This window comes from Stenotrophomonas sp. Steno-Z2 (assembly GCF_056393235.1).
The window spans coordinates 54840-111387 of the sequence record NZ_JBWJOY010000009.1 but is presented as its reverse complement, the minus strand read 5'-3'; the positions used below and the strand labels follow the sequence as shown (position 1 = coordinate 111387).

At 71.2% G+C, this 56548-nt stretch carries 48 protein-coding genes (2 of these 48 only partly in view); 25 read left to right on the top strand and 23 right to left on the bottom strand.

The features are described 5' to 3' along the window. The 3 genes in view from AC06FP_RS15360 to AC06FP_RS15350 are tightly spaced (at most 4 nt apart) and all read right to left on the bottom strand, a layout consistent with a single transcriptional unit that may run on beyond the window. A protein-coding gene (locus tag AC06FP_RS15360) for an acetaldehyde dehydrogenase (acetylating) (RefSeq protein ID WP_478076115.1) crosses the window boundary here: on the bottom strand, nucleotides 1–97 show its 5' end (the start). Its footprint begins 857 nt before the window's first position; only the first 97 of its 954 coding nucleotides appear in the window; it begins with the start codon at nucleotides 95–97; its stop codon lies off the left edge, out of view. Between the two features lie 4 nt (nucleotides 98–101). Beyond that, nucleotides 102–917 (bottom strand): 2-keto-4-pentenoate hydratase, encoded by an 816-nt coding sequence (locus AC06FP_RS15355; protein ID WP_478076114.1) that lies wholly within the window; start codon nucleotides 915–917, stop codon nucleotides 102–104. Then, a complete protein-coding gene (locus AC06FP_RS15350; protein WP_478076113.1) occupies nucleotides 898–2385 on the bottom strand; it encodes a 2-hydroxymuconic semialdehyde dehydrogenase in 1488 nt (495 codons plus the stop codon). Before AC06FP_RS15350 ends, AC06FP_RS15355 begins: the two co-directional genes overlap by 20 nt. Nucleotides 2386–2622: 237 nt before the next feature. On the opposite strand from AC06FP_RS15350, the gene AC06FP_RS15345 reads away from it, so the two are divergent. Genes AC06FP_RS15345 through AC06FP_RS15325 form a run of 5 tightly spaced genes read left to right on the top strand, consistent with a single transcriptional unit; the run spans nucleotide 2623 to nucleotide 6956 of the window. Next, the gene (locus AC06FP_RS15345; protein ID WP_478076112.1) at nucleotides 2623–3777 is read left to right on the top strand and encodes an amidohydrolase; all 1155 of its coding nucleotides are present in this window, start codon (nucleotides 2623–2625) and stop codon (nucleotides 3775–3777) included. A gap of 59 nt (nucleotides 3778–3836) precedes the next feature. After that, nucleotides 3837–4739: a VOC family protein gene (locus tag AC06FP_RS15340; protein WP_478076111.1), complete on the top strand. Its 903-nt coding sequence runs from the start codon at nucleotides 3837–3839 to the stop codon at nucleotides 4737–4739. Continuing rightward, nucleotides 4736–5593, top strand: a complete 858-nt coding sequence (locus AC06FP_RS15335) for a VOC family protein (protein WP_456117706.1) — start codon at nucleotides 4736–4738, stop codon at nucleotides 5591–5593. The genes AC06FP_RS15340 and AC06FP_RS15335 overlap by 4 nt, the downstream gene beginning before the upstream one ends. Next, nucleotides 5590–6273, top strand: a complete 684-nt coding sequence (locus AC06FP_RS15330) for a class II aldolase/adducin family protein (RefSeq protein WP_456117707.1) — start codon at nucleotides 5590–5592, stop codon at nucleotides 6271–6273. Before AC06FP_RS15335 ends, AC06FP_RS15330 begins: the two co-directional genes overlap by 4 nt. A 44-nt stretch (nucleotides 6274–6317) precedes the next feature. Further along, entirely contained in the window at nucleotides 6318–6956 is a 639-nt protein-coding gene (locus AC06FP_RS15325) for a ChuX/HutX family heme-like substrate-binding protein (protein WP_478076110.1), read from the top strand. Here AC06FP_RS15325 and AC06FP_RS15320 read toward each other — a convergent pair. After that, nucleotides 6953–8356, bottom strand: a complete 1404-nt coding sequence (locus AC06FP_RS15320; protein ID WP_478076109.1) for a sensor histidine kinase — start codon at nucleotides 8354–8356, stop codon at nucleotides 6953–6955. The two genes, AC06FP_RS15325 and AC06FP_RS15320, sit on opposite strands and share 4 nt — an antisense overlap. A 5-nt stretch (nucleotides 8357–8361) precedes the next feature. Then, the gene (locus AC06FP_RS15315) at nucleotides 8362–9051 is read right to left on the bottom strand and encodes a winged helix-turn-helix domain-containing protein (RefSeq protein WP_456117710.1); all 690 of its coding nucleotides are present in this window, start codon (nucleotides 9049–9051) and stop codon (nucleotides 8362–8364) included. A gap of 110 nt (nucleotides 9052–9161) precedes the next feature. Here AC06FP_RS15315 and AC06FP_RS15310 point away from each other — a divergent pair, with 110 nt between their 5' ends. Then, complete coding sequence (locus tag AC06FP_RS15310) at nucleotides 9162–9938, top strand: transporter (protein WP_478076108.1); 777 nt, start codon at nucleotides 9162–9164, stop codon at nucleotides 9936–9938. Here AC06FP_RS15310 and AC06FP_RS15305 read toward each other — a convergent pair. Further along, nucleotides 9933–10658 (bottom strand): GntR family transcriptional regulator, encoded by a 726-nt coding sequence (locus AC06FP_RS15305; protein ID WP_456117712.1) that lies wholly within the window; start codon nucleotides 10656–10658, stop codon nucleotides 9933–9935. The two genes, AC06FP_RS15310 and AC06FP_RS15305, sit on opposite strands and share 6 nt — an antisense overlap. 422 nt (nucleotides 10659–11080) lie before the next feature. Here AC06FP_RS15305 and AC06FP_RS15300 point away from each other — a divergent pair, with 422 nt between their 5' ends. From AC06FP_RS15300 to AC06FP_RS15290, 3 genes are all read left to right on the top strand, one after another. After that, nucleotides 11081–13963, top strand: coding sequence for a TonB-dependent receptor plug domain-containing protein (locus AC06FP_RS15300; RefSeq protein WP_478076124.1), 2883 nt, complete (start codon nucleotides 11081–11083; stop codon nucleotides 13961–13963). 54 nt (nucleotides 13964–14017) lie between these two features. Further along, on the top strand, nucleotides 14018–15184 hold the full coding sequence (locus AC06FP_RS15295; protein WP_478076107.1) for an alpha/beta hydrolase: 1167 nt from the start codon (nucleotides 14018–14020) through the stop codon (nucleotides 15182–15184). Between the two features lie 123 nt (nucleotides 15185–15307). After that, nucleotides 15308–15952: a PIN domain-containing protein gene (locus tag AC06FP_RS15290; RefSeq protein ID WP_456117714.1), complete on the top strand. Its 645-nt coding sequence runs from the start codon at nucleotides 15308–15310 to the stop codon at nucleotides 15950–15952. Here the strand turns inward: AC06FP_RS15290 and AC06FP_RS15285 are convergent. The 9 genes from AC06FP_RS15285 to AC06FP_RS15245 form a co-directional block, all read right to left on the bottom strand. After that, nucleotides 15931–17694, bottom strand: a complete 1764-nt coding sequence (locus AC06FP_RS15285; protein ID WP_478076106.1) for a carboxypeptidase regulatory-like domain-containing protein — start codon at nucleotides 17692–17694, stop codon at nucleotides 15931–15933. The two genes, AC06FP_RS15290 and AC06FP_RS15285, sit on opposite strands and share 22 nt — an antisense overlap. After that, nucleotides 17691–19832 carry a hypothetical protein gene (locus AC06FP_RS15280; RefSeq protein ID WP_478076105.1) on the bottom strand — a complete coding sequence of 714 codons (2142 nt, stop codon included), beginning with the start codon at nucleotides 19830–19832 and terminating at the stop codon, nucleotides 17691–17693. Before AC06FP_RS15280 ends, AC06FP_RS15285 begins: the two co-directional genes overlap by 4 nt. Continuing rightward, nucleotides 19829–20980 (bottom strand): BatA domain-containing protein, encoded by a 1152-nt coding sequence (locus AC06FP_RS15275; RefSeq protein WP_478076104.1) that lies wholly within the window; start codon nucleotides 20978–20980, stop codon nucleotides 19829–19831. Before AC06FP_RS15275 ends, AC06FP_RS15280 begins: the two co-directional genes overlap by 4 nt. After that, on the bottom strand, nucleotides 20977–21879 hold the full coding sequence (locus AC06FP_RS15270) for a DUF58 domain-containing protein (RefSeq protein ID WP_478076103.1): 903 nt from the start codon (nucleotides 21877–21879) through the stop codon (nucleotides 20977–20979). The genes AC06FP_RS15275 and AC06FP_RS15270 overlap by 4 nt, the downstream gene beginning before the upstream one ends. 19 nt (nucleotides 21880–21898) lie before the next feature. Continuing rightward, nucleotides 21899–22888: an AAA family ATPase gene (locus AC06FP_RS15265; RefSeq protein WP_478076102.1), complete on the bottom strand. Its 990-nt coding sequence runs from the start codon at nucleotides 22886–22888 to the stop codon at nucleotides 21899–21901. Nucleotides 22889–22904: 16 nt separating this feature from the next. Beyond that, complete coding sequence (locus AC06FP_RS15260; RefSeq protein WP_478076123.1) at nucleotides 22905–23564, bottom strand: DUF4159 domain-containing protein; 660 nt, start codon at nucleotides 23562–23564, stop codon at nucleotides 22905–22907. Nucleotides 23565–23930: 366 nt separating this feature from the next. After that, complete coding sequence (locus tag AC06FP_RS15255; RefSeq protein ID WP_478076101.1) at nucleotides 23931–25265, bottom strand: TldD/PmbA family protein; 1335 nt, start codon at nucleotides 25263–25265, stop codon at nucleotides 23931–23933. A 22-nt stretch (nucleotides 25266–25287) separates the two neighbouring features. After that, nucleotides 25288–26922: a TldD/PmbA family protein gene (locus tag AC06FP_RS15250; RefSeq protein WP_478076100.1), complete on the bottom strand. Its 1635-nt coding sequence runs from the start codon at nucleotides 26920–26922 to the stop codon at nucleotides 25288–25290. Between the two features lie 144 nt (nucleotides 26923–27066). Further along, a complete protein-coding gene (locus AC06FP_RS15245; RefSeq protein ID WP_478076099.1) occupies nucleotides 27067–27966 on the bottom strand; it encodes a LysR family transcriptional regulator in 900 nt (299 codons plus the stop codon). A 102-nt stretch (nucleotides 27967–28068) separates the two neighbouring features. Between AC06FP_RS15245 and AC06FP_RS15240 the strand changes: the two genes are divergently transcribed. Further along, a complete protein-coding gene (locus AC06FP_RS15240) occupies nucleotides 28069–28842 on the top strand; it encodes an SDR family oxidoreductase (protein ID WP_478076098.1) in 774 nt (257 codons plus the stop codon). 231 nt (nucleotides 28843–29073) lie between these two features. On the opposite strand, the gene AC06FP_RS15235 is transcribed toward AC06FP_RS15240, so the two are convergent. Further along, complete coding sequence (locus AC06FP_RS15235) at nucleotides 29074–30702, bottom strand: TldD/PmbA family protein (protein ID WP_478076097.1); 1629 nt, start codon at nucleotides 30700–30702, stop codon at nucleotides 29074–29076. Nucleotides 30703–30849: 147 nt separating this feature from the next. Here AC06FP_RS15235 and AC06FP_RS15230 point away from each other — a divergent pair, with 147 nt between their 5' ends. Both AC06FP_RS15230 and AC06FP_RS15225 read left to right on the top strand, forming a co-directional pair. Continuing rightward, nucleotides 30850–31494: a DUF938 domain-containing protein gene (locus AC06FP_RS15230; protein WP_478076122.1), complete on the top strand. Its 645-nt coding sequence runs from the start codon at nucleotides 30850–30852 to the stop codon at nucleotides 31492–31494. 41 nt (nucleotides 31495–31535) lie between these two features. Continuing rightward, nucleotides 31536–33440, top strand: coding sequence for a M61 family metallopeptidase (locus tag AC06FP_RS15225; RefSeq protein WP_478076096.1), 1905 nt, complete (start codon nucleotides 31536–31538; stop codon nucleotides 33438–33440). A 48-nt stretch (nucleotides 33441–33488) separates the two neighbouring features. Here the strand turns inward: AC06FP_RS15225 and AC06FP_RS15220 are convergent, their stop codons facing one another. From AC06FP_RS15220 to AC06FP_RS15210, 3 genes are all read right to left on the bottom strand, one after another. Next, nucleotides 33489–34769 carry a type II toxin-antitoxin system HipA family toxin gene (locus tag AC06FP_RS15220; RefSeq protein ID WP_478076095.1) on the bottom strand — a complete coding sequence of 427 codons (1281 nt, stop codon included), beginning with the start codon at nucleotides 34767–34769 and terminating at the stop codon, nucleotides 33489–33491. Next, the gene (locus AC06FP_RS15215; RefSeq protein WP_478076094.1) at nucleotides 34760–35122 is read right to left on the bottom strand and encodes a helix-turn-helix transcriptional regulator; all 363 of its coding nucleotides are present in this window, start codon (nucleotides 35120–35122) and stop codon (nucleotides 34760–34762) included. Before AC06FP_RS15215 ends, AC06FP_RS15220 begins: the two co-directional genes overlap by 10 nt. Nucleotides 35123–35245: 123 nt before the next feature. Next, entirely contained in the window at nucleotides 35246–38956 is a 3711-nt protein-coding gene (locus AC06FP_RS15210; RefSeq protein ID WP_478076093.1) for an indolepyruvate ferredoxin oxidoreductase family protein, read from the bottom strand. A gap of 181 nt (nucleotides 38957–39137) precedes the next feature. Here AC06FP_RS15210 and AC06FP_RS15205 point away from each other — a divergent pair, with 181 nt between their 5' ends. Continuing rightward, on the top strand, nucleotides 39138–39776 hold the full coding sequence (locus AC06FP_RS15205) for a tetratricopeptide repeat protein (RefSeq protein ID WP_456117729.1): 639 nt from the start codon (nucleotides 39138–39140) through the stop codon (nucleotides 39774–39776). 56 nt (nucleotides 39777–39832) lie between these two features. Here the strand turns inward: AC06FP_RS15205 and AC06FP_RS15200 are convergent, their stop codons facing one another. Next, nucleotides 39833–41314, bottom strand: a complete 1482-nt coding sequence (locus AC06FP_RS15200; RefSeq protein WP_456117730.1) for an AAA family ATPase — start codon at nucleotides 41312–41314, stop codon at nucleotides 39833–39835. Between the two features lie 127 nt (nucleotides 41315–41441). Here AC06FP_RS15200 and AC06FP_RS15195 point away from each other — a divergent pair, with 127 nt between their 5' ends. From AC06FP_RS15195 to AC06FP_RS15160, 8 genes are all read left to right on the top strand, one after another. Continuing rightward, nucleotides 41442–42074 (top strand): nucleotide-binding protein, encoded by a 633-nt coding sequence (locus AC06FP_RS15195; protein ID WP_456117731.1) that lies wholly within the window; start codon nucleotides 41442–41444, stop codon nucleotides 42072–42074. A 20-nt stretch (nucleotides 42075–42094) separates the two neighbouring features. Next, a complete protein-coding gene (locus tag AC06FP_RS15190) occupies nucleotides 42095–42571 on the top strand; it encodes a SixA phosphatase family protein (protein ID WP_054662172.1) in 477 nt (158 codons plus the stop codon). 161 nt (nucleotides 42572–42732) lie between these two features. Then, entirely contained in the window at nucleotides 42733–43302 is a 570-nt protein-coding gene (locus AC06FP_RS15185) for a YceI family protein (protein WP_478076092.1), read from the top strand. After that, on the top strand, nucleotides 43299–45254 hold the full coding sequence (locus AC06FP_RS15180) for a phospholipase D family protein (RefSeq protein ID WP_478076091.1): 1956 nt from the start codon (nucleotides 43299–43301) through the stop codon (nucleotides 45252–45254). Before AC06FP_RS15185 ends, AC06FP_RS15180 begins: the two co-directional genes overlap by 4 nt. A gap of 226 nt (nucleotides 45255–45480) precedes the next feature. Then, on the top strand, nucleotides 45481–46536 hold the full coding sequence (locus AC06FP_RS15175; protein ID WP_478076090.1) for a DNA alkylation repair protein: 1056 nt from the start codon (nucleotides 45481–45483) through the stop codon (nucleotides 46534–46536). A gap of 182 nt (nucleotides 46537–46718) precedes the next feature. Further along, a complete protein-coding gene (locus tag AC06FP_RS15170; protein ID WP_478076089.1) occupies nucleotides 46719–46931 on the top strand; it encodes a hypervirulence associated TUDOR domain-containing protein in 213 nt (70 codons plus the stop codon). After that, nucleotides 46931–47476, top strand: a complete 546-nt coding sequence (locus tag AC06FP_RS15165) for a DUF488 domain-containing protein (protein ID WP_478076088.1) — start codon at nucleotides 46931–46933, stop codon at nucleotides 47474–47476. The genes AC06FP_RS15170 and AC06FP_RS15165 overlap by 1 nt, the downstream gene beginning before the upstream one ends. A 55-nt stretch (nucleotides 47477–47531) precedes the next feature. Next, nucleotides 47532–47951 carry a hotdog fold thioesterase gene (locus AC06FP_RS15160; RefSeq protein WP_478076087.1) on the top strand — a complete coding sequence of 140 codons (420 nt, stop codon included), beginning with the start codon at nucleotides 47532–47534 and terminating at the stop codon, nucleotides 47949–47951. A 46-nt stretch (nucleotides 47952–47997) separates the two neighbouring features. Here the strand turns inward: AC06FP_RS15160 and AC06FP_RS15155 are convergent, their stop codons facing one another. Beyond that, a complete protein-coding gene (locus tag AC06FP_RS15155; protein WP_478076086.1) occupies nucleotides 47998–50583 on the bottom strand; it encodes an EAL domain-containing protein in 2586 nt (861 codons plus the stop codon). Between the two features lie 119 nt (nucleotides 50584–50702). Between AC06FP_RS15155 and AC06FP_RS15150 the strand changes: the two genes are divergently transcribed. From AC06FP_RS15150 to AC06FP_RS15135, 4 genes are all read left to right on the top strand, one after another. Continuing rightward, complete coding sequence (locus AC06FP_RS15150; protein WP_456117740.1) at nucleotides 50703–51494, top strand: lysophospholipid acyltransferase family protein; 792 nt, start codon at nucleotides 50703–50705, stop codon at nucleotides 51492–51494. A 146-nt stretch (nucleotides 51495–51640) separates the two neighbouring features. Next, a complete protein-coding gene (locus AC06FP_RS15145) occupies nucleotides 51641–52672 on the top strand; it encodes a YheT family hydrolase (RefSeq protein WP_478076121.1) in 1032 nt (343 codons plus the stop codon). Nucleotides 52673–52745: 73 nt separating this feature from the next. Next, nucleotides 52746–54815: a tetratricopeptide repeat protein gene (locus AC06FP_RS15140; RefSeq protein WP_478076085.1), complete on the top strand. Its 2070-nt coding sequence runs from the start codon at nucleotides 52746–52748 to the stop codon at nucleotides 54813–54815. A 64-nt stretch (nucleotides 54816–54879) separates the two neighbouring features. Beyond that, nucleotides 54880–55491, top strand: coding sequence for a YbhB/YbcL family Raf kinase inhibitor-like protein (locus tag AC06FP_RS15135; RefSeq protein ID WP_478076084.1), 612 nt, complete (start codon nucleotides 54880–54882; stop codon nucleotides 55489–55491). Nucleotides 55492–55559: 68 nt separating this feature from the next. On the opposite strand, the gene AC06FP_RS15130 is transcribed toward AC06FP_RS15135, so the two are convergent. Both AC06FP_RS15130 and AC06FP_RS15125 read right to left on the bottom strand, forming a co-directional pair. Further along, nucleotides 55560–56387, bottom strand: coding sequence for a DUF4377 domain-containing protein (locus AC06FP_RS15130; protein ID WP_478076083.1), 828 nt, complete (start codon nucleotides 56385–56387; stop codon nucleotides 55560–55562). Nucleotides 56388–56539: 152 nt separating this feature from the next. Beyond that, nucleotides 56540–56548 carry the final stretch of an undecaprenyl-diphosphate phosphatase gene (locus AC06FP_RS15125; protein ID WP_456117744.1) on the bottom strand. 786 nt of this gene lie beyond the right edge of the window, so 9 of the gene's 795 nt are visible here — the last part of the coding sequence; its start codon lies beyond the right edge, outside the window; its stop codon occupies nucleotides 56540–56542.

Here is a 56548-nt window from a genome sequence, read left to right as displayed (position 1 = left end):
CCGCCATCTGCAGGTGGCGGCCGTGGCGCAGGATCTTGATCATCAGGTCGGTGCCGATGTTGCCGGAACCGATCACCGCGACGTTGCGCTTGCTCATGGGTTCACTCTCCGCGGAAGGCGGCCGCGACCCGGCCCAGGCCGGAGATGCGGGCTTCGAAGACGTCGCCCGGGTGCGCCACGGCCATCGGCCCCAGCGCCCCGGACAACACGGTGTCGCCGGCGCGCAGCGGACGGCCGATGCGCGCGGCGGTCCGCGCCAGCCACACCACCGCGTTGAGCGGGTTGCCCAGGCAGGCCGCGCCGCAGCCGAGCGATACCGGCTCGCCGCGCTGCTCCAGGCTCATGCCGCACAGGCGCAGGTCCAGCGCGTCGATCTTCTTCGGCGCGCCGCCGAGCACGTAGACGCCGGAGGAGGCGTTGTCGGCGATGGTGTCGAGGATGCCGATCTTCCAGTCGCGCACGCGGCTGTCGACCACCTCGATGGCCGGCAGCGCGTAGCCGATGGCGCCCAGCACGTGCCCCAGCGTCGGCCGTTCCGCGTCCAGGTCGCGGTCGAACACGAAGGCGATCTCGGCCTCGACCTTGGGCTGGATCAGGCGGCCGAGCGCGATCTCCTCGCCGTCGCCATGGGCCATGTCGTCGAACAGCATGCCGTAGTCGGGCTGGTCCACGCCCAGCTGCCGCTGCACCGCCACCGAGGTCAGGCCGATCTTGCGCCCGGACAGGCGCCGGCCGCCGGCCAGCGCCTGCTCGGTGAGCAGGTGCTGGGCCGCGTAGGCGGCGTCGATGCCGCCGGATTCGAGCAGCGGCGCGACCGGTTCGCAGGCCGTGACGCTGCGTGCGGCCTCGCCCAGCAGGCGCGCGGCCTCGCGCACCGGCGCGGTGCCGGCCAGCGCTTCAAAGCTTGATGCAGACATTGCGCAGCTCCGTATAGAACTCCAGCCCGTGGACGCCGCCTTCGCGGCCGATGCCCGACTGCTTGGCGCCGCCGAAGGCGGTACGCAGGTCGCGCAGGAACCAGCAGTTGACCCAGGCCACCCCGACCTCGATGGCCGCCGCCACGCGGTGCGCGCGCGACAGGTCGCCGGTCCAGATCGAAGTGGCCAGCCCGTAGGGACTGTCATTGGCCGCGGCCACCGCTTCGTCCTCGCGGTCGAACGGGGCGATGTGGCAGCACGGCCCGAAGATCTCCTCGGTCAGCACCGCCGAGTCGGCCGCCAGGCCGGTCCAGATGGTCGGCTCCACCCACCAGCCGCCGGCCAGCGGCGCCGGCAGCGCCGGCACGCCGCCGCCGGTGACGATGGTGGCGCCCTCGTTGCGCGCGCGGGCGTAGTAGGACAGCACCTTGTCGCGGTGCGCCTTGCTGATCAGCGGGCCGAACGTGGTGCCCTCCGCGTTCGGGTCGCCCGGGCGCAGCGCCTCGGCCGCCTGCTTCAGGCGCGCGACGAAGGCATCGAAGATTGGCCGTTCGACATACAGGCGCTCGGTGCCCAGGCAGACCTGGCCGCTGTTGAGGAAGGCCGAGCGGGTGATGCCGGCGACGGCTGCGTCCAGGTCGCAGTCGGCGAACACCAGCGCCGCGTTCTTGCCGCCCAGTTCGAAGGAAACCGGGCGCACGCCTACCGCCGCGGCCTTCATGATCGCCGTGCCGGTGCGGGTCTCGCCGGTGAAGGTGATGCCGTTCACGTCCGGGTGCTCGGTCAGGTACTGGCCGGCGCTGTCCGGGCCGAAGCCGTGCACCACGTTGAACACGCCCGGCGGCACGCCGGCGTCGTTCATCACCTCGGCCAGCAGGGTGGTGGTGCTCGGGGTTTCCTCCGAGGGCTTGACCACCACGGTGTTGCCGAACGCCAGCGCCGGGGCCACCTTCCAGGTCATCAGCAGCAGCGGCAGGTTCCATGGGCAGATCACCGCGATCACCCCGCGCGGCGTGCGCAGGCCATAGTTGAGCGCGGTGCCGCCATCGGGCGTGGGCGAGCGGAACGCCTCGGTGGCGCCGTGCGCCAGCTGGTCGGCGAACACGTCAAAGTTGGCCGCCCCGCGCGGGATGTCCAGGTGGCTGGCCAGGCTGCAGGGCTTGCCGGTGTCGCGCACCTCGGCGGCGACGAACTCGTCGAAGCGGGCGCGGATGCCGTCGGCCAGCCGGCGCAGGATCGTCGCGCGCTCGCCGTCGGTCAGCCGGCCCCAGGGGCCGTGCAGCGCCTCGCGCGCCGCGCGCACCGCCTGGTCGACGATGCCGGCGTCGGCCTCGTGGACATGCCCCACGACCTGGCCGGTGGCCGGGTCGATATTGGCGAACGGAGGCCGGCTGGAGGTGACCGGGCGGCCTGCGATGTAGTGCGTGATGACGGTGGGAGCGGGCGCTTGCGCTGCAATGGTGTTCATGCGGTTTCCGTGGTCGAATCCATAAATTACGAAATTTATTCCGTTTCCTCGTGGTGCTTCGGGGGCCGGATGTCTCTCGTTTATCAGCCAAACGCCAATGTTTGTTGGGCTGATGCTCGAGCGGCGATCATGCCAGACAAATTTCGCAATGTCTGCAAAATATCGAAATTAAATTTGACAGTGCGATGGGACTCTGCTCTGATCCGTCCCACGCCCACGTTCCGGAGATGCACCCTGATGGCCGCCGTTCCCGATTCCGTCCTTGCCTTGGCGCCGCGCATGGCCGACTGGCGCCAGCGCATCCATGCCTGGCCCGAACTGGGCTTCGAGGAGGAGCGGACGTCGGCGCTGGTGGCCGAGGTGCTGCGCGGGCTGGGGCTGGAGGTGCATACCGGCCTGGGCGGCACCGGCGTGGTGGCGGTGATCGATTCCGGCCGGCCGGGCCCGTCGATCGGCCTGCGCGCGGACATGGACGCGCTGCCGATGGACGAGCACAACGAGCTGCCGTACCGCTCGCAGCGCCCGGGCGTGGCCCATACCTGCGGCCACGACGGCCACACCGCCGCGCTGCTGGGCACCGCCGAGCACCTGGTGAAACACCCGCCGGCCAGCGGCCGCGTGGTGCTGGTGTTCCAGCCGGCCGAGGAAGGCGGCCGCGGCGCCATCCGGATGATCGAGGACGGCCTGTTCGAGCGCTGGCCCTGCGACGAGGTCTACGCCTTCCACAACATGCCGGCGCTGCCCGGCGGCCAGGCCAGCGTGCGCGCCGGCGCCACGCTGCAGTCGCTGGCGGTGTTCGAGATCGCCATCGAGGGCGTCGGCGGCCACGCCGCCGCGCCGCACCGCGCCAACGACCCGCTGCAGGTCGCCGCGCGCCTGGCGGTGGAAATCAGCGCCATCGTCGGCCGCCACATCGACCCGATGGAGGCGGCGCTGATCAACGTCGGCAGCCTGCAGGCCGGCACGACCCACAACATCATCCCGTCCACCGCCTCGCTCAGCGGCACCCTCCGCTCGCTGTCGCGCGAGGTCCACGACGAACTGCTCAAGCGCCTGCGCGCGCTGTGCGAGGGTTACGCGCAGATCTCCGGCTGCAGCATCGAGCTGCGCATCCCGCATTCCTGCCCGCCCTGCGTCAACGCGCCGGAACAGGCCGCGCTGGCGGCACAGGCGCTGGGCGACGTGCTGGGCGCGGACAACGTCAGGACCGACATGCGCGCCTATCCGTTCTCCGACGATTTTTCCTACATGCTGGAGCGGTGGCCGGGCGCCTACCTGTTCCTGGGCATGGACAGCGCCATGTGCCACCACCCGACCTTCCGTTTCGACGACCAGCTGCTGCCGGTGGCGGCGGCGGTGTTCGAGCGGATCGTGCGCCGGCGACTGGGCTGAACCCGCGCCGCCGCTCGTTCCGTCACCACGGCCCACCGCGACAACTGAGGTACCGCGTCATGTCGATCGTCATCGAGCAACTGCGTTACGTCGTCCTTGGGACCCGCGACCTGGAGGCGGCCGCGCGCTTCGCCGGCGCCGAACTGGGGCTGCAGGCATTGCCGCCGGGCACCGGCGAACAGGCGTTCCGCTCCGACGAACGCCAGTACAGCCTGGTCTATTCCAGTGCGGCACCGCGACGCCATGCGGTGGGGCTGGAACTGCGCGACGAGGCGGCGCTGCTGGCGGCACTGCAGGCCCTGCAGGCGCGCGGCATCGCCGCCGCGCGCGACGCCACGCTGGCGGCACGGCGCAACGTGCGCGCGCTGGCCGCGTTCACCACGCCGGGCGGCCTGTGCCTGGAACTGGTGGTGCGGCCGCAGAACCAGGGCTGGCGGTTCTTCCCCGCGCGCGACAGCGGCGTGGCCGGGCTGGCGGCGCTGGCCCTGCGCAGCACTGACGTGGCCGCCGACGAAGCGCTGCTGGTGGACCTGTTCGGCCTGCAGGTACGCGACTGGATCGGCGATGCGGCCTACCTGGGCATGGACGCGGCGCACCACCGGCTGGCGTTGTTCCCGGCCGCGGCGGCCGGCGTGCTGGCGGTGGAGTTCGAGGTGCAGGGGCTGGACCAGGTGATGCAGCAGTACCACCGCCTGCGCGCGCTGCCGCAGGCCGTCGCCCACGGTCCCGGCCGCCGGCCCGTATCGGGCCAGGCGTTCGTGACCTTCGCCGGCCCCGACGCGGTGTACTACAGCTTCGTTGCCGAGGGCGAGCGCATCGACGCGGCCTCGGCGCGGCGCCCGCGCCAGTTCGCGATGGGCGCCGATGCGCACTGCGCCTGGGGCAGCGACTGCGCCATCGCCGAGCTGGTGGCCGGGGCCGCGGTGCAGCGGCCATCGCTGCGCGGGGTGCCCAGCGCATGATCCACCTGCGCGACGTCAGCTACGTGCGCCTGGGAACCCGCGACCTGGAAGGCGCCACGCGCTACGCCACCGCCATCCTTGGCCTGGAAGTGGCCGAACGCGGCCACGGCGCGGCCTACTTCAAGTCCGACCAGCGCGAGCACACGCTGTGCTATTTCGAGGGCGATCCGGCCGACCAGGTCGTCGCCTTCGAAGTGGACACGCGCGCCGAGCTGGACGCGGCCGGCGCCGAGCTCGAGCGCCTGGGGCATCCGGTGCACCGCGGCACCGCCGGCGAGGCGCAGCAGCGCAAGGTGCGCGACTTCATCGGCTTCCGCGATCCCACCGGCAACCGCATCGAACTGGTGTGGCGGCCGCAGATGTCCGCGCGCCGCTACCACGGCACGCGCGACGCCGGCATCACCGGTTTCAGCCACGTCGGCCTGTGCACCACCGACGCCGCGCGCGACGAGGCGTTCTGGACCTCGGTGTGCAACGCGCGGGTCAGCGACCGCATTGGCGACGCGCCGTTGCTGCGCATCGACGAGGTCCACCACAAGATCGCGCTGTTCCCGACCACCCGCGCCGGCATCCAGCACATCAACCACCAGGTGGCCAGCGCCGACGACGTGCAGCGTTCGCTGCACCACCTGCGCGGCCACGGCATCCCGGTGGTGTTCGGGCCCGGCCGCCATCCGACCTCGGGCGCGCGCTTCCTGTATTTCGAAGGGCCCGACGGCATGGTCTACGAGTATTCCTCGGGCGTGAGCAGCATCGCCGACGAGCTGCTGTACCGCGAGCGCCAGTTCGAGTTCGCGCCGCCGGGCTTCTGCATGTGGGGCGCCGAGCCGCAGATCCGGGAGTTCCGCAAGTGAGCGCGCAGCTGGAAGCGCTGGCGCGCAGCGTGCGCGTGGCGGCGCGCGCGCTGGGCCGCGCCGGGCTGGTGCATGCCTACGGGCACTGCAGCGCGCGCATCGATGCGACCTCGTTCCTGGTCGCGCCGTCGCGGCCGCTGGGCCTGGTACGCCCGGGCGAACGCTGCACGGTAGTGCCGCTGGACGGCGACCTGCCCGAGGGCGTGCTGCCGGAAGTGCGCATCCACCGCGAGATCTACCGCCGGCGCCCGGATGTCGGCGGCGTGGCGCGGATCCAGCCGCCGAAGCTGATGAGCCTGAGCGTGCTTGGCCGCACGCCGCTGGCACGGCACGGCTTCGGCGCCTATTTCCACCCACAGCCGCCGTTGTGGGACGACCCGCTGCTGCTGCGCTCGGACGTGCAGGCGCGGCGCCTGGCCGAGCAGCTCGGCGACGCGCGCGCCATCGTCATGCGCGGCAATGGCGCGGTCACCGCCGGACATTCGCTGCAGGCGGCGGTGGTGCTGGCCTGGTACCTGGAAGACGCCGCGCGCGTGGAACTGGACTGCCTGTCCGCTGCCGCGCACACCCTGCCGACCTGCCTGAGCGAGGAGCAGTCCGCGGTCCGCGCGACCTGGGACGGCCGCCTGCTCGAGCGCATGTGGGACTACCTCACCGCGGGCGACGCCGAGCTGGATTGAGCCGCCGCCCGCCTCTCCACCACCCGAAGACGGAAGAAAGACCGATGAAGACCCTGCTGAACGCGTCGCTGCTGGCGGCGCTCGGCCTGGCCGGCCATGCCGCGGCCGCCGACAACTGCGCCTCGGCCGACGACACCAAGGTGATCCGCCACTACTACGCGCAGACCCGCCCGGGCGCCCCGCCGCCGGCGGTGGCGCGGCTGTTCCGCATGGACGAGACGCGCGTGGTCAGCGCGCTGGAGCCCGCGCAGGCCTACGGCGTGCGCTCCAACCGCCTGCTGTTCGACGAGGTCTGGAAGTCGGTCGACGCCTGGGGCGCGGACACCCGCATCGGCATCGTGTTCACCTCCGGCGGCATGCACGTGTGGAACTTCCCGAGCAAGGTGCCGCAGACCCAGTCGACCAGCACGCCCATCTGGTACGACATGTACGCCGATGGCGGCGCCGGCGTGCATGGCCACATCACCCCGCAGGAAGTGGACCAGATCTGGGCGCTGCAGATCCCCACCAAGGAAGCGGACAAATTCACCCGCATCCTCGGCTTCTACGACAGGCAGGGCGCGCTGATCGTCGGCCTGTACGTGTCCGAGGGCGTGAAGGACTTCGATCCCCGGGCGGTGGCCGGCTTCGAGCGGACCCGCGAACTGCTGCGCACCCAGCCGCGGATCTGCGCGGCCGGCTAAGTCCCCTGTTCCCGCGCCGCCGGCGGCGCGGGAGCCAGGCGCGGCAGGCGCGTCCGCACTTCCAGTCCGGGGCGGTTGTCGAGCAGTTCGACCTGCGCGCCATGGGCGCGCGCCACCGCTTCGACCAGCGACAGGCCCAGGCCGCTGCCGGCCGTGGTGCGGCTGCGCTCAAGCCGGTACAGGCGGCGGAACACGTGCGCATGCTCCTGCGCCGGAATGCCCGGGCCGTCGTCGGACACGCTTACCGTCACCGCATCCGCGCGGGTTCCGGCGCGCAGCGTCACGTGGGCGCCGGCGGGGCAGTGCCGGCAGGCGTTCTCCAGCAGGTTGGAGAACAACTGGCCGAGCAGGTCGCGGTTGCCGGCCACCCGCAGGTCCGGCGCGATGTCCGCGTGGAAATGCTGGCCGGCGGCCTCGAACGCGGGCTGGTGCACTTCGGCCAGCGTTTCCAGCAGTTCCGACAGCGGCACCGGCGCCTGCTGCAGCAGGCGCGGGTCGCCGCCGATCTGGGCGATGTGCAGCAGCGAGGCGAAGGTACGCAGCGCCGTGTCGACCTCGCTGGTGGCGCGCTCGAGCACGCCATGCAGGGCATCGACATCCCGCAGCCTGCGGCCGCGTTCGAGCTGCTGGCGCAGCCGGCCCAGCGGCGTGCGCAGGTCGTGGGCGATGTCGTTGGAAACCTGGTGCAGGGAATCGGCCTGCGCGTCGATGCGGTCGAGCATGTGGTTGACGCTGGCCGCGAGCCGGTCGAATTCGTCGCCGCCGTCGCCCACCGGCAGCCGCCGCGCCGGCTCGCCGAGCGCGATGGCGCGGGTATCGCGCACGATGCGCTCGACCCTGCGCAGCATCAGGTGGCTCATCAGCGCGCCGCCGGCCAGCGCCAGCGCCAGTACCGCCAGCAGCGCGTAGCCGATGTCGCGCAGCAGCGCGCCCTGCAGGTCGGTGAACTCCTCGATCGCCTTGCCGGCCTCGCCCACGGCCAGGTAGCGGCCGTCGCGCAGCTGCAGGCCGTACGCGCGCACCGTGCGCATCTCGTCGGGCCTGTCGCCCTTGGGCATGCGGAACCAGAACCGGCCTTCGACGCGCCCGGCCTGCGCCGGCGCGTTGCCGGCGATCAGGCGACCGTCGCGCTCCTGCAGTACGTAGCGCATCGACTTGAGCAGGGGCTGGCGCAGGCGCTGTTCGAGCAGCGCCCGCACCGCCGGCGTGCCGCCGTCCTGTTCGGCGCGGCGCAGGTACTGCACCTCGCGCTTGACGATCTCGTCCTGCAGGTGGGTGGCGTAGCCGCGGATCTCCAGGTAGCCGATGCCCAGCAGGATCGCCACCGAGGCGGTGAACAGCGCCGCGTACAGCAGGGTCAGGCGGAAGCTGCTGGTACGCAGCAGGCGTGGCAGCGGCATCGGCGTCACTCCGGATCGGCGCCGGCGTCCAGGCGGTAGCCGGCGCCGCGCACGGTGTGGATCAGCGCCTGCCCGTGCGGCCGGTCGATCTTGGCGCGCAGGCGGCTGATGTGGCTGTCCACCACGTTGGTCTGCGGGTCGAAGTGCAGGTCCCAGACGTGTTCGAGCAGCATGGTGCGGGTGACCACCTGGCCGGCGTGGCGGGCCAGGTATTCGAGCAGGCGGAACTCGCGCGGCTGCAGGTCCACCGGCTGGCCGCCGCGGCTGGCGGTGCGCGCCAGCAGGTCGATCTCCAGGTCGTGCACCTGCAGCCGGGTCTGCGCCGACAGCGCGCGCGGCCGCCGCGCCAGCGCTTCGATCCGCGCCGCCAGTTCGGCGAAGGAGAAGGGCTTGACCAGGTAATCGTCGCCGCCGGCCTTGAGCCCGAGCACGCGGTCGTCCACGCCGCCCAGCGCGGTCAGGAACAGCACCGGCACCTGCGAGCCGGCGCTGCGCAGCGCCTTGACCAGCGACAGCCCGTCCAGCCCCGGCAGCATGCGGTCCACCACCACGACATCCGGCGCCGCCTCGTCCATCGCCAGGTACAGGCCGTCGCGGCCATCGACCGCGTGCACCACCTGGTGCCCTTCGGCGCGCAGGCCGTCGCCGATGTACTCGGCCGTTTCCTGGTCGTCTTCCACCAGCAGGATCTGCATCCGCCGCTCCCACGTCATCGCGGCCTGCAGGATAGCCGCGCGCCGCCGCCATCGCAGGTTACCGCTGCGCAATGTGGCGGGCAGGCGCGGGTAATGGCGGCGCGCCGAGCATGGCGGTCCGTTCCACCGCCGAGATCGACGCCATGCCCGCCATCCCGCTCCTCCGTCCCGCCGTCGCGCTGTGCCTCCTGCTCGGTGCGGGCGCCCCCGCGCTGGCCGGTCCCTACGAGACCGGCAGCACCAGCACCGCCAGGGGCATCAAGTTCAAGAGCAACGTGCAGCTCAAGCACGGCGCCGACAAGGACACCTGGGTGCTGCCCAAGTTCGGCGTCGGCGGGCCGCTGGCCGACAACCTCGAACTGACGATGGGCACCGGCTACGGCCGCATCGAGCGTGCCGACGGCCGCGACAGCCACGGCATGCGCGACCTGTCGGTGGGCATGAAGTGGCGCCTGCTCGACGAACAGGGCCGGCGTCCGGCGCTGGCCATCGAACCGTCGCTGAGCCTGCCGACCGGGGACCGCGCCAGCGGCATCGGCAAGGGCGCCTACGCGCTGGAGCTGCCGGTGCGCGCCAGCCGCCGTTTCGGCGACATGCGCCTGACCGGCGAAGCCAGCATGCAGCGCACCTTCGGCCGCGATGCCGACAAGCTCGGCGCCGGGCTGCTGCTGGAGTACGTCGCCGCGCCGCACTGGTCGTGCGGGATCGAACTGGTCGCCGATGCGCCGCGGCAGGACCTGGGGGCGCGCGAGCTGCGCCTGAACATCGGCGCGAAGCGGCGCATCGGCCGCCACCTGCAATGGCAGGCGCTGGCTGGCCGCAGCGTCGACGATCCGCGCGGCGGCCGCACCAGCACCGTCAAGCTGGCGCTGGAATACCTGCTATGAGGCGTCCTTCTGCCCGGCGCCCAGCGCCGCCACGGTCCTGCGCACCTCGTCGTAGGTGCGCATGAGGTGGTCGTGGGTGAGGCGGCAGGCGCGCAGCGCGTTGCGCTCCAGCGTCGCCTCGAAGATCGCCTGGTGCTCGTCCTGCACGAAACGCTTGCCGCGCGAGGCGCTCAGCGACACCCGGCGGTAGCGTTCGGCCTGGTGGTAGAGCAGTTCCTGCAGCTTGATCAGCCACGGCGAATCGCAGGCCGACACCAGCGCGTAGTGGAACTGGCGGTTGCGCTCTTCCCAGGTGTCGAGCAGTTCCTGGGGCGCGCCTTCGCCGCGCCCCAGCACCTCGCCCTCGACTTCGTTGAGCGCGTCGTAGGTGTCGCGCACGCGCGCTTCCCAGGCCTCGTCGCCACGCTCGATGGACAGACGCAGCGCTTCGGTTTCGATCAGGTTGCGCACCCGCGAGATGTCGTCCAGTTCCTCCAGCGACAGCGGCGCCACCCAGAACCCGCGCTGGTCCTCGGTCTTCACCAGCTGGTCGCCCACCAGCCGCGCCAGCGCCTCGCGCAGCGGCGACATGCCGATCTCGTAATGCTGGACCAGCGCCTCCAGCTTGAGCTTGCCGCCGGGGGGCCACTGGCCGTGGACGATGTCGCGGCGCAGGCGCTGGTAGGCGCGTTTGGCCAGGGTGCGGGCGGTGGTGGCCGGGGCGGAGGCTGGGGTCGTCATGCGTACAGTGTGGGGCGGGAATTTCGAAAATCAAATTCCGTGCTGTGCTGCAGCATTCCCCGCATTAATTTCGACAACGTGGAATTCGCTATCGTTTTGTGAATTCTTCAAGTCATTGTTTTTGAAGGATCGTATGGATTGCCTACCTGTGAGACTGGCTATCATCCGCATGGATATGGCAAAAATATCGTAATTTTCGTTGACACCTTGACGCGCTCTTGCTGTGATCCGGGTGCACTCCGGCGCCAGGCGCCGGCCTTCGGAACGTGGATGGGGCATCGGCCCGGGCCCGGGAACGGCCACTGCCGGCGACATGCGGGCAGCGCGGGCGTCCATCCGTCAGCCACAGTGAATGCGGGGGAATGATGAGCAGTCGAGCAGGGAAACAGCGGGTTCTGGCCAGCGGATTTTCGATATTGGCGGTGTGCATCGCCGGTGCGCTGCAGGCGCAGGAAGCGCCGGTGCAACTGGATACGGTGGTCGTCACCGGCACCAACATCCGCGGCGCGACGCCGGCGGGCAACGAAGTGATGGTGATCGGCGCCGAGCAGATCCAGGCCAGCGGCAAGGCCACGGTGGCCGACTTCCTGCGCGAACTGCCGGCCAACTTCGCCGGCGGCGTGGGCATGAGCGACAACATCCAGGGCTCGGACAGCAGCGTGGCCGGCTCCAACATGACCGGCGGCCAGGGCGTGAACCTGCGCGGCCTGGGCGCGCTGTCCACCCTGGTGCTGGTCAACGGCCGCCGCGTCGCCGCCGCCGGCCAGTACGGCGATTTCGTCGACATCTCGACCATCCCCAGCAACGCGGTCGACCACATCGAGATCCTGCTCGATGGTGCCTCGGCGGTGTACGGCTCGGACGCGGTCGGCGGCGTAGTCAACATCATCCTCAAGCGCAGCGACGACGGCGCCCGTACCACGGTCCGCCTCGGCAACGCCACCGAGGGCGGCAACAGCCAGCTGCAGATCGGCCAGACCTGGGGCCGGCAGTGGAACGGCGGCGGCATGATCGTCGGCTACGAGTACGACCGGCAGGACGCGCTGGCCGCCACCGACCTGGGCATCTACCGTTCCGGCAGCGATTTCAGCGACCGCGGCGGCGTGAACTGGCGCCGTGCCGGCGCCCGCGCGGGCGCGGCGGCCAACCAGTTCAACACACCCACCGCCAACGGCTGGGGCACGCCGGCGCGGCGCATCTCCGGCTCCGGCCTGGTCGCGGTCACCGACGGCGTCGGCAACACCCACGACGCCTGGGACAAGGTGGACATCCTGCCGGAGATGGAACGCCACAGCGCCTTCGTCGGCTTCGAGCAGGAAGTGGGCTCGGCCGACCTGTACGGCGACCTGCGTTATACCCGCCGCCGCGGCACCTACAACCAGGGCTACCAGGCGCTGTACGGCACCCTCGGCCCGGACAATCCGTACCTGATCCCGGGCGTGGCCAACAACTACGGCGTACTGATCGACGACCGCCCGCTGCAGCGCGAGGTCGGCGTGGACAGCATCGCCGCGACCCTGGGCGCCGGTTTCGACCTGGGCGGCAGCTGGCGCGGCGAGGCCACGCTGAGCTACAGCCGCGACGAACAGTTCCGCAACTCCGACGTGCAGCGCAACGCCAACATCTACGACTACCTGCCCACGCCCGCCGGCGGCAGGGTGCAGGCGCCGACCGCGATCCAGTGCAGCCAGGGCCTGCCGGGCAACGCCACGCCGGCGCAGCTGGCCTACTGCGCCGGACTGAACTACACCGCGTTCAACCCGTGGACCACCGACCCGCTGTCCGAGCAGGTGCTGTCGCAGCTGATCGGTTACGAGAACCTGGACTTCACCTCGTGGCTGGCGCAGGCCAGCTTCAAGGTCGACGGCGACCTGTTCGCGATGCCCGGCGGCACCGCCAAGCTGGCCGCGGGCATCGATTACCGTCGCGAGAACATCGGCGGCGAACTGGACTTCAACTGGCGCTCGACCTCCAGCAAGCACGAAGTGTTCGGCACCACCGAGCGCGACGTCGGCGCGGTGTTCGCCGAGCTGGCCTTCCCGCTGATCGGCAAGGACAACGCCTCGCGCTTCGCGCAGAAGCTGGACCTGTCGCTGGCCGGCCGTTACGAGCGCAGCCGCGGCATGGGCGACTTCTCCACCTTCAACCCGAAGGTCGGCCTGGACTTCAAGCCGATCGACGACCTGACCCTGCGCGCCAGCTGGGGCACCTCGTTCCACGCCCCGCCGATGCGCTACGCCTACGACGGCGTGCAGCCGATCACCGGCGGCAACGGCGCGTTCCTGCGTGCGGACCTGTACCGCGCACCCTGCGACACCACCGTGGTCCCGCTCAACGGCGTGTCCAACACCGCGGCCGGCTGCACCTTCAACGCGATCGTGGTCTCCGGCGGCGCCGGCCCCACGCTGAAGCCGGAAGAGGCCAGGACCTGGACCGTGGGCTTCGACTGGAAGCCGGAATGGGCACCGGGCCTGCACGCCGGGGCGAGCTACTTCAACCTGAAGGTCGACGACCGCATCGTGCGCATCCAGGCCGGACAGCTGGGCGGCATCCTCAACGACCTGTTCACCAAGGGCACCACGCCGTACATCGACAGCTTGGAGATCAACCCGGGCGTGGACCGCGTGCGCCAGATCATGGAGAACGACCCGCGCTATCTCGGCCAGCTCGGCGCCGGCCCGGTGATGGGGCCGGCGGACGTGGCGATGATCGTCAATGCCACCCAGCTCAACCTGGCCTCGCTGCGGATGGACGGCTTCGACTTCAACCTCGATTACGGTTTCGACACCCGTTACGGCGGCTCGCTGGAGTTCTTCAACCGCGGCACCCTGCTGAAGTCCTACGAGATCGAGGCCACGCCCGGCGCCGGCTACGTCGACCGCCTCGGCCGGTACAGCGCCGCCGACGGCTCCAGCCCGGTCAAGCTGCGTTCGATGCACGGCGTGAAGTGGTACTACGGCAACCTCAACGCATCGCTGACCATGAACTACGTGGACGACTACCAGTGCGTGGCCGGCTGCTTCCTGCCCAACGCCCAGGGCCTGCCGGTGGCGGCGACCGCGCCGGTGAAGATCAAGGCGTGGAAGACCTTCGACTTCCACCTCGGCTACGACCTGTCCGGCATCGGCGGCCTGTTCCACGATTCGCGGCTGAGCTTCACCGCCATCAACCTCACCAACAGCGCGCCGCCGTTCTTCGACACCGGCACCACCGCGGCCGTCGATACCCTGCCGGACCCCTATGATCCGGCCAACGCGACGGTGCTGGGCCGCAGCCTGGTGCTGTCCTTCGACAAGCGCTGGTAAGCAACGCAGGCCTGTCCCGGCATCGCGCCGGGCAGGCCGGGAGACAGAGCAATGATGAAAGCAGCAACCGTGATGCTGGCGCTGGGCCTCGGCCTGGCGCCGGCGATGGCGACGGCCGCACCGGGCCACCCTGCCGCGCCGGCCGCCGCGCCGCTGCAGGTCAAGGGCGCGCAGCAGTTCGATCTGGAGGCCGCCGACGGGCGCGCCTACCGCATCTTCGTCTCGGTGCCGGACAAGCCGGCGCCACGCTCCGGCTACGGCGCGCTCTACGTGCTGGACGGCAATGCCATGTTCCTCACCGCCATGGAAACCGTGCGCGCCATGGAGCGCCGCCCCGACGTGCCGCGCGACCTGGCGACGGTGGTGGTGGGCATCGGCTACCCCGACGGCGTGGACATCGGCACGGCGCGCACCCTGGACCTGACCCCGCCTGGCAGCGGCAACCCGCGCATCACCGCCGCGTCCGGCGGCGCCGACGCTTTCCTCGAGTTCATCGAGGACACGCTCAAGCCGCGCATCGCCGCGCTGGCGCCGGTCGATCCGGCGCGCCAGGCGCTGTTCGGGCATTCGTTCGGCGGCCTGTTCGTGCTGCATTCGATGTTGCGCAGGCCCGATGCCTTCGCCGTGCGTGTCGCCGCCAGCCCATCGATCTGGTTCGACCGCGCCGACATCGCGCGGCAGCTGGCCGACACCCTGGCCGCGCGCCCGCCGCAGGCGCCGCCGCTGCGGCTGCTGCTGACCGCGGGCGAGTACGAGCAGGCGCTGTCGCCGCTGGCGCACTCGCGGCCCAATGTCGCCAAGCTGGCGCTGCTGCAGAAGGAACGCGCGCAGGTGGACAGCAGCCGCGCGCTGGCGGCCGCGCTGGCCGAGCGCACCGCGGTGGACGCGCGCTTCGATGAGATCGCCGGCGAGGACCACGGCACCGTCATCCCCGCGGCGATCAGCCGCGCGGTGTCGTTCATGCTGATGCCGCAGCTGGAGGTGCCGCCCGTACCCACGGCCGCCGCGTACTGGCAGATGACGCCGGAACAGCGCTACGACCTGCGCATGTGGGTGCGGCAGCTGCCCGACCGCCAGCGCATCCCCTGGCTGACCGGCCTGCGCGACACCCTGCACGACGGCCTGAGCAAGGAGCAGGTGCAGACCCTGCACGAGGAGCGCAACCGCATGGATGCCGAGCAGGGCAGCAAGCCGCACGAAGTGAACGCACCGGCGCGCTGAGCCGCGTGATCGTGGCGACGCCCGCGTCCGCTCCGGGCGCGGGCGCCATTGTTTCCAGGCACCCGCCTGGCGGCAGGGTCCATCGAGGCGTATAAGCTGTGCCTGTCGGCGGTCGGAACAGGGATGGCGATGGATCTGCAGGCAAGTGCGGGCGAAGCATCGGCTTCGACCGCACGCATCAACTATGTGCTGATCGATTACGAGAACGTGCAGCCGGAATCGCTGGAGCAGTTGGAGCGGCCGGACTTCCGCGTGATCGTGTTCGTCGGCGCCAGCCAGGCGAAGATATCGTTCCAGGTGGCTGCGGCATTGCAGCGGATGGGGCGACATGCCGAGTACGTGAAGATTGCCGGCAACGGCCCGAATGCGGCCGATTTCCATATCGCCTGGTACATGGGGCGCCTGGCGGAGGCCGATCCCCGGGGGTTCTTCCATGTCATCTCTGGCGACACCGGCTTCGACCCGCTGATCCGGCACCTCAAGGACAACCGGATATTTGCGTGCCGCTCCCCCGCCATTACGCGGATGCCGTGCTTCGCGCCGGCCGCGCCACCGCTGGAGCAGGAAGCGCGGCTGCAGCTTGTCCTGCAACGGCTTGCGGGCATGACCCGGCCGGCGCGGGTGAAAACCCTGGAAAGCGCGCTGGATTCCATGTTCGGCAAGAAGCTGCCGCGGGCCGAGGTCCAGCGGCTCATCGCCGTGCTGCGCGAGCGGGGCTACGTGAAGGTATCGGGAGCCGCCGTTTCCTATGCACTGCCCGGGGCATGAGCGCCGCCTGACGGCCGTGGCCGCCGTTCCAGCCACCAAAGCAACGCCGCCACCAGCACGAAGCCCAGCAGCCACGGCCAGCGCGGGCCCGGCACCGGCAGCGCCGTGGTCGCGGCAGCGCCGCTGCCGCCGCGCAGGGCCGAGGTGGCCTCGCGCGTGGCCTGCGCATGCAGGGCGCGGGCGTCGGCCGGGTCGATGACCTGCACGCCGGCGCTGGCGTCGCCGGCGACGACGCGGTGCCAGCCGGCCTGTCGCGGCCACCAGCCGCTGCAGTTGCCGGCGCGCGGGTCGGCCAGCAGCGGCGTGGTGCTGCCGTCGGGCGCTTCGATCCGCGCGCCGTCGGGCAGCCCGCACAGCGCGGCGCGTTCGCCGGCCCAGGCCCAGGCGGGCAGCGCGGCCGGCGGCGATGCCGGCAGCGGCCGCGCCAGCGTCGCCAGCACGCGGTTCCACAGTTCGGCGTGGGCCCCGGCGTGGCCGGCGAGCACCAGGGTGTAGCTGTCGACGACCGGCAGCACGCCGATGCGCCCGCGGCCGACCGCGCGCCAGCCGCCGATCGCGCTGCCGTCGGCGGCGCGCAGCAGCGGCACCACGCCGGTGTCGGCGAACGCCAGGTCGAAGCGCTCGATGTCCAGCGTCGCCGGCGCGCTGCCCTCGTCGCCGGCGGCATCCGCATCGGCATCGCGCAGTTTCACCGTGGCCGTCTGTTCGCCGCCGCGCGCCTCCAGCCCCCAGTCGCGCAGGGCACGGCGGGCATTGCCGTCGAGCGCGCCGCCCAGGCGTACCAGCACGCCCAGGCCCTCGCGCATGGCCGCGGCGATGGCTGCGCGCTGCGCCGAGGACAGCGCCGCCAGGCGGCGTTCGTCGAGCACCAGCAGGTCGAGCCGGGCGAGGCTGGCGGCGTCGATGGCCTGCGGCGCATCGCCCAGCTGCACGCCGCCGCCGACGCTGATGCCGGTCTGCAGGCTGGCGCCCGTGTCCGCGGCCCAGCGCTGCAGGTATTTCAGTTCCGGCCCGGGCGCGCCGGCGAGCAGGCGCAGCGCCGGCGCCGGCACGGACCGCACCCGCACCGGCACCGGCAGCTGGTCGAGCACCTTGCCGTCGCCGTCGAGCGCGCGCAGTACGAACGCGACATCGCCGGCGTCGCGCGCGCTGGCGGCCAGGCGCGCGCGGCCGTCGGCGCCGGGCGCGGCGATGGCGACGCGATGCCCGGCCGGATCGAGCAGTTCCACCCGCGCCTGCGGCAGGCCCTGCACGCGCGTGCCGACCTCGAACCGCGCGCCGGCGGCCAGCGGTGGCGGCGCCTGCAGTTCGACCAGCCCACGCGGCGCGGCGCCGGAATGGAAGCGCAGCGGCGGCAGCGCGGTGTCGCGGTCGCGCGCCGGCAGGCCCTGGCCGACGACGACGAGGTCGCGCGTGCCCGGGTGCCGGCGCAGCGCGGTGGCCAGGTCGGGCACGCGCGCCACGCCCGCCAGGGTCGGTGCTTCCGGCAGGCGCAGCCGCACGGCGGCCGGTACGGCCGCCAGGTCCGCGGCGGTGGTGCCGGCGCTGGCGAGCAGCAGGGTATCGGCGGGCACGGCGTGCCGCGGCGGGAACAGGGCCAGCGCGAGCAGCAGCGCCGCCGCCAGTTGCAGTACCAGCAGCAGGCCCAGGCGCGGCAGCGGCGGCCGTGGCGGCAGGCACAGGCGCAGGCTGGCGAGCAGCACGGCCGCGGCGATGAGCGCGACGGGCAGCCAGAAGATCATCGGGCGTTCTCCTGCGGCGCCGCCAGCGCATCCAGATAACGGCGGCCCATGGCGTCGGCGGCGTCGCGCCGCGCCGGCGGGCCGGGCGCGCGCGGCAACGCCGGCCACAGCTGGTCGCGCAGGCGCTGCCGGCACGCGCGGCACTCCGGCTGCTGGCGCAGTTCGTCGATGGCGGCGGCGATGTCGAGCGGGTCGGGCACGGCCTGCGGGTGCGCATCGAGCCAGCGCGACAGCGCGTCCAGGTCGACCGCCGCATCCGCCGTCGCCAGCGCCCGCCAGGCATCGGCCGGCGTGGCATCGCCGCGGTCGCGCGGCGGCAGCCGCAGGCCGCGGCTGCCCAGGCCCTCGCGCTTGCCGCCCATGCGCCGCGTCATGTCGATCGGCGGCAGCTCGGGACCGACCCGCGCCAGGTAGACGCGCTCGGCCTGCTGCACCTGCTTGATGAAGCCCAGCGCCTTGTAGGCATAGGGCAGCGCCCTGTCGGGATGGCCCTGGCGCAGCTCGCCTTCGGACTGCCACATCTGGTCGAGCGCGGCCTTGAGGATGGCGCGGGTCTGCGGATCGAGCAGGGTGGCGGCCTCGGCGTGGTCGTGGGTGTGGCCGTATTCGGCGAGCACGTCGGTGGCGCTGCCGAACGCGGGCGCGCTGCCGTCGCTGGTTTCGGCGTGGTCGTGATCGTGGCCGTCGTCGTGCGCGTGCTCGCTGGCCGCTGCGTCGCCGGTAGGCGCATGGTCGCCGGTCGGCGGCGGTTTGGCGCCGCCCTCGGCCTCCTCGCCGAGGAACTGGCCGTAGCGCAGGCGCAGGATGCGCTGGTCCACGCCGATGGCGTCCGAGCGGCGGGTGAAGGTGTCGGCGTCGAGCGCGCCGCGCTGTTTCAGCAGCGCCTCGGCGTCGAGGATGATCTGCCGCTGGCTGCGGAAATAGGCCGGCATCACCTTCTTGATCGCGCCTTCCAGGTCGCTGGTCTGTACTTCCTGCTCGCTGGGCAGGCGCAGGATCAGGCTGGGGCTGCGCGCTTCCTGCGGCTGCGGCGCGCGGTTGTCGCGCACGCCCAGGCGCGCGACCACCTCGTCGCCGGGGCCGACGCCCAGCGCCGCCAGGTCGACGTCGTAGGCGAAGCGGCGCGCGGTGGCGGTACCGCTGCCGGACAGTGCGACGCGGCGCTGCTGGAAATCGATGTTCTCGCCGCTGCCCTTGGCGGTGGTGAGTTCCAGCACCGCGCCGGCGGCGACGCCGAAATCGTCGCTGGCCTCGAAGCGCAGCGGCCAGCGGCGCTGGTGCGGCGCGGCCCGGGTGAGCGTCTGCGCCGGTTCGATCACCTTCACCTGCGGCGGACGGTCCGGCACCACTTCCAGCCGCCAGGCGCGTCCGGGCTCGGCCAGCGCCGGTTCGGCGACGATGCGGTACAGGCCGGAACGCTGCAGGGTTTCGCTGGCCTGCCAGCGCTCGCCGTCGCGCTGCAGCGGCAGGCGGCGGCCGTCGTGGAACTGCAGCCACGCGCGCTGCGGCTGCGGCGCGAAGCGCAGCTGCCAGTGCAGGCGGCTGCCCTGCAGGGCGCGCGCGTCGAGCTTCTCGCCGGCGCTGGCCGCTTGGCCGGTGTAGGCCGGCGGCGTCACTTCCAGCCGCGTGCCGCGCAGCGCCGGCGGGGCAGTGGAAGCGACGGCTGCCGGGTTGCCGCCGTGGCTGCCGGCCGGCGCGACGGGCGCACCGCGCGGCCACAGGACGGCGGCCGCGGCGACCAGCAGCGCGACGACGAGGCAGGCCAGCAGGCGCGGCCACGGCCAGCGCGGGCGCAGCTCGGGCGGCATCGCGCGCAGGCGCTGTTCGATGCGCGCGCGCTGGCGCCGCTGCAACGGGTTCAGCGTTTGCGGCGCGGCGAACAGCAGGTCGGCGCTGTCCTCGAAACGCGGCTGCGCGTCCAGGCGCGCGACCAGCCAGCGCGCATCCAGCCGCCGCGCGCGCCAGGTGGCGAACGCGGCGACCGCGAGCAGGGCGAGCGTGAGCACCACGCTGCCGGTGTCGAAACCGGCCACGCGCATCGCCAGCAGGCCGAACGCCAGCGCCAGCGGCACGCCGCCGGCCAGCGCGATCAGCAGCACCCGGCGGCGCGCGCCGCGCAGCAGGGCCAGCGGGCTCATGCCTGCCCCCGGCGCCGGCGCGCGCTGGCCATCCCGCGTTCCAGCAGGAACAGCAGGGCGATGGCGGCCACCAGCCACGGCACCGGTTCGTAGGCCGGCTGCGGCCATGCGTCGGTACCGCTGTCTGGCTGCATTGCGGCCGCCGGTGCCCGCGTGGGGACCGGCGGCGCCTGCAGCAGGTCGCGCAGGCGCTGCGGGAAGCCGGCGTCCAGCAGCGCCGGCATCGTTGCCGGTTGCAGCGGCGCGGCCCAGCGCAGCCACTGCGCGTGGGCGCCATCCACCTGCTCGATCACCGGCGCGCCGCCGTCGTCGCGCCACAGCGGCAGGCGCTGCGTGTTGTCCGGCACCGGCGTGCGCGCATCGACCAGCAAGCGGCCGCCCGCGCGCGCCCATGCCTGCAGGGCGTCGGGAACCGGTGTGGCCGACAGCCAGACGCGCACGCCCTCGCCGTCGGCGAAGGGCTGGTCGTCGCGGGCGATGTCCGCCGGCATGTCAGGGTTCCATGCCCGGGCGACGGCGCGCAGCCACGGCAGGGCGGCGGCACCGGCGTCGTCATGGCGGATGTGCAGGCGCGGTGCCGCCACGACGACGGCAGACGTGGCCGATGGCACGCTCTCCACCACCTGCCAGCGCACCGCGCGCGACAACCGCGGCCGCTGCGCGTCCAGCCCGTCCAGCACCGCGGGCACGACCACGGTGAGCGGCGCGGCGGGCGGCAGCGTCGCATCCAGTTCGCGCAGCAGGCTGGCGAGCGGCTGCGGGGGCGAGGGAACGGTGGGCGCATCGAGCGCGGGAAAGCCTGGCGCCAGCCACAGCCACCGCGCATCGGCGGCCCCGACCGCGCCTCGCGCAGCGGCGATGTCCACGCCGGGTGCCACGGCGACGCGCGGCGCATCGTCCGCGACGCCTTCCAGTGCCGGCCGCGCCAGCAGCACCGCCAGCAGCGCCAGCAGCAGCAGCCGCACCAGCAGCAGCGGCCAGTCGTCGAAGCGGATGCGCCGGCGCGGGCGCGGCCGGGCCGACAGCCAGCGCAGCGCGGCGAAGTCGATCAGCCGCTGCTCGTCGCGCCGCGCCAGGTGGATCAGCAGCGGCAGCAGCAGCGCCGCCAGTGCGGCCAGGCCCGCCGGGAACAGCCACACCAGGCTCATGCGCCGTGGCCTCCGCGGCGACCGGCCAGGCGCTGCAGCGGCGCGTCGATGGCTTCGTCGAGGAAGCCGGTGTCATGGCGGATGCCGGCGGCCTGCAGGCGCGCGTCCAGCGTGCGCCGCGCCTCGGCGAAGCGCGTCAGGTAATCAGCGCGTACCGTCGCGCCGTCGCTGAGCAGCTCCTCGCCGGTTTCCGGGTCGCGGAAGCGGTGGCCGTCGCGGAACGGGAAGTCGCGTTCCTCGGCGGTCAGCAGCTGCAGGTGCATGACATCGCGGCCGGCCCTGGCCAGGCGCTCGGCCAGGGCGATGGCGGCGTCGTCGAAGCCGTCGCCGATCATCACCACCAGGTCGTTGGCGGCGATGCGTTCCCACACCGGCGCCAGCCGTTCCTGCGCCGGCCACCGGCCCTGCGCGCGCAGGGCATGCAGCTGCAGGTGCAGGCGGTCGCGCTGGCGCAGGCCGTGCCCGGCCGGCACCAGGCGCAGGCCCTCGCCGCCGATGGCGACCAGGCCGAAGGCATCGCCCTGCTGCAGCGCCAGTTCGGCGACGCAGGCGGCCAGCGCGCAGGCCGCGTCCAGGCGGGTCCAGTCGCGCCGCGCCTGGTCGGCCTGCGCCATCGACGCGGTGGTATCGAGCAGCAGCCACACCGTGAGCGGGCTTTCGCGTTCGGATTCGCGCACGAAAAAGCGGTCCGAGCGCGCGTAGAGTTTCCAGTCGATCTGGCGCAGTTCGTCGCCGGGCTCGTAGGCGCGGTACTGCGCGAATTCCAGCCCGGCGCCGCGGCTGCGGCTGGCGTGCATGCCGATGCCGCGGCTGCCGCTGGCCCGTTGCGGCAGCAGCCGCAGGCCGCGCAGGCGGCTGCGCACGTCGGCGGGAATCAGCGGTGGCGCGGTGGCGGCCAAGGCGGATGCGGGCGCAGGCTCAGGCCGGGTACGGCACCGCGCGCAGCAGCGCGGCGATCACGTCGTCGGCGCCCTTCTGCTCGGCCTCGGCGGCGAAGGACAGCAGCAGGCGGTGGCGCATCACCGGCGCGGCCAGCGCCTGCACGTCCTCGCGGGTGGCGGCGAAGCGGCCGTGCAGCAGGGCGCGCGCCTTCGACGCCAGCACCAGCGACTGCCCGGCGCGCGGGCCGGCGCCCCACTTGATCCAGTTGTTCACTTCGGCCGGCGCGCCGTCGCCGGGGCGACTGGCGCGCACCAGCCGGGTGATCCAGGTCAGCAGGTCGGCGCCGACGTGCACCTCGCGCACCGCGGCCTGCAGCGCCTTCACCGCGTCGGCGTCCATCACCTTCGGCACCGCGCCGCCGCTGCTGCCGGTGGTCTGGGCGAGGATGTCGCGCTCCTCGGCCTCGCTGGGGTAGTCCACGCGCACGTGCAGCAGGAAGCGGTCCAGCTGTGCCTCCGGCAGCGGATAGGTGCCGGCCTGCTCGATCGGGTTCTGCGTGGCCAGCACGAAGAACGGCGCGGGCAGCACATGGGTGGTGCCGGCGTAGCTGACGGTGCGCTCCTGCATCGCCTCCAGCAGCGCGGCCTGGGTCTTGGGCGGGGTGCGGTTGAGCTCGTCGGCCAGCAGCAGGTTGGTGAACACCGGGCCCTGCTGGAAGCGGAACGCACGCTTGCCGGTGCCGTGGTCCTCTTCCAGCAGCTCGGTGCCGAGGATGTCGCTGGGCATCAGGTCGGGGGTGAACTGCACGCGCCGGAACTGCAGTTCCAGCGCCTGCCCGAGCGAGCGCACCAGCAGGGTCTTGCCCAGGCCGGGCGCGCCTTCGAGCAGGCAGTGGCCGCCGGCGAGCAGGCCGATCAGCAGTTGTTCGACCACGTCCTGCTGGCCGACCACCGCCTGCGCCAGCGCGCCGCGCAGTTCGCCCAGGCGGGGCAGCAGGGAATCGAGATCGTGGGCGGGGCTGTTCATGCGGTCACCAGTGGAGTCAATGCGTCAGTGCGTACATCACGATGTTCACGCCGAACTTCGTGTTGTCCTCGGCCAGGAAGCGTTTGTTGCGCCAGTCGTAGTCCCATTCGCAGCCGTAGTCCTTGTTGCTGTAGAGCACGCCCAGGCGGCCGTCGACCTCGATGCCCTTGAGGTAGTCGTGCACCAGGTCGTCGCCCCAGCCGTTCAGTTCGAACGTGGTCGCCGGCGGGCCTTCGGGAAACCTGAAGAAGCTGTTGTAGAGCGCATGGGTGTTGGGCAGCTTCTTCAGCGCGCCGGCGCCGAAGATGGCGCGCATCTGCGCCTCGAACGAGGTGGCGAACAGGCCGTCGATGTCGTGGTTGCAGTCGTCCACCAGCACGAAGCCGCCGTTGCGCACGTAGCGCTCGAAGTTGCGGCGTTCGTCGGGGTTGAACTCCACCAGCTTGTGCCCGGCCAGGTAGCAGAACGGCGCGCGCAGCATCTTCGGGTCGGACAGCGCGACGACGTGTTCGGTCGGGTCCACGCGCAGCGTGGTGTAGTCGATCAGCGAGGTGATCAGGTTGGACGGCATGCGCGCGTCAACGTCCCAGTCGCCGGAGTCGTACTTGAGGCGGGTGAACCAGAAGTCGTAACGGCCGGCCTGGGCGCGCGCGCGCCCGGGCAGCGCGGCCGCCATCGCGCCGCCGAGCAGCAGGTGGAGGAATTGCGCGCGCGTTAGCCGGGGCTGGGACAAAGCAGGGACGTCTCTGTGGTGCTGAAGCCCCTCTCCCTTCGGGGCGAGAGGGCACGGTTTGCGCACCATCGGTGCGCGTGACCAGGAGCGCCCACGCCACTGGCGTGGGCCGGGGCGCGGAGCGGGGGTTGGGGTGAGGGGCGATGGCGTCCTGATGCTTCAGACGCCATGGACCATGGTTCGCCCCTCATCCGCCCTTCGGGCACCTGCATTCGGCGCATCCCTGCGCCTCACCCCGCGGGCGGCTTCGCCGTGCAGCTTGGCAATCCCTGCCAAGCTGTCTCCCGACGGGAGAAGGGGAAGGCAAAGTCACACCGCGTCGGAGAGCGAGGTGAAGGTGAAATCGCGCAGCCGCATCGGCGGGATCATCATCACGAAGCTGGACTCGTCGCCGGCCACGCGCACCGGCTTGCCCAGTTCGTCGATGTTGTTGAGCATGATCACCGGCGACTCGTTGAAGCGGAAGTTCTTCACCGGGTGCTTGATCTGGCCGTTCTCGATGTAGAAGGTGCCGTCGCGGGTCAGGCCGGTCAGCAGCACGGTCTGCGGATCTACCATGCGGATGTACCAGGTGCGGGTGAGCAGGATGCCCTTCTGCGTACCCTTGACCAGCTCGGCGATGGACTTGCTGCCACCGCTCATCAGCAGGTTGCCGGGCCGCGCGGTGGCGGTCTTGCCCTGCTTCTGCGCCCAGTAGCGCGAGTAGTTCAGGTTCATCACCTTGCCGTTCTCGATGATGGCCATGCGCTCGCGCGGCATGCCCTCGCCGTCCCACGGCAGCACCGGCGCCTCCGGGTGCCACGGATCGGCGTACATGTTCACCTGCGGGTCGTAGACCTGCTCGCCGAGCTTGTTGCCGCCGCCCTTCTTGGACAGGAAGCTGCGGCCTTCGTCGGCCGAACGCGCGTCGAAGAAATTCATCATGAAGCTGATCAGGCCGGCGGCGGCGGCCGGTTCCAGGATCACCGTGTACTTGCCCGGTTCCAGCGCCTTGGCCTCGGCCGATTCGATGGCCTTGCGCTTGGCGATCTCGATCTCCTGCTCGGCATGGAAGTCGGACGCGTCCTTCAGGTTGCGCCCGACCCAGCCCGACCCGCGGCCATCCTCGGTACGCACCGTGCAGGTGTAGTTGAAGCTGGTGCTCTTCTGGTAGCCGAAGTTGCCCTTGCTGTTGGCGATGGCGACGAAGCCGTTGCTGTCTTCCAGGAAGCCGGCGGCGATCAGCCCGTGGCCGCGGCACGGCGCGATGGAGTCGGCGGCGACCCTGGCGCGGAAATCCGGGTCGATGGCGGCGGTGGATTCGCTGAAGGTCGGGCTGGGCTTGTATTCCTGCTTGCCGATGATGGGCATGAACTCCGGGTTCTCCGGCGCCAGGCGCGCCAGGTCCTCGGCACGGCGCACCACGCGCTCCAGCGAGGCGTCGTCGAACTCGTTGATCGAGGCGGTGCCCACGCGCTTGCCGAAGGCGACCTGCACGGCCAGTTCGGCGTTGTTGACCATGCCGCTGGTGGAGACGTTGTTCAGCGCGAAGCGGATGTTGCCGTCGATGGAGCCGGCCAGCGTGGCGGTGCACTCGTCGGCCTTGGACAGCGCGATGACCTTGTCCAGGATGGCCTTGGCTTCCTGTTCGGTGAAGATGCTCATTGCTCAAGAACTCCTTGGACGGTCAGCCGAGGCTGCGCGCGGTATTGATGACGTTGATGCCGTCGAAACGGGCGGTGGACGAGCCGTGCGACACCGCCGAGACCTGGCCCGGCTGACCCTTGCCGTCGAAGAACGAGCCGCCCAGGCGGTAGTCGCGTTCGTCGGCCACGGCGCTGCAGGCGTTCCAGAATTCCGGCGTGCGGATCTGGTAGGCCACGTCCTCGAGCATGCGGGTGATCTGGCCGTTCTTGATTTCGTAGAACAGCTGGCCGCCGAACTGCGCGTTGTAGCGCTGCTGGTCGATCGAGAACGAGCCGTCGCCGATGATGTAGATGCCGTTCTCCACGTCCTTGATCAGGTCGGCCACGCTCAGCGGCGTCTTGCCCGGCGCCATCGACACGTTGGCCATGCGCTGGAACTGCACGCTCGACCACGAATCGGCATAGCAGCAGCCGTCGGACTCGGTCTTGCCGAGGATGTGCGCCTGGTCGCGGATGGCCTGGTAGTCGACCAGCTTGCCCTCGCGGATCAGGTCCCACTTCTTGCACTTCACGCCTTCGTCGTCGTAGCCGACCGCGCCGAGGCTGCCGGCCTGGGTCTTGTCGGCGAAGATGTTGACCTTGTCGCTGCCGTACTGGAAATGCTGCTCGCGCTTGTCCAGGGTGGCGAAGCTGGTGCCGGCGTAGTTGGCTTCGTAGCCGAGCACGCGGTCCAGTTCCAGCGGGTGGCCGACCGATTCGTGGATGGTCAGCCAGGTGTGCGAGGGGTCCAGCACCAGGTCGTACTTGCCCGGCTTGACCGAGGGCGCCTTCAGCTTTTCCTGCGCCTGCCTGGCCGCGGCGATGGCGTCCTCGCGCATGTCGTAGGACAGGCCGTAGTTGACCACGCCGTTGGGCGAGACGAACTTCTGGCCGGCGTCGCCGTCCAGGTATTCGAAGCCCATGCCCATCGGCGAGGACAGCCCGTCGCGGGTGCGGAACTTGCCGCTGGCCTTGTCGATGGCGGTCACCGTCATCGGTGCCCAGATGCGGTGCACGTCCTGGTCGATGTAGGAGCCGTCGGTGGAGGCGAAGTACTTCTGCTCGTTGACCAGGAACAGCATCGAGTTGACGAAGCTGGCGCCGGCGCCGAGCGCGGCGGCGTTCACGCCCAGCAGCAGGTCGGCCTTGTCCTTGATCGGCACTTCCATCGCGTTCTTGCGGATCGGCGTGCGCCAGCTGACCTCGCCGTAGCCCGGGGCACTGGCGAACTGCACCGGCGCGGTCTGTACCCTGGCGTTGGCCTTGGCGATGGCCGCGGCCTGCTGCGCGGCCTTGACCACGCCGGCCGGGCTCAGGTCGTTGGTCGCGGCGAAGCCCCAGGCGCCGTTGGCGATCACGCGGATGCCGGCGCCGGTGGATTCGGTGTTGACCACGTTCTGCACCTTGTCCTCGCGGGTGATCACGAACTGGCGCAGGTAGCGGCCGATGCGCACGTCGCAGTAGCTGGCGCCGGCGGCACGCGCGGCGTTCAGCGCATCGTCGGCCAGGCGCTTCTTCAGCGCCGGGTCGAGCGTGCTGAGCAGTTGTTCGGCGGCGATGGCCTTGCCGAAGAACGACGGCACCATCAGGCCGCCGGCGGTGAGCCCGGTCAGGGCGAGGAAGTCACGTCTATGCAAGGCTGTTCTCCGTGAACGGGATGCGCCGGGCGGCGCGGATGCAAAAAACGACGATGGCTTCGCGGTGCTCTGCGAACCGTTCGATTCTTGCGGGGGAGGCGTGTGCGGCGGTAGTGACTTTAGACATAGAAGCGGGCGCCGCCGCTACCGGAGCGCCTCGCCCAGCACCGCCTGCAGCCATGCCACGAACACCTGCAGCCGCTGCGACGGATGCCGCCGGTGCGGAAACAGCAGGTGCATCGGCAGCGGGTCGGCGCGGTGGCCGGGCATCACCTCGACCAGGGTGCCGTCGGCCAGTTCGCCGCGCACGTCGTAGGCAGGGATCTGGATCAGGCCCAGGCCGGCGATGCAGCAGGCGATGTAGGCCTCGGCGCTGTTGACGGTGACGCGCCCGCGCAGCGGCTGCTCGCGCAGCGCGCCTTCTTCGCGCCATTCCCAGGGTTCGACCCGGCCGTTGCCGGGCGAGGCGTAGCGCACGCCCCAGTGGTCGACCAGGTCGCGGGGGTGGGTGGGCGTGCCGTGCGCGGCCAGGTAGCCGGCGCTGGCCACGTTGAGCAGCGGCAGCTGGCCGAGGCTGCGCGCCACCAGCCGCGAATCCTGCAGCGGGCCCACCCGCAGCGCGCAGTCCACGCCGTCCTCGACCAGGTCCACGGCGCGGTCGGTCATGCCCAGCTCGATGTCGATCCCGGGATGCGCGTCGAGGAAGCGCGGCAGCGCCGGCGCCACGATCAGCCGGCCGATGCGGCCCGGCAGGTCCACCCGCAGGCGCCCGCTCAGCGCGTGCGGCGACTGCCGGAACAGCTGCTCGGCCTCGTCCATGTCGGCGATCAGCTGCTGGCAGCGGGCATGGAACAGCAGCCCGTCCTGGGTCGGGGTGACCTGGCGGGTGGTACGGTGGAGCAGGCGCGTGCCCAGCCGCTGTTCCAGCGTGCGCACCGCCTCGGAGACGGTGGAGCGCGGCAGGTTCAGCTGGTCGGCAGCGCGGGTGAAGCCGGCGCAGTCCACCACGCGCACGAAGATGCGGCACAGCTCGATGCGGTCCATGGCGATTGTCCGGGGAATCCGACAGGTGAAGTCAGAATGGCTGGCTTTATCCGGAAATCCAAGCCGATAGCCTCTGTGGACATTCCCCCACAGGAGTTCGCCATGACCGACCACCGCATCCACGGCAAGACCGTGCTCATCGCCGGCGGCGCCAAGAACCTGGGCGGCCTGCTCGCCCACGACCTCGCCGCCCACGGCGCCAGCGGCATCGCCATCCACTACAACAGCATCGCCACCCGCGGCCAGGCCGAGGCGACCGCCGCCGCGGTGCGCGCCGCCGGCAGCAACGCGCACCTGTTCCAGGCCGACCTGACCCGCGCCGGGGCGGTGGAGAAGCTGTTCGCCGACGCCCGCCAGGCGCTGGGCCGCATCGACATCGCGGTCAACACCGTCGGCAAGGTGCTGAAGAAGCCGATGGCCGAGATCAGCGACGCCGAGTTCGACGAGATGGACGCGGTGAACAACAAGGCCGCGTTCTTCTTCCTGCGCGAGGCCGGCCGCCACCTCGCCGACAACGGCCGGGTCTGCACCCTGGTGACCTCGCTGCTGGGCGCGTTCACCCCGTTCTATTCCAGCTATGCCGGCACCAAGGCGCCGGTGGAGCACTACACGCGCGCGGCCGCCAAGGAGTTCGGCGAACGCGGCATCTCGGTGACCGCGATCGGCCCGGGGCCGATGGACACGCCGTTCTTCTACCCGGCCGAAGGCGCCGACGCGGTGGCCTACCACAAGACCGCGGCGGCGCTGTCGCCGTTCTCGCGCACCGGCCTGACCGACATCGAGGACATCGTGCCGTGGATCCGCTTCCTGGTGTCCGAGGGCTGGTGGATGACCGGGCAGACCATCCTGGTCAACGGCGGCTACACGACGCGCTGAGGCAGCCGCCCGCGGGGTGAGGCGCAGGGATGCACCGGATGCAGGTGCCCCGCAGGGGCGGATGAGGGCAGGGACGATGTCCGGGCGCGGGTATCAACCGCGACAACCAGGCTGCGACATGGTTGAGCATCCGCCGATGCCTTCATCGCCATTGCCTGCAGTCCCCGGCGGCACGGCTTCGCCCGCGTCCTCACCCCAACCCCTCTCCCGGCGGGAGAGGGGCTTCGTGCATTACCCCAGGCTGCGCGCGGTATTGATGATGTTCACCCCGTCGAAGCGCGTCGTCGCCGAGCCGTGCGATACCGCCGAGACCTGCCCCGGCTGGCCCTTGCCGTCGAAGAACGAGCCGCCGAGGCGGAAATCGCGCTCGTCGCAGATGGCCGAGCAGGCGTTCCAGAACTCCGGCGTGCGGATCTGGTACGCGGCGTCCTCGACCATGCCGGTGATCTCGCCATTCCTGATCTGGTAGCAGAGCTGGCCGCCGAACTGCGCGTTGTAGCGCTGCTGGTCGATGGAGTACGAGCCGCGGCCGTGGACGTAGATGCCGTTCTCCACGTCCTTGACCATCTGCGCCGGCGTCAGCGGCGCCTTGCCCGGCGCCAGCGACACGTTGGCCATGCGCTGGAACTGCACGCTCTTCCACGAATCGGCGTAGCTGCAGCCGTGCGAGGCATTCTCGCCAAGGATATGCACCTCGTCGCGGGTGGCCTGGTAATTGACCAGGATGCCGTCCTTCACCAGGTCCCAGCGTTTCGTCTTGACGCCTTCGTCGTCGTAGCCCACCGCGCCCAGGCTGTAGGGCTCGGTCTTGTCGGCGGTGAAGTTGACGATGTCGCTGCCCCAGCGGAAGCCGGTGTCGCGCTTGTCCAGCGTGGCGAAGCTGGTGCCGGCGTAATTGGCCTCGTAGCCGAGCACGCGGTCCAGCTCCAGCGGGTGGCCCACGTTCTCGTGGATGGTCAGGAACAGGTTGGACGGGTCCAGCACCAGGTCGTACTTGCCCGGCTTCACCGAAGGCGCCTTCAGCTTTTCCTGGGCCTGCTTCGCCGCGGCGATCGCATCTTCCACCGGGTCGTAGGAATGGCCGTAGCCGATCACCCCGCCGGGCAGGTGGTACTTGCCCGCGGCGTCGCCATCGAGGAACTCCCAGCCCATGCCGGCCGGCGCCGACAGCCCGTTGCGGGTGCGGAACCTGCCGCTGGCCTTGTCGATGGCGGTGGCGGTGAACGGCAGCCAGATGCGGTGCACGTCCTGGTCGATCCACGAACCGTCGCTGGACGCGAAGTATTTCTGCTCGTTGACCAGGAACAGCTGCGAGTTGATGAAGCTGGCGCCGGCGTTGAGCGCGGCCGCGTTGATCGACAGCAGCAGGTCCACCTTGTCCTTGACCGGCACCGCCATCGCGTTGCGGCGGATCGGCGTCTGCCAGCGCACCTCGCCCACGCCGGGCGTGGGCGCCAGCTGCACCGGCCGGGTCTGGATCTTCGCGTTCGCGCGGGCGATGGCCAGCGCCTGCGCCACCGCCGCGGCCACACCCTGTTCGCTGGACTGGTTGCTGGCGGCGAAGCCCCAGGCGCCGTCGACGATCACGCGGATGCCGACGCCGGCCGACTCGCTGTTGGTGACGTTCTGGACCTTGTCCTCGCGGGTGATGATGGCCTGGTTGAGGTAACGGCCGATGCGCACGTCGCAGTAGCTGGCGCCGCCGCCACGGGCCAGCGCCAGCACCGTGTCGGCCAGCGCCTTCCTGCGCGCCACGTCGGCCGGCGCCAGCAGTTCCTCGGCGGCGATCAGGCGGGCATTGGGCAGCATCATGCCGGCGAGGCCGAGGCCGGAAAGCGCGAGGAACTGGCGGCGTTGCATGCGGAACTCCATGGGCATGGCGATGCGCGGCATCACCGGATCCCCGAATCTCGGCCGCGGCGCGGTGCCGGCACAAGTGACCATGGTCATGCGTGGGCGCGCATGCGCTCCGGCACAATCGCCAGGACCACCGAGACGCCCGCCGCGATGACCGCCAGGCCCTACGCCGAATCCTGCGACCGCAACCGCGAACCGATCCTGGCGGTGCTGCGGCGCCACCTGGGCGATGCCCGCACCGTGCTGGAGATCGGCAGCGGCACCGGCCAGCACGCGGTGCACTTCGCCGCGGCGATGCCGTGGCTGCGCTGGCAGGCCAGCGACCACCGCGACCACCTGCCCGGCATCGGCCAATGGCTGGACGAGGCCGCGCTGCCCAACACGCCGGCGCCGCTGGCGCTGCAGGCGGTGGTGGGCGCCGGACTGCGGCCCGCGCCGCCGCTGCCCGTGGTCGATGGCGTGGCCGGCTTCGATGCGGTGTTCACCGCCAACACCCTGCACATCATGGGCTGGGACGCGGTGCAGGCGCTGTTCGCCGGACTGCCGCCGCTGATGGCGCCGGGCGCGCTGTTCATCACCTATGGGCCGTTCAACTACGGCGGGGACTTCAGCAGCGAGAGCAACCGCGTCTTCGACGGCTGGCTGAAGGCGCGCGACCCGCGCTCGGGCATCCGCGATTTCGAGGCGGTGGACGCCCTGGCCCGCGCGCAGGGGCTGGAACTGCGCGAGGATGCGGCGATGCCGGCCAACAACCGCACCCTGGTCTGGCGGCGGACGCCGGTGCGGACCGGATAGCGGCTAGGATGCGGGAACTTCAACACGGGGCAGGTGGACGGATGCAGGGGCGCAACTGGTTGTTGGCGATGGCGATGGCGCTGGGCCTGGCGCCGCTGGCCTGCGCGCAGGCGCAGGACGGCGACGCGCGGCAGGCGGCGATGCAGGTGCAGGCGCGCTATCCGGGCGTGATCGAGCTGGAGGTGGACGCCAGCGACATCGACCGCCGCATCCAGCGCGTGCGCGAACGCATCCCGGTGTCGCCCGGCCCGCTGACCCTGTGGTACCCGCAGTGGATACCCGGCAACCATGCGCCGACCGGGCCCATCAACCAGATCGCCGGGCTGGTGATCCGCGGCAATGGCCAGCCGCTGCCGTGGACCCGCGATCCGGGCGACATGTACGCCTTCCGGCTGCAGGTGCCCGCGGGCGTGGACGCGCTGGACATCGAGTTCCAGTACCTCTCGCCCACCGCCGCCGACCAGGGCCGGGTGGCGATGACGCCCAACCTGCTCGACCTGCAATGGCACCGCGTGGTGCTGTACCCGGCCGGCTTCGACGCGCGCGGCATCCAGGTGAAACCGGCGCTGCGCCTGCCGGAGGGATGGCAGAGCGGCACGGCGCTGGACCTCGCCCGGCGCAGCGGCGCCACCGAGCACTACGCGCCGGTGTCGCTGATGACGCTGATCGACTCGCCGGTCTACGCCGGGCGCTGGTTCCGGCGCTTCGCCCTGGACGACAAGGCCACGCAGCCGGTGTGGCTGGACGTGGTGGCCGAGAACCCGCAGGCGCTGCAGGCCGACCCGAAGGTGCTGGACGCGCACCGCGCCCTGGTGCATGAGGCCGACAAGGTGTTCGGGCCGCGCCCCTATACGCGCTATGACTTCCTGCTGGCGGTGTCGGACGTGTTCAGCGGCATCGGCCTGGAGCACGCGCAGTCCAGCGAGAACGGCATGCACGAAGGTTACCTGCGCGGCGAGCGCCCCTACGCCGACAACGACCTGCTGCCGCACGAATACACCCATGCGTGGATCGGCAAGGCGTGGCGCCCGCGCCCGACCTGGGTGCCGCACTACAACGCGCCCATGCACAACGACGAGCTGTGGATGTACGAGGGCCAGACCCAGTACTGGGCGGTGGTGCTGGCCGCGCGCTCGGGCCTGTGGAGCCACGACTACGCCATGGCGATGCTGGCGCAGCTGCAGGCCAATTACGCCACCCAGCCGGGGCGGCGCTGGCGCGACCTGCACGACACCGTGCACCAGGGCATCCTCGACTTCAATTCCAGGCCGCAGGCCTGGGCCGACTGGCAGCGCGCCTTCGAGTTCTACAACGAGAGCACCCTGCTGTGGCTGGGCGTGGACGCGCGGCTGCGCACGCTGTCCCGGGGCAAGGTGGCGCTGGACGACTTCGCGCGCCGCTTCCACCAGGGCGGCAAGCAGGGCGAGATCCGCCTGTACGACCGCGCCGACGTGATGCGCGCGCTGGAAGCGGTGCAGCCCGGCGGCTGGGACGCCTTCATCGGCCAGCGCCTGGAGGCGCGCGACGGCAGCGCGCCGGACGGCCTGGAAGCCGCGGGCTGGGAGCTGTACTACAGCGAAGCGCCGAACCTGGTCGTCGCTGACGGCGAGGCCGATGGCGTGACCGACCTGCAGTACTCGCTGGGCCTGAAGGCCGGCAGCGACGGCGTGCTGCAGTGGGTGGGCTGGGACGGTCCGGCGTTCAAGGCCGGGCTGGCGAAGGACGTCACCGTGGTGGCGGTCAACGGCCTGGCCTACAGCGGCGCGCGGCTGAAGCAGGCGGTGAGCGAGGCCAGGGGCGGCACGCCGGTCGAGCTGATCGTGCGCCAGGCCGACAGCTTCCGCACCGTGCGCATCGACTACCGCGACGGCCTGCGCTACCCGCACCTGCGCCGCATCGCCGGCCGCGCCGACCTGCTGACGGAGATTCTTGCGCCGCGGCGTTGAGTCCGTCCTGGCGTGGAACGCACCGCAGCGCGGGGCGTTTGCATGCCGTCAGCTGGCCTGGAGCCTCGCCAGGCAGCGTTCGCAGGCCAGCTGGATTTCGTGCAGCAACCGGCCGATTACCGGGTGGACGATTCCTTCGTCGCGCAGTTGCTCCTGTACCCGCTGCGACGCTTCGGGAAGCAGCCGGCACATGGCTGCAAGCGCGCCCAACGCCCATTCCGGTTCCAGTCGCAGGCTGGCGGCGGTGGCCTGCCAGTCTTCCTGCCGGATGTCCCACCAGCGGTAGTGGTTGCCGATCTTCATCGCCATCTTGATCTTGCGCTTCTGCAACTGTGGGTAGGGCAGGGCGCTGGAAATGTCGTACAGCGGAGCAAGGCGGACATTGCCGCCGGCACCAAACAGCAGCGAGTAGTTCTTGGCATGCGCATCCGTGCCGCCGATCAGGTAGTTGAAGGCCAATGCCTGGAACAGGGTCACCACGTCATTGAGCGGCCGTGAGGAGTGATTCCACAGCACCTTTGCAAGATCGGCCGGCCCAGGCCCCCCCTGGTTCTGGTACTTGATCTGGGGCATCACACCCAAGGCCTGGCAGAAGTCCTCCTGGTGCACGCGCACCAGATCGCCGTGCATGCGGGCGCGGTCGTAGCGGCTGACGCAGATGGCGGTTTCACCGTCGATCTCGATCTTTTCTGCCGTGGCGGCCGGTAGATCGAGCACCTGTGCCAGGCGCAGGCAGAACATCTCGTTTTCGACGAAGCCGTCGTAGTCGCCACCCGGCGGTTTCAGGATATGGGTAGTGGGGATACGCCCGGCGGGAATGGCCCAACTGCCGTCGTCCTGTCTCAGCAGGGCGATCTTGGATTGCGCGCCCGCCAAGCTGAACTGCCCGACATCGTCCACAGTGCGCGCCAAGCCGCCGTCCTGGCGCAGGCGTCGCAGCCGGCCTGCCAGTTCGGCGTCGCTCAGTGGCTCGACCCGGTCGTCGGTGCCGGCCAGGACACTCTCAAGCCGTTCGTCGCTGACGAACTGCACCGCGCCGGCGCAGTCTTCGCCGACATGGGAGAGCAATGCCACGGGGTTGCGCGGGGAGACGTGGAAATGCGAACCCCAGCGTTGCAGCAGGCTCTCGTTGTCGGGAAGCAGCCCCCACAGGACGGCAGAGACCGTCTGTGGCGGGAAATCCCGTTGTGTCAGCGGCAGGCTCAGGGAAACCGGATAGGCGCCAGCAGTGTCGAGCCAGGAATCGGCGTAGCGGAACCGCGCATTCCCGCTGCCATCGGCTTCCAGCCGCCCGGCGATGCGTCCGGACAGCAGGATTGTCAGCGCCACGGTTTCGTCCCCTTCCGGAGGGGCCTGGACAACGTGTCGAACCCAGGGTCGAACCCCCCTGGCGGGGCCCGGCTGTTCTCGATGATGCGATCGACGTCCGGCAGGTCCAACGTCCGGTCGCCGGCCGCCAGCGGGGCGGTGTCGCGGGTGGAGGCATCCAGTTCGATGCCGAGGACATTGAGTGCCCGCAGCACCAGTTGCAGTTCGGCCCTGGGCTTGCCCTTCTCGATCTCGATGATCCATTGCCGGCTGACCCCCGCCTCGTGGGCCAGGCGCGCCTGGTCCCAGCCCAGTGCCTTGCGGCGCTGCTGGATCACATTGCCCAGGTCGGCAGGAGTTCTGAGGATGCCCATGGGCTACAATGTAAGCGAGTGCTTACATTGCAGCAAATGTAAGCAAGCGCTTACATTGGATGCCCGCGACTTGCTTGAAGCAGGCGCTCGCTGACATTTACCAAATGTCAGCGAGCGCATACATTACGCCGCCTGCACGATATGCAGCGCCTTGGGGTTGCGCCAGGTCGCCAGCAGCGCCGCTTCGCGGGCCTTGGCTTCGTGCAGGTGCGCTTCCTTGACGTGGCCGTAGCCGCGGATGTGCTCGGGAATGCTGGCGATCTCCACCGCCAGCGCCAGCCGGCCGGCGTCGAGCGTGCCCAGCAGCTCCTGCAGGGTCTTCTCGTAATCGGCGATCAGCTGGCGTTCGCCGCGGCGCTCGGCGGTGTAGCCGAAAACGTCGAAGCGGCTGCCGCGCAGGCCCTTGAGCCGGGCCAGCAGGCCGAAGGCCTTGAACATCCACGGGCCATATTCCTTCTTCTGCAGGCGGCCCTGCTCGTCGCGCCTGGCGAACAACGGCGGGGCGAGGTGGAAACGCACCTGGTAATCGCCCTCGAACTGCTGCTGCACGCGCTTGAGGAAGTCGCCGCTGGTGTACAGGCGGGCCACCTCGTATTCGTCCTTGTAGGCCATCAGCTTGAAGAAGTAGCGCGCCACCGCCTCGGTCAACGCGGTGCTGCCCGGCGCCACGCGCTGCTCGGCCTTGCGCACCGCATCGACCAGCTGGCGGTAGCGGGTGGCGTAGGCGGCGTCCTGGTAGTCGATGAGGAAGCCGCTGCGGCGGGCGATCAGCTCGTCCAGCGAGCGCGACAGGCGCGCGTCGTCCAGGGTCGGGAAGGTCACGTCGCCCGGCTGCGGGTCGTTGGATGGCAGGCCACGCACTTCCGGCTCGTTGCCGGGGTTGCGCGGCGCCGACGGCGCGCCGGCCTCGCTGCCTTCCCATTCGCCCGGCGGCAGTTCGCGCAGCAGGCCCGGGGTGCGCTCGGCCTCGGTGGGCACGTTGCGCACCAGGCCGGCGGCCTGCTGCACCGCCTGCGGGTCGATCGCGGCCAGGCGGCCCCAGGCGAACGCGCGCTGGTTCATCTCGATGGCGGCGCCGTTGAGCTCGATGGCGCGCATCAGCGCTTCCAGCGACAGCGGCACCAGGCCCTGCTGCCAGGCGAAGCCGAGGATGAACAGGTTGGAGGCGATGGCATCGCCGAGCAGCGCGGTGGCCAGCTGGGTGGCGTCGAGCAGGATCGGGTCGCGCCCGCCCAGCGCCACCTTCACCCCGGCGATGATGTCGGCAGCCGGGAACTGCATGTCCGGGTGCGTGGTGAAGGTGCCGGGCATCGCCTCGTAGGTGTTGAGCACCACCTGCGAGCGCTCGCCGCGCACCTTGGACAGCGCCCAGTAGTCGTTGACCACCACCATGTCGCAGCCCAGCACCAGGTCGGCCTCGCCGGCGGCGATGCGCACGGCGTGGATGTCCGCCGGCGCGCGCGCGATGCGGATGTGGGTGGTGACCGCGCCGCCCTTCTGCGCCAGGCCGGTCTGGTCGAGCACCGTGGCGCCCTTGCCTTCCAGGTGGCCGGCCATGCCCAGCAGCGCGCCGATGGTGACCACGCCGGTACCGCCGACGCCGGTGATCAGGATGTTCCAGGGCTGCGACAGGTCGCTGCGGAACACCGGGTCGGGCAGGTTGTCGAGCAGGCTGGCCGCATCGCTCTTCCTGCCCTTGCGCAGCTGGCCGCCATGGATGGTGACGAAGCTCGGGCAGAAGCCGGTGGTGCAGGAGAAGTCCTTGTTGCAGTTGGACTGGTCGATGTCGCGCTTGCGCCCGAACTCGGTTTCCTTGGGCAGCACCGACACGCAGAAGCTCTTCTCGCCGCAGTCGCCGCAGCCTTCGCAGACCAGCGAATTGATCATGGTGCGCTTGAGCGGGTCGACCAGCCTGCCGCGCTTGCGGCGGCGGCGCTTCTCGGTGGCGCAGGTCTGCTCGTAGATCAGGATGCTGGTGCCCTTCACCGTGCGCAGGTGCTTCTGCACGGCATCCAGTTCGGCGCGGTCGTGGAACTCCACCTCGGCCGGGAACTCGTGCCGGCGCAGCTTCCACTTCTCGATGTCGTCGGACAGCAGCACGATGGTGTGCACGCCCTCGGCGCGCATCTGCTGGGCGATCTGCGGCACGGTGAGCGTGCCGTCCACCGGTTGGCCGCCGGTCATCGCCACCGCGTCGTTGTAGAGGATCTTGTAGGTGATGTTGACGCCGGCGGCGATGGCCTGGCGGATCGCCAGCGAACCGCTGTGGAAATAGGTGCCGTCGCCCAGGTTCTGGAACACGTGTGGGGTGTCGGTGAACGCCGCCTGCCCGGCCCAGGTGACGCCTTCGCCGCCCATGTGGGTGAAGGTGTCGGTGTCGCGGTCCATCCACGTCACCATGTAGTGGCAGCCGATGCCAGCCATGGCCCGCGAGCCTTCCGGCACGTTGGTCGAGGTGTTGTGCGGGCAGCCGGAGCAGTAGTGCGGCACGCGCGGGAACTGCGCGCGCGGCAGCGCCATTTCCGCTTCCTTCTCGTCCATCCAGCGCAGGCGCTGCTCGATGGATTCGGTGTTGAAGAAACGCTGGATGCGGCGGCCGATGACGCCGGCGATGGTGGCCGGGGTCAGTTCGCCGGTGGACGGCAGGATCCACTCGCCCTGCTCGTCGTACTTGCCGACGATGGACGGTCGCGCGCCCCACGCGGCCGGCCAGTTGTAGAAGTACTCCTTCATCTGCCGCTCGATGAAGGCCTTCTTCTCCTCCACCACGACGATGTCTTCCAGCCCGCGCGCGAACGCGGCGATGCCCTGCGGTTCCAGCGGCCAGGTCATGCCGACCTTGTAGACGCGGATGCCGATCCCGGCGCAGGCCTTCTCGTCCAGGCCCAGGTATTCCAGCGCCTGCAGCACGTCCAGGTAGCTCTTGCCGGTGGTGACGATGCCCAGCCGCGCGCGCGGCGAATCCATCACCACCCTGTCGATGCCGTTGGCGCGGGCGAAGGCCTGCGCGGCCTTCACCGCGTAGCGGTGCAGGCGCATCTCCTGCTCCAGCGGCGGGTCCGGCCAGCGGATGTTGAGGCCGGCCGGCGGCATCTCGAAATCCTCCGGCAGGACGATGCGGCGCGCGAACGGGTTCACGTCCACCGAGGCCGACGACTCCACCGTTTCGGCGATGGTCTTGAAGCCGATCCAGCGGCCGGTGTAACGGCTCATCGCCCAGCCGACCAGGCCCAGGTCGAGGATGTCCTGCACGCCGGCCGGGTTCAGCACCGGCATCATCGCGCTGACGAACTCGTCCTCGCTGCCGTGCGGCAGGGTGGAGCTGCGGCAGGCATGGTCGTCGGCGGCCAGCGCCAGCACGCCGCCGTGCTTCGAGGTGCCGGCCGCGTTGGCGTGCTTGAACACGTCGCCGCAGCGGTCCACGCCCGGGCCCTTGCCGTACCACATGCCGAACACGCCATCGACGTTGGCGCCGGGGAACAGGTTGGTCTGCTGCGTGCCCCACACCATGGTCGCGCCCAGGTCCTCGTTGAGGCCCGGCACGAACTTCACCTTCGCCGCTTCCAGGTGCCGGCGCGCGCGCCACAGCTCCAGGTCGAAGCCGCCCAGCGGCGAGCCGCGGTAGCCGCTGACGAAGCCGCCGGTGTTCAGGCCCGCGGCCGTGTCGCGCTGCTGCTGCATCAGCGGCAGCCGCACCAGCGCCTGCACGCCGCTCAGGTAGATGCGGCCGTCGGTGCGGGTGTACTTGTGCTCCAGCGTGTAATCGCGGTCGCGCACGCCGACCAGCGGCGTGTCGGCGGAGGCGGGGGAGGTGAGTTCGGCGGTACTGGTCATGGCTGGCCCATTGCAGGAACGGCTGGCGTCCGCTGCCGCGCCAGGCGGCGCGCACGCGGCCGGCGATTGTACCAGCGCGGGTTTTGGCGCCCGCCGCGGCGGCACCGGGCGGACTCGCGGCCGGCCGGCCGAGCGGTTAGGATCGGACCCTTGCTGGATGCTGAACGATGGGGATTGCAACATGCAGGTGATAAGGGGCGTGGCTGGCGGCCTGTTGCTGCTGGCTGGCTTGTTCTGTTCGACGGCGTGGGCACAGGAGCTGCCGAAGATCGCCGAGTTCTATTTCGATGACGACACCGCGGCCAGGCCCATCCAGGCGCTGCCGCCGGAACAGCCGGGGCTGGTCGACCAGTTGATGAAACTGCGCGAGCGCGGCCGCAAGGGCGTGGACGCTACGGCCCAGCTGGCAGGTATCGCTTATGCCGAAGGCCGTGGGGAACTGGCGGCCAAGCTTTACCAGGAAGCGCTGGCGTCGGTATCCGAGAACTCGCTGCAGGCGCGCGGCATCCGCTGGAACCAGGCCTGGGACCTGTACCGGCAGGGCGATGCCGCGGGCGCGCTGGCGCTGTGGGCGCAGGCGGCCAGCGGCACGCGCGGCAATCCCGGCTGGGCGCCGCCGACCCTGGCGCTGGCGCTGTGGACGCTGGGCCGCCGCGACGAGGCGCTGCGGTGGTACGCGGCGGCGGCGCGCACCGAGCCGGAGCTGTGGAACGACCCGGCGCGCTTCCCGCAGCTGCTGCCGGCGTGGAAGGACGAGGAGCGCGCGCGGCTGGCCGAAGTGCAGCGCGCCTGGGCCGCCAACCCGCCGGCCTGGCCCTGAGCCAGCAGGCAAACCGCGCTGCCGGGCCTGCCCGGCGGCATGCCCGGTAGGCGTCCTCAGTCCGCGGCCACCGTGCGCCCGCGCGCCCAGTCGCGCAGCGCCTGCACCTGCTCGGCCATCAGGACCGACAGCGGCCGGGTGTTGCGGATCTCGGCCATCAGCAGGTCGGTGTCCAGCGGCCCGCGCGCGGCGTGCGCGGCGTACAGGCCGGCGACCACCGCCTGTTCGATCTCGGCGCCGGAAAAGCCGTCGGCCGCCGCCGCCAGCGCCGGCAGGGCGAAGCCGTCCGCGTCCAGCCCGCGCTTGCCCAGGTGCAGGCGCAGCAGCTCCACCCGGGTATCGGGCGTGGGCAGGTCGACGAAGAAGATCTCGTCGAAGCGGCCCTTGCGCAGCAGTTCGGCGGGCAGCTCGTGCACCTGGTTGGCGGTGGCGACGATGAACACCGGCGCCCTGCGCTCGGCCATCCAGGTCAGCAGGTAGCCCAGCACCCGGCGCGAGACGCCACCGTCCTCGCCGCCGCTGGCCAGGCCCTTCTCGATCTCGTCGATCCACAGCACGCACGGCGCCAGCTGCTCGGCCGAGGCCAGCGCGTCGCGCAGGTTCTTCTCGGTCTCGCCGTGGTACTTGTTGTAGAGCATGCCGAAATCCAGGCGCAGCAGCGGCACGCCGAAGCCGGCGGCGGTGGCCTTGGCCAGCATCGACTTGCCGCAGCCCTGCACGCCGAGCAGCAGCATGCCGCGCGGCGGGTCCAGCCCGGGCGGCGCGTCGCCGGCGACGAACACCGCGCGGCGCTGCTCGATCCAGCGCTTGAGCCGGGCGGCGCCGGCCACCTCGCCGAAGCGCGCGCTGTCGTACTCGTAGTGCAGGTGGCCGCTGCGGTTGAGCAGCTCGAACTTCAGCTTCGCCAGCTGCGGCAGGTCGTCGGCGCGCAGCGCGCCGTCGTTGCAGATCAGCTGGCGGGCGATGCGGCGCGCGTCGGCCAGGCTCAGCCCCTGCAGGTTGCGCAGGATCTGCCGCACCGCGTCCTGGTCCACTTCCACGCGGCGGCCGCCGTTCTCGCCGGCGTAGGCCGCCGCCTCCTCGCGCAGCATCTTCAGCAGCGCGTTGGCGTCGGGCAGGCGCGGGTTGAAACGGGTGGCCAGCGCTTCCAGTTCGGCCGGCAGTTCCACCTTGGTGCCGACCAGCACCAGCACGTGCGGCTGGCTGTGACGGCGCTGCACGATGTCGCGCAGCAGGCGCTGGTGGCTGGCATAGCCCAGGTAGGGATGGAAATCGAGCAGCAGGTAGATGCCGCGTTGTTCGGCCTCCTGGATCATGCGCAGCACCGAGCTGGCGTCGGGCGGGCCCACCGCCTCGTCCTCGCGGTCCATGTCGATGCGGCGCAGGCCCTCGGTGATCGACCAGCGGTACAGCGCCCGCCACACATGCATCAGCGCCTGCCGGAACAGGTCCACGATCCGCGCCTCGTCCGGGGTCTCGATGACGATCAGCGGCGTATTGGCGCGGATCAGCGCGGTCAGGTCCTGCAGTTCGCTCATGGCGGCTCCGGTGTGGGCCGCCACGATAGCAAAGCGCGCCATGCGCCGGCCGTCCTCACGCACCGACTACCGCGGCCGTCGCGCGCCGGTGTACGCTGCGGGCAGTCCCGCGCAAAACGAGGCGTGCATGAAGACGATCCTGGTGGCCGGTTCCAAGGGCGGTGTGGGCAAGACCACCATCGCCACGCATCTGGCCGCGCATGCGGCACTGCAGGGCAGGGCGACGGTGATCGCCGACGCCGACCCGCAGGGGTCGAGCACGCGCTGGGCGCAGCGCCGCGCCAGCCTGGACAGCGCCGTGCTGCCGGTGGACGTCTACCGCAAGAAGGCGTGGGAAAAGCACATCCCCGACGGCGCCGAGCAGGTGATCGTCGATGCCCCGGCCGGCGCCCATGCCGACGATCTGGAGCAGTTCCTGGACGTGGCCGATGCGGTGGTGGTGCCGGTGCTGCCGTCGGCGCTGGACATCGAGGCCATCGTCGGTTTCCTGAACAGTCTGGCCAAGGTCAGGCGCGTGCACTCGCGCGCCCTGCCGGTGGGCCTGGTGCTCAACCGCACCAAGCCGTGGACGCAGACTTCGCAGCAGGCGCGGCAGATGCTGGCGCAGTGGCCGTACGAGGTCGTGGCGCAGCTGCGCGACAGCCAGAGCTACGTGGTGATGGTCGGCCTGGGCCGCAGCCTGTTCGATTACCACTCCGCCCAGGTCCGCGAGCACCAGCAGGACTGGGAACCGCTTCTGAAATGGTTGAACAAGGTCTGACCCGGAGCTAATGAATCCTCATGCGTGAACTGATCCTGCTGCGACATGCCCACGCCGAGCCGGCCGACAATGGCCTGGCCGACATCGACCGTCCGCTTTCCCCGCATGGCCTGGCCGAGGCCGAGGCGGCCGGTCGCTGGCTGCTGGAGCAGCGGCTGGTGCCGGACCGGGTGCTGTGTTCGCCGGCGCGCCGCGCGCGTGAAACGCTGGAGGCGGTGCTGTCGCTGACCGGCTATGTCGAACAGCGGCTGGAAGAGCGCATCTACGACGCCACCCCCGGCACCCTCGCCGCGCTGGTGGACGAGCACCGCGAGGTCGAGCGCCTGCTGCTGGTCGGCCACAACCCGGGCATGGAGCGGCTGGTGGCGCTGATGCACAGCGGCCAGTCCGGCGACTACCGCGGCATGCCCACCGCCTCGGTGGCGGTGCTGTCGCTGCCGATGGCCGCGGCCATCGAACCGGGCATCGCCCGCCTGGCGGCATTCTGGTGGCCTTGAGCCCATGGTCCGGGCGCGGCGCATGCCGGACGGCATGATCCGGGCGCACCGCGCCGGCACCGCGTCCCGTGGGGCGCGGCGCAGGCGGCGGGGAGTGGCCGGGCAGGAGTGCGTGGGCGTGGCTGCGCGCCGCGCCAGGGTCGTGGACAGGGGCTGAGCGCATGCGGCGGGTGTGGTGTGGACTGCTGCTGACATGGCTGGCGGCGACGGGCGCGGCATCGGCGGCGCAGCCGCTGCAGTTCGATACCGCGCACTCGCGTTTCGGTTTCGAGATACGCACCCGCTTCGGGCAGAGGATCGAGGGCCAGTTCCCGCGCTTCGACGGCTGGATCACGGTGCTGCCCGACGGCCGCCACCAGGTGCGCCTGCGCATGTTCACCCAGTACGTCGAGATCCCCGGCAAGCCGCGCTACACCGGCTGGATGCGCGGCGAGGACTTCTTCGACGCGCAGCGGCACCCGCTGGTCGAGTTCGAGTCCGATCCCTACGAGCCGGGCATCGTCGAGCGCGGTGGCGACGTGCAGGGGCGGCTGACCATCCGCGGCATCGGCCGGCGCGAGGTCCTGCACCTGGAAGAGCCTGAATGCGCACGGCCGGGCTATGATTGCGACCTTGTCAGCCGGGGTACGGTCCTGCGCGGTCGTTACGGCATGGACAGCTGGCAGTTCGCCCTGAGTGACCGTGTGACCTTCATACTGCGTACGCGCCTGGTCGGCGCCCCCCAACCGTGAACCTGCTGCTCCGTCTCCTGTTGCTGGGTTCGGTCCTGCTGGCCGGCGGCTGCGTGTCGCTGTCGCCGCAGCAGCGCGAGCGCGCGCAGGGCATCGCCGTGGCCGCCCGCTCCACCGCGCTGGACTGCGACCGCGCCGACCGCTGCGCGCTGGATTCGCCGCTGCGAGCCTTGGGCGCGCAGGCCATCGCCGATTCCACCGCCGCCGGCGCGCCGCGGCACTACGCCACCCTGCTGGACGAAGGCGAACTGTCGCTGGTGGCGCGCCTGAACCTGATCCACAGCGCCAGCCGCAGCGTCGACCTGCAGACCTACATCTTCGACACCGACGACAGCGCGCGCATGATCATCGACGCGCTGCTGGACGCGGCCCGGCGCGGGGTCAAGGTGCGGGTGCTGATCGACCAGCTCTCGGCCATCTCCGACCTGCAGATGCTCGGCGCGCTGTCCGGCGCGCACGCCAACTTCGAGCTGCGCATCTACAACCCCACCTTCGGCAAGGCCAAGCTCAACTATTTCGACTATGCCGGCAGCGTGCTGTGCTGCTTCCGCCGCTTCAACCAGCGCATGCACAACAAGCTGCTGGTGGTGGACGACGTGATCGGCGTGGTCGGCGGCCGCAACTACCAGGACGACTATTACGACTGGGACAGCGAGTACAACTTCCGCGACCGCGACGTGATCGTGGCCGGCCCCGAGGCGCGGGCGATGGCGGCCAACTTCCAGAGCTTCTGGGACGCGCACCGCAGCGTGCCGGCCGAGCGCCTGAACGATGTCGGCCGGACCCTGCTGCGGCAGGGCGTGCCGGAACTGCCGCAGGCGCGGTTCCGCCGCCCGGAGCGGGTGGCGCGCGCCGCCGCCGAGGCCGCCGATGCGGCGTTCGTCGCCGAGGCCTTCGTCGACACGGCGTTGCCGGTGCGTTCGGTGGCCTACGTCGCCGACCTGCCGCGCAAGCACCGCAAGGACCCGGCGCCGCACGTCACCGAGCCGCGGCTGGATGAACTGATCGCCGGCGCGCAGTCCGAAGTGCTGCTGCAGACGCCCTACCTGGTGTTGTCCAGGCCGGCGCAGAAACTGTTCAAGGACCTGCGCGCGCGGCAGGCGCCGCCGCGGGTGGTGGTGTCCACCAACAGCCTGGCGGCGACCGACAACCCGATCGTCTATGCGATGGCCTACAAGTACAAGCGCCGCAACCTGCGCGTACTGGGCTTCGACGTCTACGAGTACAAGCCGTTCCCGCTGGACGCGCCGGTAGCCCCGGCCAACCTGGTGTCCGCGGCGCTGGACGATGCGCCTGCGCCGCCGCCCAACCGCGTGATCGGCGCGAGCGCGGCCGGCAGCAACGCGCGCGGCAGCGGTTCCGGGCGCCGCGCGGGCGCCGACGGCAGCGAGGTCGAGCGCGAGGTGCTGCGCACCGAGACCCGGCCCTCGTTCCTCGGCAGCAAGGCGGCGAACCGGCCGCTGCCGGTGACCCGGCGCGGCGCGCGCATGGGCCTGCACGCCAAGTCGCTGGTGGTGGACCGCCGCATCGGCGTGGTCGGCACCCACAACTTCGATCCGCGCAGCGAGAACTACAACACCGAGGGCGCGGTGATCATCGACGACCCGGTGTTCGCCGAGAAGCTGGCGCAGAGCATCCTGCGCGACATCGCGCCGGACAACGCCTGGATGGTGGCGCCGCGCGGCAAGGCGCCGGTGTTCTCGGGCCTGAACTACAGCCTGGGCAAGGCCTCCGAGGCCCTGCCCATCCTCGACGTCTGGCCGTGGCGCTACGCCACCAACTACGCGTTCCAGCCGGGGCCGGAGTGCCCGCTGCCGCTGTCGCGGCACGACCCGGATTTCCGCCGCTGCTACGTGCCGGTGGGCGATTTCCCCGAGGTCGATGTCGGGCCGAAGTGGCTGCTGGTACGCATGCTGACCGCGTTCGGCGCGGGCCTGGTACCGATCCTGTGACCGCACCGGGCTGTGGCGCCGGCGTCGCGTCCGGCGCGCATCGTATTCCCGCTCCCGGTTCCCGTCACCTTCCGCAACGCGGGGCGGAAAGCGCCGATGCGCGGTCCGGCGGACATCGCCGGCGCATCCGGCAGTCCACCACGGCGAGGAACCCATCATGAGCGTGGAACAGAAGGACAAGCCGTCCGCCTTCAAGCACAGCGTCGGCCCGGCCCTGCTGGAGCGCATGGGCCGCGAGATCGAGGCGGTCCATCCCGCCTTCGATCGCCGGGCCTTCGAAGGCATCGCCGGCGAGCTGGCCCGGCTCGAACTCAAGCCGCGCATCGCGCGGGTCCGGGACGAGCTCGCGCGGCGGCTGCCCGCCTCCTATGCGGACGCGCTGGCCATCCTTCTCGCCGCTGCCCGGCGCGGCAATCTGCGCGGCTTCGACATCTGGCCGTTCACCGATTTCGTGCAGACCTTCGGCCTGGACGACCGCAAGCGCTCGCTCGACGCGCTGACCGTGCTTACCCGGCTTTTCACCGCCGAATTCGCCGTCCGGCCCTTCCTCCGCCTCCACCCGGAGGAAACGCTGGCCCATCTCCTGCGCTGCACGGCATCGGACAACGAACACGACCGGCGCTGGGCTTCGGAAGGCTCGCGGCCGCGCCTGCCCTGGGGCGAACGCCTGCAGCAGCTGGTTGCCGACCCCACGCCGACCCTGCCCATCCTCCGCGCGCTGGCCTTCGATGCCTCGCTCTATGTGCGCAAGAGCGTCGCCAACCACCTGAACGACATCGCCAAGGACCATCCCGGCTACGTGGTGGAGACCCTGCTCGCCTGGCGCGGGGAGGTGAAGACGGCGGACGAGAAGGCGCGGCTGGAATGGATCACCCGGCATGCGCTGCGCACCCTGATCAAGGCCGGCCATCCGCAGGCGCTCGAAGCGATCGGCGTCGATGCCGGGGCCGCCCTCCGCGTGCATGGCATCCGCTTCGAGGAAACGACCTACGCGATGGGCGATACGCTCGCCTTCGCCATCGATCTGGAATCGCTCTCGGCGCGGGGCCAGCGCATCGTGCTCGACTACGCGATCCACTACCGGAAGGCGAACGGCACGCTCAGCCCCAAGGTCTTCAAGTGGAAGACCTTCGAGCTGCCGCCCGGCGCGCGGATGCGGCTCGAGAAGCGCCATGCGCTGAGGGAAGTCACCACCCGCGTGCACCATCCGGGCGCGCATGCGCTTTCCATCCAGGTCAATGGCAGGACGCTGGAAACGCTGCGCTGGACGCTGGCGTCCTGAGCCATCTGCCGCCCTTGACCGGGAATTCACCGCAGAAGCCTATAAAGCAGGGGCGGCTCCCGTCGCGGCGTTTTCTCCGCATGCGGTTTCCGTGCAGTGCGCAGCGGGCTTGCTTCGCCATGCGCGCGAAGCGCATCCCCGCCGCCGCGATGCCGCACCCGTTTCCACCACGGAGCACCGCCATGCACCACGCCTTCAAGGTCGGCGACCATGTCCGCTGGAATTCCGAGGCCGGCCACGTCAGCGGCCACATCATCAAGGTCCATACCCGCGACACGACGTACAAGGGCCACGTGCGCCGCTGCAGCGAGGACGATCCGCAGTACGAGATCCGCAGCGACCGCACCGACCACATCGCCATGCACCGCGGCGAGGTGCTGGAGAAGATCGGCTGATGGCGGACGTCGCCACCGTCTGGACCATCGGCCACTCCACCCGCGGCTGGGACGAATTCCTCGCGCTGCTGGGCGGCTGTGGCATCGGGGCGGTGGCCGACGTGCGCCGCTTTCCCGGCTCGCGGCGTTACCCCTGGTTCGCCGGCGAGGCGATGGCGCAGTCCCTGCCGGCCGCGGGCCTGGACTACCTCTGGCTGCCGCAGCTCGGCGGGCGCCGCCGCGCGCTGCCGGGTTCGCCCAACGGCGCCTGGCGCAATGCCGCCTTCCAGGGCTATGCCGACCACCTGCAGAGCGCCGAGTTCGCCGAAGGCCTGGCGCTGCTGCTGGAACTGGCCGCGCGCCGCCGCACCGCGCTGATGTGCGCCGAGGCGGTGTGGTGGCGCTGCCACCGCCGCCTGATCGCCGACGTGCTCACCGCGCGCGGCGTCGAAGTGCTGCACATCCTCGACGCCGGCCACGTGCAGCAACACGCGTTGACCGACAGCGCGCGCCTGGTCGATGGCCGGCTGGTCTATCCGCCGCCGCAGGACGATCTGTTCGCCTGACCCCGGCGTCCGCGCCGCCGCTTAAACTGGTACCGATTCCACACCGGTCATCGCCATGGTTTTCCGCGCCCCCGTTTCACTGGACGAACTCAACCGCCTCAGCCGGGGCACCCTGATCGACCACCTCGGCATCGTTTTCACCGCGGCCGGCGAGGACTGGCTGCAGGCGACCATGCCGGTGGACGAGCGCACCCGCCAGCCCTACGGCCTGCTCCACGGCGGCGCCTCGGTGGTACTGGCCGAAACGCTGGGCAGCAGCGCCGGCAATCTGTGCGTGGATGCCGCCAGCCAGGTCTGCGTGGGCCTGGAGATCAACGCCAACCACCTGCGTGCGACCCGCTCCGGCGTGGTCACCGGCACGGCGCGCGCGCTGCATGTCGGCCGCACCACCCAGGTCTGGGAAATCCGCATCGACAACGAGGCCGGCAAGCCGGTGTGCATCTCGCGCCTGACCCTGGCGGTGGTGCCGGCCTGACCTGCTCCCGCGGGGACGGCTCTGCAGGCGCACTCGAAGCGCGCTCCTACGGTGCGCTGCTGTCGGGTGCCGTTACCTCCGGCACCCACTCCCGGACCCACGCCTCCAGCGCTTCCGCCGGCAGCGCCGGGGTGAAGTGGTAGCCCTGCGCGATGCCGTAGCCCTGCTCGCCGAGCAGGCGCAGCTGTTCGGCGCTTTCCACGCCCTCGGCGACTACGGTCAGGCGCAGGCTCTGGCCGATGTGGGCGATGGCCCGGGTCAGGGCGCTGGCCACCTCGTCGCTCTCGATGCCGCGCACGAAGCTGCGGTCCAGCTTGAGTTCGCTGATCGGCAGCAGGCGCAGGTAGCTCAGGCTGGAGTAGCCGGTGCCGAAATCGTCCATCGACAGGCGCACGCCCAGCGCATGCACCGCATGCAGCGTGCGCAGGGTGCTGGGGTCGGTGTCCATCAGCACGTCCTCGGTGATCTCCACGGTCAGGTCGCCCGGCGCCAGCGCTTCGCGCCGCAGCACCTGTTCGATCCGCGGCGGCAGTTCCAGGTCGTGGAAGTTGGTGGGCGACAGGTTCACCGCCACCGACGGCACGTCGAGCCCGGCACGCCGCCAGCGCGCCAACTGCGCGCAGGCTTCCTCCACCACCCAGCGGCCGATGTCGCCGATCAGCCCGCATTCCTCGGCCAGCGGGATGAACTGCATCGGCGACACGTCGCCCAGGCGCGGATGCCGCCAGCGCGCCAGCGCCTCCACCCCGCGCAGGCGGCCGTCGCCGATGCCGACCTGCGGCTGGTAATGCAGGTGCAGCTGGCGCTGCTCGACCGCCTCGCGCAGCGCCGTCTCCAGCGCCAGCCGCTCCTGCGCGTTGTGGTCCATCTCGCGGGAATAGAAGCGCGCGCCGTTGCGGCCGCTGTTCTTGGCCTGGTACATGGCCATGTCGGCGTGGTGCAGCAGGGTCTCGGTGTCGTGGCCGTCGTGCGGGAACATGCTGATGCCGACGCTGGCCGAAGGGCGGATCTGCACCTCGTCCAGCGGCAGCGGCAGCGACAGCCGGCGCAGGATGCGTTCGGTGCGCTCGCCCGCGGACGATGCATCGCAGGGGTTGAGCACCATCACGAACTCGTCGCCGGACAGGCGGCCGACGATGTCCGCCGCGCCGGCCTCTTCCTGCAGGCGCCGCGAGACCGCGCGCAGCAGCTGGTCGCCGCCGGGATGGCCGAAGGAGTCGTTGATCTGCTTGAACCGGTCCAGGTCGATGAACAGTACCGCCAGCGCCTGGCCGGCGGCGGCGGCCGCGGCGATCGCCTGGTCGGCCTGGGCGTGCAGCAGGTTGCGGTTGGGCAGGCCGGTGAGGTCGTCGTAGAAGGCCAGCCGGCGGATGCGGTTGCGCGCTTCCTCGCGCTCCAGCGCCAGCGCGCACAGGTGCACGATCACCTCGACCAGGCGGCGGTGGAAGGCGTCCGGGTCGTGCGGGCGGCGGTAATAGAAGGCGAAGGTGCCCAGCACGCGGCCGTCGCTGGCCTTGATGGGCGTGGACCAGCACGCCGCCAGCCCGTGCTCCAGCGCCAGGTGGCTGATGCCCTGCCAGTTCGGGTCCAGCGCGATGTCGCGCGCCACCACCGTCTGCCCGGTATGCGCGGCGGTGCCGCAGCAGCCCACGCCGGGGCCGACCGGTATGCCGTCCACCTGCCGCGTATAGGCCTCGGGCAGGCTGGGCGCGGCCAGCGTGCGCAGGCGCCCGTCCTCCACCCGCAGCACCGAGCACAGCACCTGCGGCGCGGTCTGCTCCACGTCGCGGCACATCATCTGCATCACCTCGCTGGTAGGCACTTCGCGCACCAGCGCGTCCAGCATCCGGTGCTGCAGCACCTCGTGCACCTTGGTGTGGGTGATGTCCATCAGCACGATGACCAGGTTGGCCAGCGTGCCGTAGTCGTCGAAGATCGGGTTGATGCTGATCGAGCACCACAGCGGGCGGCCGTCGCGGCAGGCCACCCGTTCGTCGCAGCACACCGGCTCGCCGGCCAGCAGGCGCGCGGCATGGGCCAGCACCGCGTGGCGCCGCGTGCGGTCCGGCACCAGCAGCGTGGCGACGTGGCGGCGCAGCACCTGGCTGGCATCGAAGCCGAACAGGCGGCAGAAGCCCTTGTTCAGATGCACGACGCGGCCGCGCGCGTCGGTGATCAGCACCGCGCTCTGGGTCTCGTCGAAGCCCAGCGACAGCAGCCGCTCGCGCTCCTGGCGCTGGCGCCGCGCGGTCACGTCACGGATGAAGGCCATGTGCAGCTGGCCGTCGGCCCCGGGCGTCTGCGCCAGCGACACGCTGATCCAGCGCATCTGCCCGTCCTTGCGCACCAGCTGCACGTCGCGCGGCTGGCTGGCCAGTTCCCGCACCCGGTTGGCCGCCCCCGGGTGCAGGTCGCTGTCGTAGCGTTCGCGCATCGCCGCCGGCGCCAGGATGCCCAGGTTGCGGCCCACCGCCTCGGCGCACGACCAGCCGGACAGGGTTTCCATGGCCTTGTTGAAGTGCACGATGCGGTTCTGGCCGTCGAACACGATCACGCCGCTGTCGACCTGCTCCAGCGCCGCCGAGAACAGGGGCAGCATGTCCCCGGCCAGCGACCGCGATAAGCGCTCCATGTCCCGCTCCCCTGAAGGCGTGAGCGGATTTATACCGCTTTGCCCGCGCGCCGGGGCGGGCATGCCGCCGGGCGCGCATCCGCTGGCGGAAGCCGGACCGCATCCGGTATCTTGCGCGGATGACTTCCCCCCGTCCCGCCCGCCAGGGCAGCGTGGCGCGTGCGTTCCGCTATCTGTACCGCGTGCCGCTGCTGCTGGTCCACGTCGTGATCTTCCTGCCGCTGATCCTGCTGCTGATGGCGCCGCCGTTCGGCCGCCTCGGCGCGGCCGCCGATCCGCTGGAGCACAAGGTGGTGCGCTGGTGGTCGGGCGGGCTGATGTGGATCTTCGGCTTCCGCCTGCGCCGCCTCGGCCAGCCGCAGCCGGGGGCGGTGCTGTTCGTCGCCAACCATGTCGGCTGGGTCGACATCAGCATGATCCACAGCCAGAAGATGGTCGGCTTCGTCGCCAAGCGCGAGATCGCCGGCTGGCCGCTGGTCGGCTGGCTCGCCACGCGCGGCCACACCATCTACCACCAGCGCGGCAACACCGAGTCGCTGGGCGGGGTGATGGAGGAAATGGCCAAGCGGCTGCGCGAGGGCCGGCCAGTGGCGGTGTTCCCGGAAGGCCGCACCCGCGGCGGCCACGAGGTCGGCCCGTTCCACGCGCGCATCTTCCAGGCCGCGGTGGAGACCGGCGTGCCGGTGCAGCCGGTGGCGCTGCGCTATGGCGTGCGCGGCGACGCCCAGACCCGGGTGGCGTTCGCGCCGGGCGAGAGCTTCTTCGGCAACTTCCTGCGCCTGCTGGGCGAGCCGGCGCGGCGCGCCGAAGTGCATTTCCTCGAACCGGTCGGCAGCCACGACCTGGAAGGGCGCCGGCGCCTGGCCGAAACCTCGCGCGCGCGCATCGTGGCGGCGATGGAAGGCCCGTAACGGCGTGTCCCGGTGGCGTCCGTCCTGCAGTCCGCGTGCGGTGCCGGCAAGGCTTCGGCGCGCGGCATGTGCGGGCCGGCGGTGAGCGGCGGCCGGCCCATGGCGGTTCACGCCTCCTCCCGCCGGGAGGGCGCAGCATGAGCGCCATGTTGAGCGCCGCCCAGTACCAGCCGCCGCGTTGGCTGCGCAATCCGCACCTGCAGTCGATGCTGGCGTCCAGCGGCGTGCGCCTGCGCCGCGGCCAGCACCTGCTGGCGTCCAGCGGCGCGGTCACCCGCGAACTCATCCTCGACGGTGGCGACGGCGTGCGCCTGCAGGCCTGGCACAGCCGCCTGCCGGGCAATGCCCCGGTCGGCCTGGCGCTGCTGCTGCACGGCTGGGAGGGCAGCGCCGAATCGAGCTACATGCGCATGACCGCCGCGCGCATGCTGGAGCAGGGCTTCGACGTGGTGCGGCTGAACTTCCGCGACCACGGCAATACCCACCACCTCAACCCCGGCATCTTCCATTCCTGCCGCATCGACGAAGTGGTGCATGCCGCCGGCGACGTGGCCAGCCGTTTCCCCGGCCTGCCGCTGGTGGCGGCGGGCTATTCGCTGGGCGGCAACTTCGTGCTGCGCCTGGCCCTGCACGCGCCCGCCGCCGGCGTGCCGCTGCGGCACGTGGCGGCGGTGTGCCCGGTGCTGGACCCGGCGCTGACCATGGACAGCATCGAGCGCGGCCCGGCGATGTACGACTGGTATTTCCGCCGCAAGTGGACCGGCTCGCTGCGGCGCAAGCGTGAGCTGTTCCCGGAACTGGCCGACTGCGACGACACCGTGCTGAAGCTGGACATCCGCGCCCTGACCGGCTGGCTGGTCGAGCGGCACACCGCCTTCGCCACGCTGCAGGACTATTTCGACGGCTATTCCATCGCCGGGCAGCGCCTGTCCACGCTGGAAGTGCCCGCCGACATCCTGATGGCGCGCGACGACCCGGTGATCCCGTTCACCACCTTCCGCCACTGGCGCCTGCCGGCGCACGCGCGGCTGGAGATCGCGCGCTGGGGCGGGCACTGCGGCTTCATCGAGAACCTGCGCGGCGATGGTTTCTCCGAGCGCTGGGTGGCGCAGCGCCTGGCCGCCGCGGTGGGCGCGCATCCGGCGCCGGAACAGGCCGCGCTGGCGCTCGGGTCCTGAGTCCCCATCGCCAGGGGCATGCGGAGCGGGCTGCGCCTCTACAATGGCGCTTTGTGCCCAACGCCGGACCGCCATGCAAGACACGATCATCCAAGCCCTGCGCCGCAACGCCACCGACGACGCCGTAGCCGCGGCCCGGCAATGGGTCGGCGCCGAACCGCAGCAGCCGCAGGCCCACCGCTGGCTGGCCCTGGCCCTGCAGCAGCAGGGCGACGCCGCCGCCGCGCAGGCCAGCCTCGAGCAGGCGCTGGCGCTGGCCCCCGACGATGCCGCCCTGCACCTGCAGCATGCCGGCCTGCTGCTGGCCCAGCGCCGCATCGACGACGCCGGGCAGGCGCTGGAGCGCACCACCGCGCTCAACCCCAACGAATTTTCCGCCTACCTGATGCAGGCGCACCTGGCGCTGGCCCGCGAGGACATCGACGAGGCCGAGCGCCTGGGCCGCATGGCCGCGCGCGTGGAGCCAGACAGCCCGGAACTGGGTGCCATCGAAGGCATGGTCGCGCTGCGCCGCGGCGACGCCGACCGCGCGCTGGCGGTGCTGTCGGCCGCCAGCCAGCGCCTGCCCGACGACCCGCGCGTGCTCTATGCGCTGGGCTTCGCCTACCTGGCCAAGGACCTGCTGGCCTTCGCCGAGCAGGCCTTCCGTCGCGTGGTCGAACTGAATCCGTCCAACCGCGCCCTGCAGGGGCTGCTGGTGCAGCTGGCCTTGCGTCAGGGCCACCCGGACCGCGCCGCCGAGGTGATGCGGCAGGTGCTGTCCACGCGGGAAGGCGACACCCCGGGCATGCGCCGCCTGGCCGGCGAACTGGAACTGGCCTCCGGCCAGCCGCTGCAGGCGCTGGACCACCTGCGCCCGCTGCTGGCCGAACTGCCCGGCGACCGCGCCACCCTGCAGATGCTGCTGGTCGCCTGGCAGCGCCTGGGCCGCGAGGACGAGGCGCGCGGCGAGCTGGACGCGGCGCTGGCCGCGCACCCGCAGCTGCACGACCTGTGGCTGGCGCGGCTGGCGGTGGCGCCGGTCGGCAGCCCGGAAGCGGTGGACGTGGTCGAGCGCTGGCTGGCGGCGATGCCCGACCACCTGCCGGCGCTGGAAGCGCGCCTGCGCCTGCACGACATGAACGGGGAAGCCGATGCCGCCGAAGCGCTGGCGCGGCGCATCGTCGCCCTGGAACCGGGCCGCGTCAGCGGCGAGCAGCGCATCGTCGAAGCCCTGCTGGCGCGCGAGCCGGCGGCGGCCATCGCCCATGTGCAGGCCCTGGTCGACACCGCCCCGGAAGCCGCGCAACCGGAACTGCGCGTGTGGCTGGGCGCGGTGCAGGACCGCGCCGGCGAGCCGGCCGCGGCGCTGGCCACCTGGCTGCGCCTGCATGGCGAGCTGGCGCCGTCGCGCCTGCCGCTGCCGCCGCAGGCCAGGGCCCCGGCCGAATGGCCGGCGCTGGGCGAGGTGGCGCAGGACAACCCGCTGCGGCCGCTGTTCGTCTGGGGCGCGCCGGGCTCGGGCGTGGAGCGCGTGGTGGCGGTGATGGCCGCCGGCAGCCAGGTGCTGCGCGGCGACCGCTTCGGGCCGAACCCGCCGGACGACGCCTTCCAGAACTTCCACACCCTGCAGCGCCTGGCCGAGGACACGCTGAGCCCGGCGCAGTTCGTGCAGCAGTGGCGCGACGCGCTGCCGGCGCGCGGCATCGCCGACGGCAACGTGATCGACTGGCTGCTGTGGTGGGACAACGCCCTGCTGTGGGCGCTGCGCCCGCAGCTGCCGGAAGGCCGCCTGGTGATCGCCGTGCGCGACCCGCGCGACATGCTGGTCGAATGGCTGGCGCTGGGCGCGCCGGCGCCGCTGGCGCTGACCTCGGCCGACGAGGCCGCGCGCTGGCTGGCGCGCGCGCTGGAGCAGGTGGCCGACCTGCACGAGCAGGACCTCTACACCCACCTGATCCTGCGCATCGACGACGCGGTCAACGACCCGGCGGCGATGGGCAACCTGCTGGAACAGGCCTTCGGCCTGCGTTTCCCGCCGGTGCGCAGCCTCGGCCCGGCCACCATCGAAGCCGGCCACTGGCGCAGGTATGCCCAGGTGCTGGCGGCCGAGTTCGCGCACCTGGCCCCGGTCGCCGCGCGCCTGGGCTATCCCGACGCCTGAGCGCGCGATCCACCCGTAATGGCAGGCGCCGGCCGCGGCCGGCGTTTCCCCCGAGGAGAAGGCAATGAAACTGAGCAGCCAGAGCTTCGACAATGGCCGGCCGATCCCGGCCGAATTCGCCGCCGGCGACGCCAGCGGCTTCGCCGCCAACCGCAACCCGCAGCTGGCCTGGAGCGACGTGCCGGACGGCACGCGTTCGTTCGTGCTGGTGTGCGTGGACCCGGACGTGCCGACCGTGCCGGCGCTGGTCGGCCGCGACGATGTGACCGTTCCGCTGGACCAGCCGCGTGGCGATTTCATCCACTGGGTGATGGTGGACATTCCCGCCTCGCTGCGCGAAATCGCCGCCGGCAGCTGCAGCGAGGGCTTCACCGCGCGCGGCAAGCAGCCGCCGGCGGGCCCGGCAGGCACGCGCCAGGGCGTGAACGACTACACCGCCTGGTTCGCCGGCAATCCGGACATGGCCGGCACCTATCGCGGTTACGACGGCCCGTACCCGCCGTTCAACGACGAGCGCGTGCACCGCTATTTCTTCCGCCTGTTCGCGCTGGACGTGGAACGCCTGCCGGTGGAAGGCGACTTCACCGCCGCCGACGTCTACCGCGCCATGCACGGCCACGTGCTGGCCGAAGCGGCGCTGCACGGCACCTACACGCTCAACCCGGCCCTGGCCTGACCTTCGCCGGACAAAAACGAAGGGCGCCGCAAGGCGCCCTTCGTCGTTCCCAGCGGTAGCGGTGCCGGTTACTTCTTCACCGTTTCCGAGCCGACCACCATGTCCAGCACGTAGGCCTGCGACGGCGCGTCGGCCGGCGGGTTCTTCACCGCATAGCGCTTGACCCGCAGCACGTTGCGCACGCCGTCCTCGTGGGTATAACCCTCGATGGCGTCGTAGAAATTGCTGAACTCGCCGCGCTTGCCCTGCTCCAGGCCCTTGTCGTCGTAGTGCACTTCGCGCACCTGCAGGCACTGCTTGTCGGGGATCAGCGGGTGCGGGCAGGGCCTGGTCTGCGCATCGACTTCCAGGAACACGGTCTCGCCCGGGCCGCCATAACGGGTCTCGGCGGTCGGCTCGCCGCGGAAGCTCAGCACGTCGCCGGCGGCGCTGGTCAGCCTGAGCGTGGAAGCGTCGAGCTGGTCGATCTTCAGCGTGCCTTCCAGGCGGCTGCCCACGGCCTGGTCGAGCGCCATCAGCGCCTGGTCGGCGCAGGCCATCATCGTGGAGGCCATGCGCGACACGGTGATCTCGCTGCCGGCCAGGGTGTAGCCGCCGCCCATGCGGTTGCAGGTGTTGTCCACCGACAGGCGGCCACCGGCGAAGTTCAGGGTGACCGGCTTGTCGGCGCGCACGAACAGCGCGTCGATGCGCTTGCCGGCGCTGTCGACGGCGTTGTCGAGCACCCAGTGGTTGGCGCCGAGCTGCCCGGCGTCGACCGCCGCAGCCGCGGCGGCCGGCGCGGCCGGTGCCGCGGTGTCGGCGGCCGGCGTGGCGTCGCCCTGGGCGGTGGAAGGGGTGTTGTTGCAGGCGCTCATCAGGGCGATGGGCAGGGCCAGCAGCAGGATGCGCTTCATGGGGTACTCCTTGGGAAGCAGGGGGGAAGGGGGTGGAAAACCGCCTGGAGCGGTTCGGGCATCGCATCGGCATCAGGCCGATGGGCCGCCATGGAAGGCGACCAGGCAAACGTGTGGCGCCGGCTGCAGGGGTTGCCGGCGGCCTTCCCCATTCAGTTTCC

Bases quoted from the DNA above. Each gene is read 5' to 3' on its own strand.
- AC06FP_RS15355 (WP_478076114.1), bottom strand. From the start codon at position 917: ATGTCTGCATCAAGCTTTGAAGCGCTGGCCGGCACCGCGCCGGTGCGC.
- AC06FP_RS15350 (WP_478076113.1), bottom strand. From the start codon at position 2,385: ATGAACACCATTGCAGCGCAAGCGCCCGCTCCCACCGTCATCACGCAC.
- AC06FP_RS15345 (WP_478076112.1), top strand. From the start codon at position 2,623: ATGGCCGCCGTTCCCGATTCCGTCCTTGCCTTGGCGCCGCGCATGGCC.
- AC06FP_RS15340 (WP_478076111.1), top strand. From the start codon at position 3,837: ATGTCGATCGTCATCGAGCAACTGCGTTACGTCGTCCTTGGGACCCGC.
- AC06FP_RS15335 (WP_456117706.1), top strand. From the start codon at position 4,736: ATGATCCACCTGCGCGACGTCAGCTACGTGCGCCTGGGAACCCGCGAC.
- AC06FP_RS15325 (WP_478076110.1), top strand. From the start codon at position 6,318: ATGAAGACCCTGCTGAACGCGTCGCTGCTGGCGGCGCTCGGCCTGGCC.
- AC06FP_RS15320 (WP_478076109.1), bottom strand. From the start codon at position 8,356: ATGCCGCTGCCACGCCTGCTGCGTACCAGCAGCTTCCGCCTGACCCTG.
- AC06FP_RS15315 (WP_456117710.1), bottom strand. From the start codon at position 9,051: ATGCAGATCCTGCTGGTGGAAGACGACCAGGAAACGGCCGAGTACATC.
- AC06FP_RS15310 (WP_478076108.1), top strand. From the start codon at position 9,162: ATGGCGGTCCGTTCCACCGCCGAGATCGACGCCATGCCCGCCATCCCG.
- AC06FP_RS15305 (WP_456117712.1), bottom strand. From the start codon at position 10,658: ATGACGACCCCAGCCTCCGCCCCGGCCACCACCGCCCGCACCCTGGCC.
- AC06FP_RS15295 (WP_478076107.1), top strand. From the start codon at position 14,018: ATGAAAGCAGCAACCGTGATGCTGGCGCTGGGCCTCGGCCTGGCGCCG.
- AC06FP_RS15290 (WP_456117714.1), top strand. From the start codon at position 15,308: ATGGCGATGGATCTGCAGGCAAGTGCGGGCGAAGCATCGGCTTCGACC.
- AC06FP_RS15285 (WP_478076106.1), bottom strand. From the start codon at position 17,694: ATGATCTTCTGGCTGCCCGTCGCGCTCATCGCCGCGGCCGTGCTGCTC.
- AC06FP_RS15280 (WP_478076105.1), bottom strand. From the start codon at position 19,832: ATGAGCCCGCTGGCCCTGCTGCGCGGCGCGCGCCGCCGGGTGCTGCTG.
- AC06FP_RS15275 (WP_478076104.1), bottom strand. From the start codon at position 20,980: ATGAGCCTGGTGTGGCTGTTCCCGGCGGGCCTGGCCGCACTGGCGGCG.
- AC06FP_RS15265 (WP_478076102.1), bottom strand. From the start codon at position 22,888: ATGAACAGCCCCGCCCACGATCTCGATTCCCTGCTGCCCCGCCTGGGC.
- AC06FP_RS15260 (WP_478076123.1), bottom strand. From the start codon at position 23,564: ATGGCGGCCGCGCTGCCCGGGCGCGCGCGCGCCCAGGCCGGCCGTTAC.
- AC06FP_RS15255 (WP_478076101.1), bottom strand. From the start codon at position 25,265: ATGAGCATCTTCACCGAACAGGAAGCCAAGGCCATCCTGGACAAGGTC.
- AC06FP_RS15245 (WP_478076099.1), bottom strand. From the start codon at position 27,966: ATGGACCGCATCGAGCTGTGCCGCATCTTCGTGCGCGTGGTGGACTGC.
- AC06FP_RS15240 (WP_478076098.1), top strand. From the start codon at position 28,069: ATGACCGACCACCGCATCCACGGCAAGACCGTGCTCATCGCCGGCGGC.
- AC06FP_RS15235 (WP_478076097.1), bottom strand. From the start codon at position 30,702: ATGCAACGCCGCCAGTTCCTCGCGCTTTCCGGCCTCGGCCTCGCCGGC.
- AC06FP_RS15230 (WP_478076122.1), top strand. From the start codon at position 30,850: ATGACCGCCAGGCCCTACGCCGAATCCTGCGACCGCAACCGCGAACCG.
- AC06FP_RS15225 (WP_478076096.1), top strand. From the start codon at position 31,536: ATGCAGGGGCGCAACTGGTTGTTGGCGATGGCGATGGCGCTGGGCCTG.
- AC06FP_RS15215 (WP_478076094.1), bottom strand. From the start codon at position 35,122: ATGGGCATCCTCAGAACTCCTGCCGACCTGGGCAATGTGATCCAGCAG.
- AC06FP_RS15210 (WP_478076093.1), bottom strand. From the start codon at position 38,956: ATGACCAGTACCGCCGAACTCACCTCCCCCGCCTCCGCCGACACGCCG.
- AC06FP_RS15205 (WP_456117729.1), top strand. From the start codon at position 39,138: ATGCAGGTGATAAGGGGCGTGGCTGGCGGCCTGTTGCTGCTGGCTGGC.
- AC06FP_RS15200 (WP_456117730.1), bottom strand. From the start codon at position 41,314: ATGAGCGAACTGCAGGACCTGACCGCGCTGATCCGCGCCAATACGCCG.
- AC06FP_RS15195 (WP_456117731.1), top strand. From the start codon at position 41,442: ATGAAGACGATCCTGGTGGCCGGTTCCAAGGGCGGTGTGGGCAAGACC.
- AC06FP_RS15190 (WP_054662172.1), top strand. From the start codon at position 42,095: ATGCGTGAACTGATCCTGCTGCGACATGCCCACGCCGAGCCGGCCGAC.
- AC06FP_RS15185 (WP_478076092.1), top strand. From the start codon at position 42,733: ATGCGGCGGGTGTGGTGTGGACTGCTGCTGACATGGCTGGCGGCGACG.
- AC06FP_RS15175 (WP_478076090.1), top strand. From the start codon at position 45,481: ATGGGCCGCGAGATCGAGGCGGTCCATCCCGCCTTCGATCGCCGGGCC.
- AC06FP_RS15170 (WP_478076089.1), top strand. From the start codon at position 46,719: ATGCACCACGCCTTCAAGGTCGGCGACCATGTCCGCTGGAATTCCGAG.
- AC06FP_RS15165 (WP_478076088.1), top strand. From the start codon at position 46,931: ATGGCGGACGTCGCCACCGTCTGGACCATCGGCCACTCCACCCGCGGC.
- AC06FP_RS15160 (WP_478076087.1), top strand. From the start codon at position 47,532: ATGGTTTTCCGCGCCCCCGTTTCACTGGACGAACTCAACCGCCTCAGC.
- AC06FP_RS15155 (WP_478076086.1), bottom strand. From the start codon at position 50,583: ATGGAGCGCTTATCGCGGTCGCTGGCCGGGGACATGCTGCCCCTGTTC.
- AC06FP_RS15150 (WP_456117740.1), top strand. From the start codon at position 50,703: ATGACTTCCCCCCGTCCCGCCCGCCAGGGCAGCGTGGCGCGTGCGTTC.
- AC06FP_RS15145 (WP_478076121.1), top strand. From the start codon at position 51,641: ATGTTGAGCGCCGCCCAGTACCAGCCGCCGCGTTGGCTGCGCAATCCG.
- AC06FP_RS15140 (WP_478076085.1), top strand. From the start codon at position 52,746: ATGCAAGACACGATCATCCAAGCCCTGCGCCGCAACGCCACCGACGAC.
- AC06FP_RS15135 (WP_478076084.1), top strand. From the start codon at position 54,880: ATGAAACTGAGCAGCCAGAGCTTCGACAATGGCCGGCCGATCCCGGCC.
- AC06FP_RS15130 (WP_478076083.1), bottom strand. From the start codon at position 56,387: ATGAAGCGCATCCTGCTGCTGGCCCTGCCCATCGCCCTGATGAGCGCC.